The 57,671-nt window shown below is 69.6% G+C and carries 32 protein-coding genes and 1 tRNA gene (2 of these 33 only partly in view); 11 read left to right on the forward strand and 22 right to left on the reverse strand.

The window, feature by feature from the left end; translation table 11 throughout:
- Positions 1-967: the 3' portion of an ABC transporter permease gene (locus TA3x_RS23945; protein ID WP_435017194.1), read on the forward strand. The gene continues 875 nt to the left of window position 1, outside the view; the window shows 967 of its 1,842 coding nt (coding positions 876-1,842); the start codon falls outside the window, past its left edge; it ends in the stop codon at positions 965-967.
- 15 nt (positions 968-982) lie between these two features.
- Here the strand turns inward: TA3x_RS23945 and TA3x_RS23950 are convergent, their stop codons facing one another.
- Complete coding sequence (locus tag TA3x_RS23950; RefSeq protein WP_435017195.1) at positions 983-2,407, reverse strand: hypothetical protein; 1,425 nt, start codon at positions 2,405-2,407, stop codon at positions 983-985.
- 309 nt (positions 2,408-2,716) lie between these two features.
- On the opposite strand from TA3x_RS23950, the gene TA3x_RS23955 reads away from it, so the two are divergent.
- A complete protein-coding gene (locus TA3x_RS23955; protein ID WP_435017196.1) occupies positions 2,717-3,814 on the forward strand; it encodes a hypothetical protein in 1,098 nt (365 codons plus the stop codon).
- A gap of 24 nt (positions 3,815-3,838) precedes the next feature.
- Here the strand turns inward: TA3x_RS23955 and TA3x_RS23960 are convergent, their stop codons facing one another.
- The 5 genes from TA3x_RS23960 to TA3x_RS23980 form a co-directional block, all read right to left on the reverse strand.
- Positions 3,839-4,303 carry an Rrf2 family transcriptional regulator gene (locus tag TA3x_RS23960; protein ID WP_435017197.1) on the reverse strand — a complete coding sequence of 155 codons (465 nt, stop codon included), beginning with the start codon at positions 4,301-4,303 and terminating at the stop codon, positions 3,839-3,841.
- A gap of 141 nt (positions 4,304-4,444) precedes the next feature.
- Positions 4,445-7,642: an efflux RND transporter permease subunit gene (locus TA3x_RS23965; protein ID WP_435017198.1), complete on the reverse strand. Its 3,198-nt coding sequence runs from the start codon at positions 7,640-7,642 to the stop codon at positions 4,445-4,447.
- A gap of 139 nt (positions 7,643-7,781) precedes the next feature.
- Entirely contained in the window at positions 7,782-9,125 is a 1,344-nt protein-coding gene (locus tag TA3x_RS23970; RefSeq protein WP_435017199.1) for an efflux RND transporter periplasmic adaptor subunit, read from the reverse strand.
- Positions 9,126-9,482: 357 nt separating this feature from the next.
- Positions 9,483-12,632: a DUF1553 domain-containing protein gene (locus TA3x_RS23975; protein WP_435017200.1), complete on the reverse strand. Its 3,150-nt coding sequence runs from the start codon at positions 12,630-12,632 to the stop codon at positions 9,483-9,485.
- A 64-nt stretch (positions 12,633-12,696) separates the two neighbouring features.
- Positions 12,697-13,464: a hypothetical protein gene (locus TA3x_RS23980; RefSeq protein ID WP_435017201.1), complete on the reverse strand. Its 768-nt coding sequence runs from the start codon at positions 13,462-13,464 to the stop codon at positions 12,697-12,699.
- Between the two features lie 117 nt (positions 13,465-13,581).
- Here TA3x_RS23980 and TA3x_RS23985 point away from each other — a divergent pair, with 117 nt between their 5' ends.
- Positions 13,582-14,844, forward strand: a complete 1,263-nt coding sequence (locus tag TA3x_RS23985; RefSeq protein WP_435017202.1) for a hypothetical protein — start codon at positions 13,582-13,584, stop codon at positions 14,842-14,844.
- An 11-nt stretch (positions 14,845-14,855) separates the two neighbouring features.
- Here the strand turns inward: TA3x_RS23985 and TA3x_RS23990 are convergent, their stop codons facing one another.
- Together TA3x_RS23990 and TA3x_RS23995 are read right to left on the reverse strand one after the other, a co-directional pair.
- Entirely contained in the window at positions 14,856-16,163 is a 1,308-nt protein-coding gene (locus TA3x_RS23990) for an MFS transporter (RefSeq protein ID WP_435017203.1), read from the reverse strand.
- A gap of 20 nt (positions 16,164-16,183) precedes the next feature.
- Positions 16,184-17,536 carry an enolase C-terminal domain-like protein gene (locus TA3x_RS23995; RefSeq protein WP_435017204.1) on the reverse strand — a complete coding sequence of 451 codons (1,353 nt, stop codon included), beginning with the start codon at positions 17,534-17,536 and terminating at the stop codon, positions 16,184-16,186.
- 404 nt (positions 17,537-17,940) lie between these two features.
- Here TA3x_RS23995 and TA3x_RS24000 point away from each other — a divergent pair, with 404 nt between their 5' ends.
- Positions 17,941-19,425 (forward strand): S8 family peptidase, encoded by a 1,485-nt coding sequence (locus TA3x_RS24000; RefSeq protein ID WP_435017205.1) that lies wholly within the window; start codon positions 17,941-17,943, stop codon positions 19,423-19,425.
- 29 nt (positions 19,426-19,454) lie between these two features.
- A complete protein-coding gene (locus TA3x_RS24005; RefSeq protein ID WP_435017206.1) occupies positions 19,455-20,798 on the forward strand; it encodes a hypothetical protein in 1,344 nt (447 codons plus the stop codon).
- Positions 20,799-20,804: 6 nt separating this feature from the next.
- On the opposite strand, the gene TA3x_RS24010 is transcribed toward TA3x_RS24005, so the two are convergent.
- From TA3x_RS24010 to TA3x_RS24025, 4 genes are all read right to left on the reverse strand, one after another.
- Complete coding sequence (locus TA3x_RS24010; protein WP_435017207.1) at positions 20,805-22,070, reverse strand: DUF1501 domain-containing protein; 1,266 nt, start codon at positions 22,068-22,070, stop codon at positions 20,805-20,807.
- A 2-nt stretch (positions 22,071-22,072) separates the two neighbouring features.
- On the reverse strand, positions 22,073-25,777 hold the full coding sequence (locus TA3x_RS24015; protein ID WP_435017208.1) for a DUF1553 domain-containing protein: 3,705 nt from the start codon (positions 25,775-25,777) through the stop codon (positions 22,073-22,075).
- Between the two features lie 126 nt (positions 25,778-25,903).
- Positions 25,904-27,358 carry a DUF1501 domain-containing protein gene (locus TA3x_RS24020; RefSeq protein ID WP_435017209.1) on the reverse strand — a complete coding sequence of 485 codons (1,455 nt, stop codon included), beginning with the start codon at positions 27,356-27,358 and terminating at the stop codon, positions 25,904-25,906.
- Between the two features lie 24 nt (positions 27,359-27,382).
- Positions 27,383-30,124: a PSD1 and planctomycete cytochrome C domain-containing protein gene (locus TA3x_RS24025; protein WP_435017210.1), complete on the reverse strand. Its 2,742-nt coding sequence runs from the start codon at positions 30,122-30,124 to the stop codon at positions 27,383-27,385.
- 164 nt (positions 30,125-30,288) lie between these two features.
- Between TA3x_RS24025 and TA3x_RS24030 the strand changes: the two genes are divergently transcribed.
- A complete protein-coding gene (locus TA3x_RS24030; RefSeq protein WP_435017211.1) occupies positions 30,289-31,539 on the forward strand; it encodes an alpha/beta hydrolase family protein in 1,251 nt (416 codons plus the stop codon).
- A gap of 27 nt (positions 31,540-31,566) precedes the next feature.
- Here the strand turns inward: TA3x_RS24030 and TA3x_RS24035 are convergent, their stop codons facing one another.
- The 3 genes from TA3x_RS24035 to TA3x_RS24045 form a co-directional block, all read right to left on the reverse strand.
- A complete protein-coding gene (locus TA3x_RS24035) occupies positions 31,567-34,956 on the reverse strand; it encodes a hypothetical protein (RefSeq protein ID WP_435017212.1) in 3,390 nt (1,129 codons plus the stop codon).
- A gap of 174 nt (positions 34,957-35,130) precedes the next feature.
- Positions 35,131-36,603 (reverse strand): DUF1501 domain-containing protein, encoded by a 1,473-nt coding sequence (locus TA3x_RS24040; protein WP_435017213.1) that lies wholly within the window; start codon positions 36,601-36,603, stop codon positions 35,131-35,133.
- Between the two features lie 13 nt (positions 36,604-36,616).
- The gene (locus TA3x_RS24045; protein ID WP_435017214.1) at positions 36,617-39,223 is read right to left on the reverse strand and encodes a PSD1 and planctomycete cytochrome C domain-containing protein; all 2,607 of its coding nucleotides are present in this window, start codon (positions 39,221-39,223) and stop codon (positions 36,617-36,619) included.
- Positions 39,224-39,444: 221 nt separating this feature from the next.
- Between TA3x_RS24045 and TA3x_RS24050 the strand changes: the two genes are divergently transcribed.
- The 4 genes from TA3x_RS24050 to TA3x_RS24065 all read left to right on the forward strand — a co-directional run bounded on the left by TA3x_RS24050 (position 39,445) and on the right by TA3x_RS24065 (position 46,577).
- Positions 39,445-41,523 (forward strand): alpha/beta hydrolase family protein, encoded by a 2,079-nt coding sequence (locus TA3x_RS24050; RefSeq protein ID WP_435017215.1) that lies wholly within the window; start codon positions 39,445-39,447, stop codon positions 41,521-41,523.
- A 357-nt stretch (positions 41,524-41,880) separates the two neighbouring features.
- Entirely contained in the window at positions 41,881-42,813 is a 933-nt protein-coding gene (locus TA3x_RS24055; RefSeq protein WP_435017216.1) for a DUF1559 domain-containing protein, read from the forward strand.
- Between the two features lie 92 nt (positions 42,814-42,905).
- Positions 42,906-43,592: a phospholipase D-like domain-containing protein gene (locus TA3x_RS24060; protein ID WP_435017217.1), complete on the forward strand. Its 687-nt coding sequence runs from the start codon at positions 42,906-42,908 to the stop codon at positions 43,590-43,592.
- A gap of 117 nt (positions 43,593-43,709) precedes the next feature.
- Positions 43,710-46,577 carry a PAS domain S-box protein gene (locus TA3x_RS24065; RefSeq protein WP_435017218.1) on the forward strand — a complete coding sequence of 956 codons (2,868 nt, stop codon included), beginning with the start codon at positions 43,710-43,712 and terminating at the stop codon, positions 46,575-46,577.
- Between the two features lie 24 nt (positions 46,578-46,601).
- On the opposite strand, the gene TA3x_RS24070 is transcribed toward TA3x_RS24065, so the two are convergent.
- From TA3x_RS24070 to TA3x_RS24080, 3 genes are all read right to left on the reverse strand, one after another.
- Positions 46,602-49,787, reverse strand: a complete 3,186-nt coding sequence (locus tag TA3x_RS24070; protein WP_435017219.1) for a PQQ-dependent sugar dehydrogenase — start codon at positions 49,785-49,787, stop codon at positions 46,602-46,604.
- A 257-nt stretch (positions 49,788-50,044) separates the two neighbouring features.
- Complete coding sequence (locus TA3x_RS24075; protein WP_435017220.1) at positions 50,045-51,397, reverse strand: sulfatase family protein; 1,353 nt, start codon at positions 51,395-51,397, stop codon at positions 50,045-50,047.
- Positions 51,394-52,791, reverse strand: a complete 1,398-nt coding sequence (locus TA3x_RS24080) for a sulfatase family protein (RefSeq protein WP_435017221.1) — start codon at positions 52,789-52,791, stop codon at positions 51,394-51,396. The genes TA3x_RS24075 and TA3x_RS24080 overlap by 4 nt, the downstream gene beginning before the upstream one ends.
- A 261-nt stretch (positions 52,792-53,052) precedes the next feature.
- Between TA3x_RS24080 and TA3x_RS24085 the strand changes: the two genes are divergently transcribed.
- Positions 53,053-53,141: transfer RNA gene (locus TA3x_RS24085), tRNA-Ser, on the forward strand.
- A gap of 138 nt (positions 53,142-53,279) precedes the next feature.
- Here TA3x_RS24085 and TA3x_RS24090 read toward each other — a convergent pair.
- The 4 genes in view from TA3x_RS24090 to TA3x_RS24105 are tightly spaced (at most 36 nt apart) and all read right to left on the reverse strand, a layout consistent with a single transcriptional unit that may run on beyond the window.
- The gene (locus TA3x_RS24090) at positions 53,280-54,146 is read right to left on the reverse strand and encodes a PIG-L deacetylase family protein (RefSeq protein ID WP_435017222.1); all 867 of its coding nucleotides are present in this window, start codon (positions 54,144-54,146) and stop codon (positions 53,280-53,282) included.
- Positions 54,147-54,162: 16 nt separating this feature from the next.
- Positions 54,163-55,434 carry a glycosyltransferase family 4 protein gene (locus TA3x_RS24095; RefSeq protein WP_435017223.1) on the reverse strand — a complete coding sequence of 424 codons (1,272 nt, stop codon included), beginning with the start codon at positions 55,432-55,434 and terminating at the stop codon, positions 54,163-54,165.
- A gap of 36 nt (positions 55,435-55,470) precedes the next feature.
- The gene (locus TA3x_RS24100; protein WP_435017224.1) at positions 55,471-56,949 is read right to left on the reverse strand and encodes a YcaO-like family protein; all 1,479 of its coding nucleotides are present in this window, start codon (positions 56,947-56,949) and stop codon (positions 55,471-55,473) included.
- Positions 56,942-57,671, reverse strand: partial view of a hypothetical protein gene (locus TA3x_RS24105; RefSeq protein ID WP_435017225.1) — the 3' portion only. 119 nt of this gene lie beyond the right edge of the window; the window shows 730 of its 849 coding nt (coding positions 120-849); its start codon lies off the right edge, out of view; its stop codon occupies positions 56,942-56,944. Before TA3x_RS24105 ends, TA3x_RS24100 begins: the two co-directional genes overlap by 8 nt.

Raw genomic sequence — 57,671 nt, forward strand, 5'->3', positions numbered from 1 at the left:
CGGGCAGGCCCTGCCGGTCATCGCGGGCGGCCTGGGGATGCTGCTGATCGGTTCGGCCAGCCTCGGGCGGGCCTATCGATCCACGATCCGGGCCCACCAGGGGCTCGACGCGAGCCGGAAGACGCGTCGAGCTTCGCGACCCTCGCCGGCCGCGACGCCCGGCCGGGCCGGCTCCTCCCTGCTCGAAGCCAGCTTCCCCGGGCTGTCCGAGCCGGTCTCGGCGATCGCCCTCGGCGGGCTCCGGTCGCTCCTGCGGGCGCCCGAGGCCAAGATGATGCTGCTCTCGCCCCTGATCATGTTCCCCATCCTGGGCACGGTCTTCTTCCGCCAGGGGGCCGCGATGCCGGAGGGGGTGCGGCCGTTCCTGGCCGTCGGGGCGATGATCTGCCTCCTGTTCGGATTCCTGCAGCTGATGGGAAATCAGTTCGGGTTCGACCGGGACGGGTTCCGCGTCTTCGTGCTGAGCGCGGCCCGCCGGAGCGACATCCTGCTCGGGAAGAACCTGTCGTTCGTGCCGCTGATCGCGCCGATGCTGGTCATCGTCCTCATCGTCTCGCAGGTCTTCTTCCCGCTGAAGTGGGACCACCTGGTCGGGATGGTCCCCCAGTACGTGTCAATGTTCCTCCTGTTCTGCATGCTGGCCAATGCCCTGTCGATCCTGGCCCCGTTCCACATCGCCGCCGGGACGCTCAAGGGCTCGCAGCCGAAGTTGAGCATCGTCCTGCTGCAAGTGGCTATGTTCATGATCCTGTTCCCGCTGACCCAGGGCCTCACCTTGATCCCGCTGGGCTTCGAGACGCTGGCCCGGCATCAGGGCTGGATCGGGGACGCGCCGGTCTTCCTGATCCTGGCCCTGGCCGAATGCGTGGCGGTGATCCTACTCTATTGGCTCACCCTGGGCTGGTTCGGGTCGATGCTCCAGTCCCGGGAGAAACTCATCCTGGAAAACGTAACGAACCGGGCGTGATGCGACCGCCGGGCCTCAACCGCTGGCGCCGACCCCCTTGAGGTCGGCCCGGCGATCGGCATAGGTGACGTCGAAGGCCAGGACCGCCGGGTCGGGCTCGATGCCCCAGCGTTCGCAGGCCTGGCGATAGATCGCGGGCCACCAGTTCTCGTGGTCCGTGAGACCCTGTTCGCGGACCTCCGCCCAGTTGCTCAGGATCTTGGACCAGGCCCGGTCGCCGAAGGCGAGCCCCTCGCGCCAGTGGTCGAACTGCGGGAGATACCACTCGCGGCCGATCGCGGCGTGGAGCACCTCGTCGGCCCAGTCATAGTCCTGGATCGTGGCCATCAGGGGGTCGCCCGACCGGACGCCGACCTCCCACTCGTACCGCTTGCCGGTCTTGGGCATGAGCCCCTGCTCGATGAAGTAGAGCACCCCGTGCCGCTCCAGGGGCGTGCATTCGGTGTTCAGCCTCAGCGACCAGTTGTGGGTGATCCGGGCCTCGGTCCAGTCGATGCCCGATGCGACGAAGCCGACCTCGCCCATCATGGCGTGGCGTGCCTCGTCCCAGAGCTGGCGGGTCATGTCGCGGTAATAGCCCCAGGGCTTCCCCTCGGTCTCGACGATGATGCTGGCCATCATCTCCGGGACGTCGATCTCGCGGATCCGCTTGTAGAGCATCATCAGGGCCTTGGCCCGGTCGGGTAAGCCCTCGGTGTAAAGGAACGCCTCGGCGTTGACCCCCTGGTTGTACAGGTCGCGGAACCGCTCGTCGCGGCGAGGCACCAGGTCGAACCGGAACGGCTCCGCCGAGTGGGTGCGATGCGCCGGCGATCCCGAAGGCTCCGCGGTCCCGTCCAGGCCGCCGGCCGATGCCAGGGCGGCTTCGAGCGAGTCCACCCACGGCCGCATCGCCTCGCGGTCGGCCTCCCCGACCAGGCACGCGATGGCCTTCCGCCCGAAATCGATCATGTCGGCCAGTTCGAGCCGGGCGAAGCGGCAGATGCGGAGCGACGGGGCGTCGGTCAGCGGGTTGGTGTCGATCGCATGCCGGGCCATCCCCCGATCGAGCGCGGGCAGGGCCACCTCGTAGATCCCGACGATCAGTCCCGCCGTCGTCGGGGCCGCCCGGACCTCGTCGAACAAAACTTCCAGGGCCGGGTCGGGGACTTCCTCCAGTCCCAGGGGCGGCTGCCGCATCTCGCCCACCCGGTCGCGGAGGGCCTGGACATGCTCGGAGCAGAGATAGGCGTGGTGGGAGAACGCCGTCTTCAGCTCGTAGATCGGCTCGGCGATGATCCGGCCCGTCAGGATCTCGTGGAGCCTCTTGAAGGCGTAATGGTAGCGTTTCAGCCGGGCGACGCAGGCCTCGACCGACAGCCCGGGCCGGGCGGCCTCCTCGTGCGTGGCCAGGCCCGCCAGGGGCGGCAGTCCTCGATAGGTCTGATAGGACTCGATCATTTCCGGCGATCTCCCCGACCCGGGCATTCCGGCGAACCGGCATTCGCAGCGACGTCCCATGATAACACCCGCCCTAGTCCGCGTGGCGGAGGAAGGCGGGCGTCATCTTCGGAACCGGGCGGGCCGCCGGGCGTCGAGTTGGATCATCCGCACGAAGCGAGCCCGCCGATACCAGTGGCGGGCGAAGACGAGCCCGGAGAGCGATCGGTCCGGGGCCGCTGGCCCCCGATGCGGGGGGGCGAGATCATGATGTGCCGGCGCACCGCGGCGGGCCCCCCTCGGAGGGCCATCCCCTGGGGATTGCTGGGGATGATCGGGCTGATGGTGGTGATCGAATCCACCATCGCTCGCCACGAGTTGTGGCTGCCCGAGCAGACCATGTCCTGGGCCTGGAAGATCGGTCGGGAATCGGCCCGCGCCGACGCCCCCGGCGCCGAGATTCTCTGCTTCGGCGACAGCCTGGTCAAGCATGGCGTCCTGCCCCGCGTGCTGGAGGCCGAACTCGGCCGCCGCGCCTACAACCTCGCCCTGCCCGGCGCCCAGCCTCCGGCGACCTATTTCCAACTCCGCAAGGCCCTGGAAGCGGGGGCCAAGCCGGACGCGGTGATCGTCGATTTCAACCCGGCCACGCTCACCGCCTCGGTCCAGCGTCGCCTGGAATTCTGGCCGGAACTGCTGGAAGGCCGCGACCTGATCGACCTGGGCTGGGAATCCGGCGACGGCCCGTTCATTGCCTCGACCGTCTCCGCCTGGGTCTGGCCATCGATCCGCCATCGTCGGGGGATCCGCGAGGCCGCCCACGCCCTGATCACCGGGATGGATCCGGGGCAGGCCTCGATCCTGGAGGCCTACGTCAGGAACGGGCGGATCAATCGCGGGGCGATCGTCAGCACCCCCGCCCCGATGGCCCCGGCGGACGAGCCGGCCCGCGGGAAGGCAGGCTCGACCCAGTGGCGGCCCCACCCGACCAACGTCCCCTACGTCGGGCGATTCCTCGACCTGGCGGCCGCCCATCGGCTCCGGGTCTACTGGGTGATCCCCCCTTTCAGCCCGTCCTGGCAGGCCCGGAACGAGTGGACGGGGCTCGATGCCCGCTACACCCGGTTCGTCGACGCGATGGTGAAGGCCCACCCCGGCCTCGATCTCGTCGTGGTCGACGGCCGATCCTCGGGCTATGCCCGCGACGCCTTCTCGGACACGACCCACCTGAACGCCCGGGGGGCCTCCGCCTTCTCCCGGGCGCTGGCCGCGATCCTCCGGGCCACGCCCCCGGGCCGGGATCCTCAGCTCCGACGCATCCCCCTGCCCGCCTATGGCGATCGGCCGGGCGAAGACGAGTTGTTCGAGGATTTCGAGCGGTCCCGATCGGCCGTGGCCCGACGCCCCGGCGACGCCCGGATCCGCTGAGCCCAGGCCACCGGGATCAACCGGCTATTCGCCCGGAGCGAGGCCGACGGCGGGCTGTTCGACGCACTGCATCCGGCCGCGGATCTTGCGGGTGATGCAGGCGATGGTGATCCCCGCCAGGTGGCGGGTCATGCCGTCCTGGACCTTGTCGTAGACCTCGGTCAGCACGCCCTGGATGTGCTGGCCGCAGGGGCATTCAGGGTTCGGCTCGGCGCGGTGGAGGGCGAAGATCTCGTTGTGGGGCTCGACGGCGCGGAGGATGTCCAGCAGGGTGATCCGCTCGGGGTCCATCTGCAGCGACCACCCGCCCCCGACCCCGGTCTTGCTCTCCACGATCCCGGCGGCGCGGAGCGAGCCGAGCAGCCGGCGGATCACCACCGGGTTGGTATTCACGCTGGAAGCCAGGAATTCCGACGTCAGCGCCTGCCCACCCTTCAGCGCGAAGATGGTCAGGAGGTGGATGCCGACGCTCATCTTCGAACTCAACACGGCATCATCCTTTGGGATGGGCCGGGGCGGAAGCGGCCCCGCCCGATCCTGGGTGACACGTCCATTATACTCCCCCGGGCCGGATGCGGCCCGGGATTCGGCCGGGGACGGAAACCATGCCCCGCCCCCGGCCCGATGGCATCAATGGGCGCCCACCGGGACGGCTTCGTGCGCCGGGGCGTGATGCTCGACCGCATGAACTTCGCTCGCCGGGCGGCCCGGGTTCGAACGATTGCGGCGTTCGGCCAGGTACTCGATCAGCCGTTCGCCCAGCACATAGTAGATCGGGATCACGAACCGGCCGAGGATCGTGCTGACCGCGATCCCGAAGGCGATGACGATCCCCAGCGAGTTCCGGCTGTAGGCGCCGGCCCCGGTGGCGCGGGCCATCGGCAGGACGCCCATGACGAAGGCGAAGGAGGTCATGAGGATCGGCCGGAGCCGCTCTCGCGACGCCGCCTTGGCCGACTCCAGGATGCTCATCCCCTTCTCGCGCATCTCCACGCCGAACTCGACGATGAGGATGGCATTCTTGGTCTCCAGGCCGATCAGCATGACCAGCCCGATCTGGCCGAACACGTCGAGCGGCATGTCGTAGATCCAGAGGCCCACGATCGCGCCGAACATGGCCAGGGGCACCGTCAGGATGATGACGGTGGGGCGGATCCAGCTCTCGTAGAGGGCGGCCATGAACAGGAACACGCAGACCACCGACAGGGCGAAGATGTAGGTCGCCTGGTTCCCGGTCTTCTGCTCCTGGAAGGTGGTGCCGGTCCACTCCGTTCCGAACCCTTCCGGCAGGACCTGCTCGGCCACCTCCGTCATTGCCGCGAGCGCCTGGCCGGAGCTATACCCCGGGGCGGGCCCGCCGTTCATCTTGGCGGCGGCGTACATGTTGTAGTGCGGCACGTCGATCGGGCCGAGGGCGTAGCGGACCGTGCCCAGCGAGCTGAGCGGGACCCGTTCTCCCTTGCGGTTCAGGACGTACAGGTTCTCGATGTCCTCGGGCTTGGTGCGGACGCCCCCCTCGGCCTGGACCATGACCTTCCAGACCTTGCCGTAGAGGTCGAAGTCGTTGACGTAGTAGCCGCCGAGGTTGGCCTGGAGCGTGGCGAACAGGTCGGTGATCGGCACGTCGAGGCGGCGGGCCTTGGTCCGGTCGATGTCGAACTTGAGCTGGGGCACCCGGGCCGAATAGGTCGAGAAGACGCCGGTCAACTCGGGCCGCTTGCGGGCCTCGTCCTGGAACCGGTCGACGACCTGCTGGAGGGCATCCACGCCCTTGCCCGCCCGGTCCTCGATCATCAGTTCCAGCCCGCCGGTCTGGCTCAGGCCGCGGATGGGCGGCGGCTGGAGCACCATGACGGTGGCCTCGCGAATCTTGCCCGACATCTGCTTCTGGAGGCTCTGGACGATGCCGGCGGCCCGGAGTTCCGGCGTCCTCCGCTCGTGCCAGTCTTCCAGTCGGGCGAACACCACGCCGCAGTTGGTCTGATTGGCCGAGGTGATGATGTTCATCCCCTCGATCGTGACCGTGTGGGCGACGCCGTGCTGACCGCGGGCGATCGCCTCGACGCGCTGGATGGCCGCGGCGGTCTTCTCGCCGCTGGTGCCGTCGGGGGTCTGGACCACGCAGATGACGTAGCCCTGGTCCTCGGTCGGGATGAACGCCTTGGGCCGGGTCGTGATCATGTAGCCGGTCAGGATCAACAGGGCCAGCGAGGGGACAACGATCGTCCACCAGTGCCGGGCCGTGAACTCCAGGACCGAGTCATACGAGTCTTCGATCCACTTGAGCCCCGCGTTGAACCAGCGGAACAGGAAGAACTTCGTCTCCCCATGCTTCTCGCGGAGGAACAGCCGCGACATCGCCGGGCTGAAGGTCAGCGAGTTGAACGCCGAGAAGACAAATGAGAAGACGATCGTCATGGCGAACTGGTTGTAGAGCTTCCCGGTCATCCCCGGCATGAACGCGACCGGGACGAACACGGCGGCCAGCACCAGCGTGATCGTGACGATCGGCGTGGTGATCTCCTTCATCGCGGCCTGGGTCGCCTCCAGGGGGGCATAGCCGCGGTGGAGGTATTTCTCCACGTTCTCGACCACGATGATCGCGTCGTCCACCACCAGCCCGATGGCCAGCACCAGCCCGCACAAGGTCAGCGAGTTGATCGAGAAGCCGAACGCCGCCATGACCGCGAACGTCGCCACCAACGACACCGGGATCGCCAGCATCGGGATGATCGTGGCCCGGAAACCCTGGAGGAACACGAACACGACGATCATGACCAGGATGAACGACTCGACCAGGGTGTGCTCGACCTCCTTGATGTTCTCGTCCACGTAGTCGGTCGTGTTGTAGACGATCGTGTAGTCGAGACCCTCCGGGAAGTCCTTTTTGAGCAGGTCCATCTCCTCGCGGACTTTGTGGATGATGTCCAGGGCGTTGGCGTCGGCGTACTGGAAGATCAGGATCGATCCGGCCGGCTTGCCGTCGATGTAGCTGGCGGACTCGTAGTTTTCCGACGCCAGTTCGACGCGGGCGACGTCCTTGACCCGGACGATCGAGCCGTCGTCGTCGCGCCGGACGATGATCTCCTCGAACTCCTCCGCCTTCTCCAGCCGCCCCTTGATCGTGATCGGCAGCTCGAAGTCCTGCCCGTTGGGGACCGGGCGTGCCCCGATCTTGCCGGCGGCGGCCTGGACGTTCTCCTGCTGGATCGCCTCGATCACCTCGCTGGGCGAGATCCGCATGTTGGCCATGCGGTCCGGGTCGGTCCAGATCCGCATGGCGTATTTCCGCCCGCGGACCGTGGCGTCGCTGACCCCGTTGATCCGGCGGAGGATGTCGCCGACGTAGATCTGGCCGTAGTTGTCCAGGAAGCTCGCATCATAGCGGCCGTCGGGCGACACCAGGTTGACCACGCACACCATGTCGGTGGAGGTCTTCTTGATCGTCACGCCGAACTGCTTGACCTCGGGCGGGAGCTGGGCCTGGGCCGTCTGGACCTTGTTCTGGATGTCGACGGCGGCCATGTCCTGCGAGTAGCCGACGTCGAACGTGGCCACGATGTTCGACACGCCGTTGCTGGTGCTGTCGGAGTTGTAATAGATCATCCCCTTCGTGCCGTTGACCTGCGTCTCGATCGGCGTGGTCACCGTCCGGGCGACGCTCAGGGCGTCCGCCCCGGTGTAGGTCGTGGTGATCTGCACCTGCGGGGGCACGACCTGGGGATACTGCGCGATCGGCAAGTTGACGGCGCAGATCGTCCCGATCAGGAGCATCAGGAGGGCCGAGACCGTCGCGAAGATCGGCCGTCGGATGAAGAAGTCAACCATGACCGGCGTGTTCCCCGGGTGGATCGAACGAATATTCAGGGCACGAGGAGCGGATGGGGCGACGGTGGGCGAAAAAGAAGGGGATGGGCCCGCGGCGATCGCGGCGGCCCATCCCCGGATGCGTTCGAGGATCCAGCCCTCAGGACCTGGGCGGGGCCGGGGCCTCGGCCGAAGTGACCTTGGTCCCGTCGTCGCGACGGGTCAGGATGGCGGGCTCGGTCTTCACCGTGAGGCCGGGGCGGATCATCTGGAGGCCCTCGACGATCACCGAGGCGCCGGGGTCGAGCCCCTTGCTGATCACGCGGAGCCCCTCGTGGGTCTGGCCGGCGACGACCTTGCGGACCGCCACCTTGCCATCCTTGTCGACGACGTGGACGACCGTCCCGGCGGTCGACTCGACCACCGAGGCGGCCGGGACGACGACGGCATCCTTGAGGTGCTCGACGGTCATCCGCACCTTGACGTATTCGCCGGGCAGGAGCTTGCCGCCGGGGTTGGGGATCGACGCCTTGGCCAGGAAGGTGGAGGTGGTCTCGTCCACCGCGTTGTCGATGAAGTAGCACTTCCCTTCGTGGGGATGTTCCTTCGGGCCCGACGGGCCGGGCCGGGTCAGGCGGACGGACAGTCCGGCCGCCATCAGCTCGGTGGTCCGCTCCAGGTCGCGGGAGCTGAGCCGGAGGTCCACGCCGATCGGGTCGAGCTGCTGGATCCGGGCCAGGTCGGAATAGGCGCCGCCGCCCGACGGGTCGGGGCCGACCAGGTTGCCGACCTTGACCCGGGCCTCGCCGATCCGCCCGTCGATCGGGGCATACATCCGGCAATAGCCCAGGTTCAGCTCGGCGTCGCGGATCTCCGCCTTGGCGGCCGTGACCTGGGCCTGGGCCGCGGCCACGCCCACCGCGTAATCGGCCATGGCCTGCGCCAGGTGGGCCCGATCGGCTTCGAGCTGCGATTCCCACCGCTTGCGGTCGGCCTCGGCCTTGTCCAGGTCCTCGGCCGACCCGGCATTGCGGCTCACGAGCGACCGGTTCCGCCGCTCCTGGATCTGGGCCAGGAGCAGCTGGGCCTGGTCGAGGCTCATCTGCGAGGCGGAAACCTCGCGCCCCTTGGACTCCTCGGCCTTCTTGAGCGAGGCCTCGGCCTCGGCCAGCTTGGCCTGGGCGGCCTGGAGGGCGACCTGGTAGGGCTCCTCGTCGATCACGAGGAGGAGGTCCCCCTTCTTGACCATCGCCCCCTCTGTGAAGTGCCTCTCGGTGAGGAAGCCCCGCACCCGCGCCCGGATCGTCACATCCTCCAGGGCCCGCGTCGTCCCGTTGGGGACCACCTCGATCGGCACGTCCATCCGGCGCGACTCGACCACCCCGACCGTCGGGGGAGGCGGCGCCACCTTCTCGGCCGCCTTCTGGCAGCCCGGCAGGGTCCACGCGGCGAAGGCCGCCAGCGCCACACCCCCGATGCGTCGAGCGATGACCGGAGCGTTCATGCAACGAATCCTTCTGATACGGGGCGGGCCGCCGACCGCCGGGCCTCTTGGTCCCCGGCCGATCGGGCGGATCGCGTCCACGGCGACCGATCCCAGACCCGGATCGAGTCGATCGAGTTCGGGCCCCGGACCGCCAAACCAGCCCGGTCGACCACCCCTCTTGAATCGAAACCATGCTAGTTGCGATTCAATCGAAGTCAACCCTCCGCGGCCCCCGCCGTTCCTAATCCCTTTCGCTGTAGGTAGATCCGAGATTCGGCAAAACCAGCGACCCAGCCTATTTTATCGATAATCCATCATTCCGCACCCCGAGATCGCCGCGATCCACTACCCGGCGGGCGATGGAAATCGACGGGCTCAGCGGCGCATCACCGCCTCGTCGTAACCGAGAAGGGCCTGGGCGAGCACCGCAAAGGAGGCCAGTTCGACCGGATCCAGGCCCGGGTCGGCCGGGAGTTCACCGACCGCGAGGTAACGCCTCGCGGACACGGGATCGCCCTTGAAGCCGGCCCGTTGCTCGTCGACCAGCCGGGTCAGGATGGCCATCTCGCTCGGGCCGGGAGGGCGGCCGAGAGTGAGGCGGAAGGTCCAGGCGATCCGGGACGCCTCCTCCCGGCCCCCTTCCCGCAGCGCCTTCTGGCCGATCCCGCGGGCGGCCTCGACGATCTGGGGGTCGTTGAGCAGGACCAGGGCCTGCATCGGGGTGTTGGTTTCCTGCCGCCGGGCGATGCAGACGGAGCGGTCGGCGGCGTCGAAGGCGACCATCGCCGGGTGCGGCACGGTCCTCTTCCAGAACGTGTAGAGCGACCGGCGATGGAGGTCGTCCCCCCGACTCTGCTCGTACTTCGGACCGTTCATCGCCACCTCCCAGAGGCCCGCCGGCTGGTAGGGGCGGACGCTCGGGCCGCCGATCTTCTCGGCGAGCAGGCCGGACAGCGACAGAGCCTGGTCGCGGATCATCTCGGCGGAAAGGCGTCGGGCCGATGCCCGGGACAGCAGGAGGTTCTCCGGGTCGCGGGATCGGGCCCCGGCCTCGGCCCGCGACGATCGTCGGTAGGCGTCGGACGTCACCATCAGGCGGAGGAGACGCTTGACGTCCCACCCGGACGCGACGAAGTCGCGGGCCAGCCAGTCGAGCAGGTCGGGATGGCTGGGCGTGGCCCCCTGGCTGCCGAAGTTATCCACGCTCTCCACCAGCCCCCGGCCGAAGGCGAGACGCCAGTAGCGGTTGACCACGACCCGGGCGGTCAGCGGATGTTCGGGATCGAATAGCCACCGGGCCAGCCCCAGCCGGTTGCGCGGCTGGTCGGCCGGGAACGGCGGCAGGGCGCCGGGCGTGCCCGGCTCGACCGGGTCGCCGGGGGCGTCGTAGGCCCCCCGTTGGAGCAGGAAGGCCGGCCGGGGCCGGTCCATCTCCCGCATCACCATGATCTCGGGGGTCGGGTCGATGACCTGGCTCTTGCTCTTGCGCAGGCCGGTCAAGGCATCGGCCAGCGCCTTCGCCTCCGGAGAATGGGCGGCCAGGAACTCGTCGATCCGGGCGGCCTCGGATCCTTCCAGTTCCGCGACCAGGCCCGGTCTCCCGGACAGCCGGGCCACCTCCAGGGGGGCGAGGCCGCGATCGAACACGGCGAAGTCATCCACGAGCCCGCCCGCGAAGCCGTTGTCGCGGAACCGCTGGCCGATCGCCAGGTCGGGCTCGCCCCCCTCGTAGGTGATGTTCCTGGTGAGGCCGTCGCGGATCACGTCCAGGGGCCGGGACTCGCCATCGACGTAGATCCTCACCCCATCGGCCCGGCCCGACCCGTCGTGGGTCGCCACGACGTGGGCCCACGCGCCGATCGGGATCGGGTCGCGGGTGATGACCTTCATCGAGTTGCCCGGCCACATGTGGTGCAGCCCGAACGCCACCCGGTCCCGTTCGATGAGCAATTCGTAGCCCCGGCTCCCGGCATCGATGGGGGCCTTGCTGTGGTGGACGACCACCGCGCGTTCGGTCGGCCCCGGCACGCGGACGCGGATCGCCAGGCTGAATGCGTCGTCGCAGGTGAAGTGGCCGACGCCGGGGAAGCGGAACCCGTCCTCGCCGCTCAACGCGGCCGCCCGGTCGCGCCCCTCCGCCCCGTCCACCAACTTCGGCGACTCGATCAGCACGCCCGAATGCTCCGCGTCGACGGCGTTGGCCACCTTGCCTTCCCGGATCGCGTCGAGGTCAAACGAAGCCACCGGCCGGGGCGGGCCGGGGGCCTCGGTGCGATGGGCGATCCACTCGGCGCAGGCGCCGGCCGATGCTGCGCGGTGGCGGGCGATCTCATCCGACTTGGAGGCGATCTGGCGGTCGAGGTCGGCCAGCTTGGCGTCGGTCGCATCGTTGGTCAGCAGGAGCGCGGGCACCGGCGTGGCGGGGGTGAAGTAGGTGGTCTGCCCGGACTCGTCGATGTTCTGAAACAGGGCGAACAGCCCGTAGTAGTCGCGCTGGGTGATCGGATCATACTTGTGGTCGTGGCACCGGGCGCATTCCAGGGTCAGGCCGAGGAACGCGGTGCCCAGGGTGTTGACCCGATCGGCGACGTAGGAGACGCGGAATTCCTCGGCGACGATCCCCCCTTCCTCGTTCTGGACGTGGAGCCGGTTGAAGGCGGTCGCCAGGCGTTGCTCGCGGGTCGCGTCGGGCAAGAGGTCTCCCGCCAGTTGCCAGGTGCCGAACTGGTCGAACGGAAGGTTGCGGTTGAAGGCCCCGATCACCCAGTCGCGATAGGCCCACACCGGGCGGGGGCGATCCGCCTGGTAGCCGTGGGTGTCCGCAAACCGGGCCAGGTCGAGCCAGTCGACGGCCATCCTCTCCCCGTACCGGGGCGAGGCCAGCAGGCGGTCGACCACCCGTTCGAACGCATCGATCCGATCGTCGGCGAGGAACGCGTCGATCTCGGCCAAGGTCGGCGGCAGCCCGGTGAGGTCGAGCGTCGCCCGGCGGATCAGCGTCTCGCGGGAGGCTTCGGGCGCCGGTACGATCCCCTCGCGGGCCAGCCGGTCGGCGATGAACGCGTCGATCGGATGGCCGGCCGAGGCCGGCGGGGTCGGGCGTCCCGGCGGCTCGAACGACCAGTGCCGGCCCCACTTCGCCCCCTGCTCGACCCAGCGCCGGAGGACATCGATCTGCTCCGGGGTCAGATGCCGGTTCGACTTCGGCGGCGGCATGATCTCCAGGGGGTCGCGGCTGGTGATCCGCGCGATCAGCTCGCTCTCGCCCGGCTGGCCCGCGACGACGGGCGGGCTCTCCCCCCGCAGGACGCCTTCCTCGGTATCCAGGCGGAGATCCGCCTGGCGGGTCCCGGGGTCGTTGCCGTGACAGTGGAAGCACGCATCCGAGAGGATCGGCAGCACGTCCCGCCCGAACACCACCGGCCCCACCTCCCCGGCCCGGGCCGATGGCGGCAGCAACGCGGCAACGAGGGCTAGCGCCGAGGCGAAGGCCCCCATCGGGCCGAGGCCGGCGAGAAGATGCATCGTCGTTCGCATCGGGGTCGGGCCCGGCGGGGGAATTCGGGAGGGTCGGACGGCTCGGCCTCCATCATGGGCGGACGGCGGCGGTCCTGGCAACCGGCCCGGCATTCCAGACCTTCAGGTCATCGAAGCGGCCGTCCTTGCCGCCGACCCCGAGTTCGATCTTGCTCTTGGTGGCGTGCGCGATGCCAGACGACTTGAGGTAGCCGGCGGGCTGGCCGTCCAGGGTGACCCGCATCTCGTCCCCGACGGTCTCGACGACCAGGGTGTACCACCGCCCTTGCTCGATCTTGGCGGGATAGGTGACGCTCCGCCCCGCGACGAGCTTGGCGACCTCGGCCCGGCGGGCGGGGTCCTGCTTCATCGCATAGATGTCGTTGCGCATCCCGCCGTCGCGCTCGTCGATCAGGGTGACGCCATTGGGGCGGACCTGGGCGCGGCAGATGTGGCCGTAGTGGGATCCCTTGAAGGTCCGGTCGTCGAACTCCACGTCGATCATCGTGGCCCCGTCGAACCGGATCCGCGCCTCGACGACGCTATCGCGGGTCGGGATCTCCAGCCCCTGCACGGCCGCGTGGGCCCGGATCGCCGGCTTGCCGCCCTCGCCGGGTACATCCTTATCCCGGGCCTGGGTCCCCTTGAGCGTCCCGCCCTCGAAGGCGAAGGCCGGGACGACGGTGCGCCAGACCTTGGCCGGCTCGGCCGCCTCGAAGTCGTCGGAAAAGAGCAGTTCCTTCTTCTCCGCGATCGGCGAGGCCGGGACCGGGGGCCGGTCGGCGGCCAGGGCCGGGGCGGCAACGAGGAGGCCCAGGGCCAGCGCATGGCGTGAGATCATGGATCGCTCGGTCGGTTCGGGTGGGGCGGGATTGCGGGCGTCGGTCGCGTCATGTTAGATCAGCCGATAGGTCCGCTCAAGATCCGACCTCCGCCGCAAACTTACCGAGACCCGGCCATGACCGACCGACGATCCACCACGTTCGACCGCAGGGCCTTCCTGGGCGGGGTCGCGGCCATGGCGGCGACCGGCCGGGCCATCGCCCGGGCCGACGAGGCCTTGCCCCCGGTCCGGGCGATCACCCGAGGGCCGAAGCATCACTGGTTCGGCTATTACGACAAGCTCGAATTCGACCCCACGTGCCGGTATGTCCTGGGCATGGAGGTCGATTTCGAGCATCGATCGCCCCGGCCCGAGGATGCGATCCGGGTCGGGATGGTCGACCTCCGCGACGGGGACCGCTGGATCGACCTGGGGGCCAGCACCGCCTGGAACTGGCAGCAGGGCTGCATGCTCCAGTGGCTCCCGGGCTCGAAGACCGAGGTGATCTGGAACGACCGGGCCGATGGCCAATACGTCTCCCATGTCCTCGACGTCGCGACCCGGTCGCGGAGGACCATCCCGGCGCCGATCTACGCCGTCAGCCCGGATGCCCGGTGGGCGATCGCGCCCGACTTCCGCCGGCTCAACGACACGAGGCCCGGCTACGGCTATGCGGGCATCGCCGACCCGGCGCCGAATGTCGCGGCCCCCGATGATGCCGGGATCACCCGCATCGACCTGGAGACGGGCCGGTCCGACCTGATGCTCTCGTTCCGGCAAATCGCCGCCCTCCCCTATCTGGACGGGGGGCCGAAGGAGGCGAAGCACTGGTTCAATCACCTGCTGGTCGCGCCCGGCGGCCGTCGCTTCTGCTTCCTCCACCGCTGGCGGACCCCCGCCGACGGGACGAAGTTCCGGACCCGGCTGATCACCGCCGACGCCGACGGGTCGAACCTCCACGTCCTCGACCCCTACGGCAACACCTCGCACTTCATCTGGCGCGACCAGGACCATCTCCTCGCCTGGGCCACGCATCCCTCGCGCGGCACGAAGTTCTACCTCTACACCGACCGGACCGACCGGGTCGAGGTCGTCGCGCCCGACGTGATGGCCGAGAACGGGCATTGCACCTACCTGCCCGGCAACCGCTTCATCCTCAACGACACCTACCCCGACAAGCAGCGGAACCAGCATCCCTACCTGTATGACACCCGGACGGGCATGAGGCACCCGCTCGGCCACTTCCAATCGCCCGCGATCTATACCGGGGAGTGGCGATGCGACACCCACCCCCGGTCCAGCCCCGACGGTCGGAGCGTCGTGATCGACTCCCCCCACGGCGGCCAGGGGCGGCAGCTCTACCTGATCGACGTGGGAGGGATCGTCGATCGGGCCTGAGCCGCGGGGGATCAATCGGGCAGCGGCCGGCCCTTGGTCTCGGGCGCCAACCAGATCAAGACCAGTCCGAAGGCGTAGATCAGGCTGGTCGCGGACAGGCTGGCTGGCAGGTCGCTCTTGAACCGCTCGTAGAGCCCCCCGGTCAGCACCAGCGTCCCCACCCCCGCGAAGATCCGGCCGAAGTTGTAGGCGATCCCCTGGGCGGTCGCCCGCACCCGGGTCGGGAATAACTCGGGCAGGTAGAGCGGCGCCCATCCATAGAACGCGGCAGTGGTCAGCCCCACCGCGAACACGCCCCACAGGAACCCCGGGCCGAACGTCTGCGGGGCACGGAACAGCCAGCCCGTCGTCGCCAGGGACAGGAGGCACAGGAAGAAATAGGCCGGGCGGCGGCCGAATCGGCCCGCGAACAGGGCCGCCGCCAGCGTGCCCAGGCAGGCGCCCGACGCCGAATAGCTCTGGGCGAACTCCTTGGCCCGGGGCTGCGCGGGCCCGGCCAGGTCCACGGCCCACATCGGGATCCACTGCACCGCCCCCCAGGTCCCCAGCAGGGCGATCCCGGTGAGCAGGGTCGCGACGAGGCACCGGCCGCGGATGCCCGGGGCGAGGATCTCCCGAGGCCGGACCGGCTCCGCATCGGCCACCTGGCTCTCCCATCTGGGCGACTCGGGCACGGCCAGCCGGATCAGGAACGTCAGCGCGGCCGGGGCAACCCCCGCGAACATGAGGATCCGCCAGTTCGATGGCGAGTCGCCCATGATCCGGCTGACTTGCAGGCTGGTCTGCGCGATCAGGAGATAGCCGAGGTTCCCCGCCACGCCGATCGCCCCGGCCAGGTAGGGTCGGGCCCGGGTCGGCCAGATCTCCATGACCAGCGCCACGCCCAGGCTCCACTCCCCACCCATCCCCAGGGCGGCCAAAAACCGGACCGCCGCCAGGTGCCAGACCGAGGTGGCGAACCCGCCCAGCCCGGTCACGCAGGTGTAGGTGAGGATGGTCAGCGTCAGCGCCCGTGTCCGGCCGATCCGGTCGCCGAGCCAGCCGAAGACGAACCCACCGGCGGCCGCCCCGAACAGGAACAGGGCGGTCAGGATCGCGTTCCACCAGTTGACGACGACCCCCAGCCGCGCGGCGACCTCGGCCGAGGTGGCGCCGCTGCCGAGTTCGGCGGCGACGCCCGGGCCGAGCAATTCCCGCAGGGCCGGGTGGGCGATCAGGGGATGCAGGCCCATCTCGAAGCCGTCGAACATCCACCCGAGCGCCGCGGCCACCAGGGCCAGCCACCGCCCGCGCCGGAGTCCACTCTCGCCGTCTTCCATGAGTCCATCCTCCGGGGAGATCAATGGCCCAGGCCCAGGCCATCCAGCACGCCGGTGCGGATCACGCCGTCCCGGGGGCGGAAGGTGTCGGGATAGGCCGGTTCCAGGGCCCGATTGGCACCGGGGCAGTATTGCCGGCCGTTCCCCTCGATGGCGGCCACGCCCGGGATGCGGGCGGCCATACCGGCCGAGTGGAGGAACGAGGCCCCCGGGCAGGTCAGGTCCTGGACGCAGAGGAACAGCCCATGCTTGCGGGCATATGCCGCCATCAGCAAGGCCTGGCCGTGCCCCTTGCAGGTCTTGAGCGCCACGCCAGAATAGCCCCGATCGCGGGCGAGCAGCAGGCTATCCAGCCCGGTCAGGGACTCGTCGATCACCACCGGACGGACGGCCGCGACCTCGTGCATGATCGCCTCGGGGTGGGCGTGGAGGTCCCGCGCGGTCGGCTGCTCGACGTACTGGACCTTCTCCAGCGCCCCCGGGGCCTCGGCCCGGAGCCGGTCGAACAGGTCGAGCACCTGCCCGGCCGAGGAGCATCGCTCGTTGAAGTCGAGCGAGAACCGCCAGCCGCCATGACCGCGTTTCCTCCCCGCCTCCTCGGCGATCCGGTCGATGGCCATGACCCGCTCGGCGTCCCAGGCCGGATCGTCGCCGTTGAGCTTGATCTTGAGGTGGGTCAACCCCTCGCGGTCGATCCACTCAACCAGCGTCTCGGGCAGCCCGTCGCCGATCGGTTTGCCCACGTCGGCCGCCGTGAGCGGGTCGACCGCGCCGACCAGGTGATAGAGCGGCAGCGTGGGCAGCGGTTGGGTGTTGATGTACCGATCCAGGAACTCCCCCCGGAACTCCGGGGTGAGGTAGTGCGACAGGTCGCGCGAGACGAACTCGGGCCCATAGCAGGCGTAGACGTTCCGGCCGTGGGCCTTGCCGTAGGCGTCGTGTAACGCGGCGTCGACCGGCGAGGCGGCGACCAGCGCCATCATCCTCGGCATCGCCTCGGCCAGCCCCATCTCGGCGACCACCCCGGCGGCCAGGCCCTCCAGTTCATGCTCCAGGACGACGCCGATGTCCAGGGGATGCCCCGCCTCGCGGTACTCCGACAACCACTTCGATGCCGACTTCGCCAGCCGGCGGACGGCCTCCTCGGTGTCGGCCGGGCCGACGCGGGAGGTCGGCCAGCCCCAGACGTTGCCCAGGGGCATCGAGCCGGTGCCGGTCGCCGTCCGTCCGTCCCGCGTCTCCACCGTGACGCTGACGTGCGAGACCTGGCTCCCGTCAACGATCCGGCCGCCGAATTTGAGCGGGGCCCGGAACGGGGTGTCCTCGAAGTCGCAGCGGACCTCTTTCACGCGGATGTCGTTGGGGTTCGTCATGGGCGTCGAACTTACCGCAAGGGCGGCCCGCTCGCCAGGTCCGGGGCCGCCGCAAGCTCCGATCGGTCGGGCCGGGGACGACACGCCCGATTCTCGATATTTTTCGACCCGGCTCGATCCTTTCCGCCCAATCATGTCGCATAGTAAGAACGGGACAATAATCCCGCTTACGGGATTAATCTCGGCGAAAGCCATCCCGCCCGTCGATCATCGAACCGGAGCCGCCCATGGCGAAACGGAAGCCCCGAATACCGCCGTCCACGCCCGTACCCGACGATCCCGCCCGGACGCCCGGCATCGGGAACCGGCCGGACCCGTCCCCGTCGCCCCATTCGGCCGGGGTGGACCCGCCGACCGCCGATCCCGCCGATGCAGGATCGGCCCGGGGTCTCCTCGACCGGGCGGTGATCGCCATCCCGTTGCTCAAGATCCTCGAAGCGGAGGCGGCCGGGCCGGAGGCCGGCCGCCTGGTGTTCCTGGAAGGCCCGCCGCCCGCCCCGAAGCTCCACCCGATCATCATCGACCTGAACCTGCTCTACCCGCGGGAGGGGCGGATCGGCGCCAAGCGGAGGGTGGCCGAACTGATCGGGCGCGCGATCCGGGCGGCTTCGGGCGATGAGTCGCGGGAGGGGATCAACCACGCCAGGAGCGGGCGGAGCGAGCAATACCTGTTCTGCCGGCTCGCGGCCGAGACGATCCGCCGCCTGGTCGCGATGGATTCCGACCCCAATGAACCGGGTGCAACGAAGCCGTTCCACCGGTCGATCCACCACGTCTGGCCCGACTTCCGGGTGAAGGGGCTCATCAACCGGTCGATCTCCACGATCAAGGCCGACGCCGCCCATCGGTCCTTCTCGGCCCTGGGCGAGGACATCGTCTGGGCGGTCATCGACTCCGGGATCGATGGCAATCACCCCCACTTCCGCAAGTACGACAACCTACGGCTCGACGACCCGATCGCGCCCGCCGACTTCACCGTGGTCGGGTCGGCACCGCCCCGGCCGATGCAGGATGTGTACGGGCATGGGACCCACGTCGCCGGGATCATCGCCGGGGGCCTGGATGCCAGCAAGAAGGCGCCGATCCTGGTCACCACGCGGCACCGCGACGAGCGGGGGGAGGTCCGATCGAACCAGGATCGCCTCACCGCCCCGATCACCGGGATGGCCCCGCGCTGCAAGCTCTTGAGCCTGAAGGTGCTCGACGACGAGGGCGAAGGGGAGGCGAGCAGCATCATCGCGGCCCTGGAATACATCCAGGAGATCAACGGCAACGGCCGCCACATCCGGATCCACGGAGTCAACCTGAGCGTCGGCTACGACTTCGATCCCGAGTGGTTCGCCTGCGGCCAGAGCCCGCTCTGCGTCGAGGTCAACCGCATGGTCCGCTCGGGGGTGGTGGTCGTCGCGGCCGCGGGGAACTCGGGCTATGGCCAGATCGCCCCCAGTTCCCCCGGCCTGGTCCGCGAGGCCGGTCTCGGCCTGACCATCAACGACCCGGGCAACGCCGATCTCGCCATCACGGTCGGATCGACGCATCGGGATATGCCCCAGGTCTACGGCGTCTCCTACTTCTCCTCGAAGGGGCCGACCGGCGACGGCCGGTACAAGCCCGACCTCGTGGCGCCGGGCGAGAACATCCTGTCGTGCCGGTCCGCCGACGAGGCCCCGCGCTCGGCCGAGCACTACCAGGAAAAGAGCGGCACCAGCCAGGCGACCCCCCACGTCTCGGGCGTGATCGCCGCGTTCCTGTCGTGCCGCCGCGAGTTCATCGGCCGGCCCGAGGAGGTCAAGCGGGTCTTCCTGTCCAGCGCCACCGACCTGAATCGCACCCCGTATTTCCAGGGCAAGGGGCTGGTCGACCTCATGCGGGCGATCCAGTCCGTCTGATCCCCACCCGCTTCATCATCGAGGACATCATGCCAGTCGTCGCGGACATCGCCGGCTTCCCCGGCTTCGAAGTCGAGTTTCGGAAGGACGGCTCGCCGGCGGTCGCGTCCGACCTGGAGGGAGCGGCCCGATTCGCGAGCGAACGGGATCTCACCGACCTCGTGGTGGCCTCCCACGGCTGGAATAACGACATGGCCGAGGCCCGGGCCCTGTACGCGAACCTGTTCGGCCGGGTGCGGGGCCTCCGCGACGGCGGCCGATCGACGAGGCTGGACGATCGGAAGATCGGGGTCCTGGCGATCCTCTGGCCATCCAAGAAATTCGCCGAACGCGACCTGATCCCGGGCGGTGCGGCGGCGATGGGCGGGCCCCCTTCCCCCGGGCAAGTCCGGGAGATCCAGGGTCATATCGACGCCTTGGGCGGATTCTTCGATCGCCCCGGCGCGGATCAGTCGCTCGATCGGGCCCGATTGCTGATCCCGCAATTGGAGGACAGCCCCGGGGCCCGCCGCCGATTCGCCGATCTCATCCGATCGACTTTGGCCGTCTCGGAGTCCGATCCCGAGGGGGAGCCCGGCCGGTTCGTCGCCCGGGATGGCGAGTCCCTGATGAGGCAGTTGCGGGCCCCGATCCTCGTCGGCCATCCGCCGAGATCTGAAGGCGGGAAGGCCGCGGCCGGGCTGCGTGACATGATGGGCGGGGTCACCAGGACGATTGCCGATGCCGGTCGCGCCGCGACCGACGCAGCCGGGCGACTGCTCAACCTCGCGACCTATTATCAGATGAAGGATCGAGCCGGGGTGATCGGGCTGGACGGTTGCCATCGGATGCTCGGCCGGGTGCGGGCGGAATCCCGAGGGATCAAGCTCCACCTGATCGGCCACAGCTTCGGAGGCCGGCTGCTGACGGCCGCTTGCCTGGGCCCGGAGGGTCGGCCGGCGATCGTGCCGCAGTCGCTGACCCTGCTCCAGGCGGCGTTCTCGCACGACGGCTTCGGGACGAAGATCGATGGGACGCGCGACGGGTACTTCCGCCGGGTCGTGGCCCAGGGGCGGGTGGCCGGGCCGATCCTGATCAGCCATACCGCGAACGACTACGCGGTGGGCATCGCCTACGCCCTCGCGTCGCGGCTCGCCGGTCAGGCGGGGGCCGCAATCGGCGATGCCGGCGACCGCTTCGGCGGGATCGGCCGCAACGGCGCCCAGAAGACGCCCGAGGCCATCTTCACGACCCTGGGGCCGGTCGGCACCCCGTACGACTTCCGGCCCGGCCGGGTCTACAATCTCCGGGCGGATCGATACATCGGGGGGCATGGCGACATCGCCCGGGACGAGGTCGCCCATGCCCTGCTGTCGGCCATCGCCGCGACCTGATCCGGGTCAGGCGAACAGGGCCGCGATCGGCCGCCCGTTGTCGGTGATCGGCACCGGGCGGTCGCCGTCGTAGAGGTTCTTGCCGGGGTCGATGCCGAGCGCCGCGTGGATCGTGGCGAAGAAGTCGGGCACCGAGACGGGGTCCTTGACCGGCTTGCGGGCCAGTTCGTCGGTCTCGCCGAACGCCCCCCGGTGGGACAGGCCGCCGCCGGCGAGGACGCAGGTGAAGGCCGTCCCCTGGTGGCCGCGACCGCCCCCGCTGTCGAACTCGGGCGGTCGGCCGAACTCGGACGTGATCATGATCAGGGTCTTGTCCAGCAGCCGCTTCCGTTCGAGGTCCTCGATCAGGGCCGACATCGCGGTGTCGAGTTCGCGGATCAGGGCATCCTGGTGGAGGATGCCGGCGTTGTGCACGTCCCAGCCGGTCCCGTTGAGGAAGTTGAGGTTGTGCGACACCTCGATGAACCGGACCCCGCGCTCGACGAGCCGGCGGGCCAGCAAGCAACGCTGGCCGAACTCCCCGCCGTAGCGGGTCCGCAGGTCGCCCGGTTCTTCTTCGAGGCGGAAGCCCCGCGTGAAATCCGGGCCGCTCAGCTTCAGGCCTAGGTCGATGGCGGCGTCGTAGTCGCGGAGCCGGTCGTCGGCCGACTCCTGCCCCTTCCTCATGGCGGAGAGCAGGGACTCGCGGCGGGACTGCCGGCCGGGGGTGATCCCGTCGGGCCGCGACAGCCCGGCCGGGCCCTGGCTGGTGTCCGTGAGGTAGAGATAGCTGTGCCGGGCCCCCAGGAAGCCCGGCCCCCGGGTGATGTTGGGATAGCCGATCAGGACGTAGGCCGGGACGCCGTCCCCCGCCGCGCCGAGTTCGTGGGCCACGGCCGAGCCCAGGGACGGGTAGACCACCGTCCCGCTGACCGCCCGGCCGGTGTGCATCCGGTTGGTCGCGGCGGCATGCTCGTCGATCACCTCGTGGTGGACGGCTCGGACCGCCGTGACCCGATCCATGAGCGGGGCCATCTGGCTCAAATGCTCGCAGACCGACACCCCGGAGACCGCCGTGGGAATGCTCGGGTAGAGCGACCCGGCCAGCTTCTTCTTCGGGTCGCCCAGCCGCTTGGGGTCGAACGTGTCGATCTGGCCCATGCCGCCGCCCAGCCAGATCGAGATGACGTGCTCGGCCTTGCCCCTGGGCGGGGCGTCCCCCGGCCGGGCGTTGGCGATGGCGGGCCAGAGGGCGGCCCCGCCCAGGGCCGAGGCGAATTGGCGACGGTTCATGGTCAGGGCATCCACACGAATTCGCGGGTAATGATCAGGGTCCACGCCAGGTCCTCGAACCGCTCGCGCCACTCGGGCCGGAGCCGGGGGTCGGCGGGCGGGCCGACCCGGGCCCGATGCTCGACCTCCAGCTTGACCGTGGTCGCCTCGGACACCAGGTGGTTCGACCAGGTGACCCGGGGCAGGCGGGGCAAGGGCTCCAACGCCGCGACCTCGGACGTCGGGAACAGTCGATCGTCGAATCCCTCCGCCAGCGAGGAGCGGGCCGCGTCGCGCTCGGCCGGGGTCGGCGGGCGGCCGAGGAATCGGAAGAACATCGACTCGGCCAGCCCCTCGGGGGACGTGGCCTCCGCGGCCAGGTCGGCCAGCGCCCCGCCGGCCGAGGCCCGCGTGACCCAGGTCGAGACGATGCCGTTGGCCAGGATGCCGGGCTGGAGCACGTTGGGGTCGGATTCGCGGTCGGTCCGGGGGTTCTGCCGCGACCCGGACCAGCCGAAGGCTTCGAGCACGTCGGTCACGGCCTGGGCCCTCGGCAGGCTCAGGCTCGGCCGGTCGCGCTCGTTGGACAGGCTGGCGAACATCCAGGCCCGCGACGGCGCGCCGAGCGAGATCATCGAGTCAGGCGGCCGGCGGGCGTCGGGGTCGAAGGTGATCTCCTCGACCTCGATCGGCCTTCCCGAGGCGAAGAACAGCGAATCCACGACCTGCTCGGCCGACAGCCGTCGCCGGTCGGGGGCGGCGAAGAACCTCCGGTCGGGCGAGGCGGCCAGGTTGTGCCCCTCGGCCTCCCTCTGGTAGGCCCGCGACGTGAGGATCAGCCGGGTCAGGTATCTGAGGTCGTATTCGTGCGCGATGAACTCGCGGGCGAGCCAGGCGATCAGGTCGGGGTGGCTGGCGGGGTGCCCTTCCCAGTCGTGGGCCGGCTCCACGAACCCGGCCCCCATCAGGCGTCTCCAGATCCGATTGACGATCACCTGGGCGAACCGCTCGTCCTGCGGGGCGGTGATCAGGGCGGCCAGCCGCTCGCGGGGATCGTCGGGCGACTGCATCAGGGCCCGGACCGAAGCGTCATCGGCGCACCCGGTGGCCTTGGCGAACGGCCAGGCCGGCTCGATCACCTCGCCGGGCTTGAGCGTCACCCGAATCAGGGATTCGCGGGCCTTGCGCTCGAAGAACGCCGCGGGCACGGTGCTCGTCTTGGGCACGGTGACGGGCTTGCGCTCGAACAGGGCCGACAGGGCGTAGAGGTCGCGTTGCTTGGTGCTGTGATAGGGGGAGTCGTGGCAGCGGGCGCATTGCAGCTCGATTCCGAGGAAGGCGGAGGCGACGACGTGCCCCTTGGCCGCGAACGGGGCGTCGTTGTCGGCCGCCAGGCCGAACCCGGCGCTTCCGCCCTCCCGCTCGCTCCCCTTGAGGAGGACCAACTCGGTCACCAGCCGATCCATCGGCTTGTTGTCGCGGAGCGCCTCGTGGAGGAACCAGCGGAACGGGCCGGTGTTGTTCAGGCTGGGCTTGAGCATGTTCGGGTTTTCGGCCAGCACGTCCTGCCAGTAGCCGACCGAGTGGTCGGCCGTGCGCTCGTCCGCCAGGAGGCGGTCGATGGCCCGCTCGCGCTTGTCGGGCGAGGCGTCCGCCACGAAGGAGCGGGCCTCGGCCTCGGTGGGGGGCACTCCCACGGTGTCGAGCGTGACCCGGCGGAGGAACGCCGCATCGCCAACCACGGGAGGCGTCCGCACCGAGGCCGGGTCGACGGGCGGGGCCGGCCACGGGGCCCCGGCCTGGATCCAGGATTCCAGCGCGGCCACCTGGGCAGCGGAGAGCCCTACGCCCTTGGGCGGCATCCGCTCCCCGTCGTCGTGGCTCTTGATCCGGGCGATCAGGGCGCTCGCCGCAGGGTCGCCGGGGACCACGGCCGGCTGCTCCGAGTCGCCCCCCTTGAGGGCGGCCGCCCGATCATTGAGCTTCAGGCCCCCCTTCTCCTTCTCTCCGTGGCAGCGGAAGCACTGGTCGCGGAGGACCGGCAGGACCTCGGCCTGGAACTTCCGCGACTCCTCGCCCTTCGACCGCTCGGACTCGTCCACCGCCTGCCGGATCCTGGCGGCGAGGAAGGCGTCGATCGGGTGATCGCCCGGGGGAGGCGTGGGAGCCGGGTGCTCGGCGGCCCAGGCCCGCGCCTTCTCGTGGCGACCGGCCCAGTAGGGATCCTGGCTGGCGGCGGCCGCGCGGCGGGCCCGGTCGTCGTGTGCCAGGAGGGAGGCCTCGATCCGGGCCAGGGCCGACTCGATCTCGGCATCGGCCAGGGGGATCGCCGAAGCCGACCGGGGGTCGGGACCGAGGATTGCGAACGACCGGCCGTCGGCCCCCTGGACCGCCACGCACAGCTCGCCCGGCTCGGCGCGGAACTTCTTGCCGCCCACCATGGTTTCCAGGACGACGCGGGCCGGACGGCCGGGCGGGATGTCGGCCTCGCCGAAGGCCTCCTGCTGGTCGAACCCGGCCGGCCGCACCCCGGGGAACGGCGGCACGGTCAGCGGCGGGATCGGCTGGTGCCCGTCCGAGGTCGGCGCGAGCGGCTTGGTCCGGGCGACGACCCGGCCATCGACCCAGAGGCGGGACAGGCCCCTCGCCCGGATGAGGAAGCGATGCCGGCCGGGGGGGAGCGTCACGTCGGCGGCCAGCCGGGTCAGCACCGGGGCCTTCCAGCCCTCGCGGATGCCCCAGGCGTCATAGCGGCGGGGGAGGCGCGGGAGGAGGAAGTCGGTCCCGGACCAGCGGGCCGTCTCGCCGGGGATCGGGTCGCCGACCTCGGGCCATCGCAGGTGCGACGCGAGCCCTTCGTGGAAGGTCGCCCGGACCTGCCCGGCGGGCAAGGGGCCGAGTTCGGGCATGACCTCCGGGGCGACCTTGGCGACCGTCTCCGGCCCTTCGCGGCGGAACCGGGCGAGGAGGACGTCGTCGCCGAGGATCTCGCGATGGACGGCGACCGCGTCGAGCGACCCCTTGAAGCTGTTGGAGGCGTTGCCTTTCATGGCCGAGCCGATCCAGACGGCATCGTCGTCGGTCACGGGCGCCTCGGCGGTCGCCCCGCCCATGTCCCAGCGGCCGGGCTTCGGCTTGCCGTCGATCCACCCCTTGATGCTCGCGGGCTCGCCGAACCGGTAGGCGACGGCGATATGGTGCCAGCCGGAACCCGGGACGAACCCATCGTCGCTGGTCCAGCGGTGCCAGTGGGCGTCGGTCTTGGCGGTCCCGCTGACCGGAGGGGTGGCGAACAGGAAGTTGACGCAGGCCTTGCCCTTCCCCTCGCGGACCCGAAGGGCCCAGTTCTGGTTGTCGCGGGGGAACTCCTTGGCCCAGGTCCGCCCCTTACCGATGACGTAGCCGCTCTCGCCGGCGCGGAGTTCGTCGACCTTCACCCAGGCTTCCAGGGTGATCGACTGGCCGTTGGTGAAGGTGAGCGGGCCGCCGGAGAGCGGGCCATCGAAGGCGAAGTACCCCTCCCCATCCAGCCGGACGGCGAGGTTGCCCGGTTCGAGGTCGGGGAACTCGGGGGGCCTCGGCCCCGGCACGTCGCGCTGGACGGTGCCCCTGGCCACCAGGGGCGTGGTCTCTTCCTGCCCGAAATCCCACCGCACGGCCGGCCCGGCGGCCCGGGCGGTGAGGGCGGAAACCACGATCAGGAGGGGGACGAACCGATGAGCCTTCATGGGTCGATCTCCGACCGGGCCGCCCGAGGCAGGATGGGGCGTCGGTCTCCGGGTAGTCGCACCGAGTGGGATCGATGCATTGGAACCGACATGCGTGGCTTTCACAAGCCAATTCCGGGCCCGTCGTCAGGCGAGGACGTCGCGGATGACGCGACCGTGCACGTCGGTCAGCCGACGCTGGGCCCCGTTGTGGTAGTAGACCAGGCGGGTGTGGTCGAGGCCGAGGAGGTGGAGGATCGTGGCGTGGAAGTCGTGGACATCGACCACGTTCTCGACCGCACGATGGCCAAACTCGTCGGTCGCACCGAAGCTGAAGGCCCGCTTGACGCCGGCCCCGGCCATCCAGGCGGTGAACCCGGACGGGTTGTGGTCGCGTCCCTCGGCCCCCTTCTGGAAGGTCGGCATCCGGCCGAACTCGGTCGTCCACAGGACCAGGGTATCGTCGAGCAGGCCCCTCGACTTGAGGTCGCGGAGCAACGCGGCGGCGGGCCGGTCGAGGATCGGGCCGTGGCGGTCGTAGTCGGACTTGATCCGCCGGTGGCCGTCCCAGTTCAGCGCCCCCTCCCCCATAGCGAACGCCCCGTTGTAGAGCGTGACGAACCGGACCCCTCGCTCCAGGAGCCGCCGTGCCAGCAGGCAGTTGCGGCCGAACGCGGCGGTCAGGGGGTTGGCATCGTCGAGCCCGTACAGTTCCCGCGTGGCGGGCCCCTCGCCCGACAGGTCGCTCACCTCCGGGGCGCGGAGCTGCATCCGTGCGGCGAGCTCGTAGGAGGCAATCCGGGCCGACAGGTCGGCGTCTCCGGGATAGCGGGCGAGGTGGTCGTCGTTCAGGACCTTCAGGAAGTCGCGAGCCGCGCGGTCGTCCCCCTCGGACAGCCCGGCCGGGCGGGCCAGGTGGGGGATCGGCTTGTCGGCGTTGAAGGCGGTCCCCTGGTGGATCGCCGGCAGGAACCCCGCAGCCCAGTTGGCCGGCCCCTGCTGGGGGACGCCCCGGGGGTCGGGGATCGCGACGTAGGCCGGCAGGTCCGAGGTCTCGGCGCCCAAGGCGTACGACGCCCAGGCCCCGAGGCTGGGGAAGCCCTCGGTGGTGAAGCCGGTGCTGAGGAACATCTCGCCCGGGCCGTGGGTGTTCGTCTTGGAGGTCAGCGAGTGGACGAAGCACATCTCGTCGGCCAGCTCGGCCAGATGAGGCAGCAGGTCGGAGACCATCTTGCCCGACTCCCCGCGCGGTCGGAACGCCCAGGGGCTCCGCGCCAGGTTGCCGTTCTCCCCCTGGAAGGTGACGAGCTTGTCGACGCCCGGCAGCGGTTGGCCGTGTCGCTTCTCCAACTCGGGCTTCCAATCCCAGGTATCGAGCTGGCTGAGCGCCCCGGTGCAGAAGATCTGCACGACCCGCTTCGCCCGGGGAGGGTGGTGGGGGATGCCCGGTGGATGCTCACTCGCGAGGTCGCCCGCGAGCAGTCGTCCTTCGGCCAGCAGGGCGCCCAGGGCGATCCCGCCCAGACCGCCGGCCATCCCGCCCAGGAAGCGGCGACGATCCAGCAAGCAACGACCACCGGGGCTCAGGGTCGGGTCGGCCATGGGCGGCGGGCTCCGGGGACGGATTCAGGGGACGTGGAGGAATTCGTTGCTGTTGAGCAGGGCCCGGGCCAGCGTCGACCCGCCATGATCGCGGATCAGCATGGAGGCGTCGTTCCACTCCGCTTCCGTCGGGGATCGACCGAGGGTCAGGACGAAAGCCCGCTCCGCCTGCTCGCCGAAATCCGCGCCAACCTCCCGCTCGACGCGGGCCGCAAGCCGGGCGGACTGGTCGAGCATGAACCGGCTGTTGAGCAGGTTGAGAGCCTGAAGCGGCGTGGTCGAGACGTTTCGCCTCGGGGCGACGAGTCCGCCGTCCGGACAGTCGAAGACGCCGAAGGTCGGGTCGGGCTGGCTGCGGGGCTTGAACTGGTAGACCATCCGCCGGAAGGCGTCGGGGCCGAGTTCGGCCCGTGGAGTGAAGACGGCGACGTAGTTGGTGTTCGGCTCCCACAGGCTATAGCCCGGCCCGCCCATCCTCGTGTCGAGCGAACCCGATGCGGCGAGGATCGCGTCCCGGATCTCCTCGGCTTCGAGCCGCCGGGGGGGGAACCGCCAGAGCAGTCGGTCATCGTGGTCCCGGGCCAGGCCCGACGCGTCGGGCCGGCTCGACTGGCGATAGGCCGCCGAAAGGACGATCAGTCGGTGGATCGGCTTGAGCCGGCCGCCGTTGGCCAGGAACTCCGAGGCGAGCCAGTCGAGCAGTTCGGGGTGCGATGGGGCGACGCCGTTGAAGCCGAAGTCGCTGGGCGTGGCGACGATCCCCCGGCCGAAGTGGTTCTGCCAGGCCCGGTTGACGTGGACCCGGGCGGGGAGCGGGTTGGCCGGGTCGGCGATCCACCGCGCCAGGGCCCGGCGCCGGTCGACCTCCGGGGCGTCGGCGGGCAGTTCGAGGCCGGGCGGGACGGCCAGGATGCCCCCCGGCACCACCGGCGCCTGCGGCTGCGTCGGGTCGCCGCGGCGGAGGATCCGGGTCGGGCCGGGCTGGGCGAACGTCCCGGCATAGACCGAGATCGTCGGAGACAGTTCGGCGATCCGCTTTCGGAGGGGGTCGCGGCGCTCCCGCAAGGCCCGATGCCCGGGCGACTCCTCGAAGCCCTCGCCGGAGCGGGCCCGATCGGCCGACGAGGCGACCGTTTGCCAGCGTCCCGGCTCGGTCTCCAGTTCAACCAGATAATCCGTCGGGGTCCGATCCTGGTACTTCCCCTCGCGATCCCGCCCCCAGACGACCCGGTCGACGGATTCGGCCTCGGGCCATTCCACCTGGAGCCAGCCCTGACCGTTGACGGCCGAGATCCAGCTTCGCCCGTTGCCGACCCGGCCGTCGTTGGCGTGTTCGAGCCGGTGGATGTCGGACCCGGGATAGGTCGACGAGGCGAGCGGCTTGCCGCCGGAAGCGGCCAGCGCCACGTTGCGGGGGGTCGGGCCGGCCGTCCAGACCTCCAGCTCATCGATGCAGGGCTCGATGCCGTTGTTGGTGGCCCGGGTCGTGAACCGGACGGCCCGGGCGCGGGCGGGCTCAAAACGCTCGACGTTCCGCCTCGGCGACACGGGAGGACGCGACGGCGTGGCGAGTTCGGGATGGGCCAGCGGCTCGGCCTCGTCGAGTTCGCGGTCGATCCGGATCACCTCGGCCTCCGCCTCGGCCCGCTCGACGGCGCGGCGATCGGCATCGGGGGCGGGGAGGGCGCGATCGGCATGCTGGATCCCGGCGAGCAGGGACTGGAGCCGGTAGTAATCGGCCTGGCGGATCGGGTCGAACTTATGGTCGTGGCACCGGGCACACTGGGCGGTCAGGCCGAGGAAGGCCGTCGAGGTCGCGGCGAGGATGTCGTCCAGGTCGTCGACCCTTTGCTGGAGCTGGGCCTCCGGGATGGCGTTGGTCACGACGTCGTGGGACCCGCCGACCAGGAAGCCGGTCGCGGCCCGCCCCAGCCAGTCGGCGTCGGGCAGGGCGTCGCCGGCCAGTTGCTCCTCGACGAACCGGGCGAATGGGGTGTCGCGGTTGAACGCCCGGATCACATAGTCGCGGTAGGGCCAGGCGTTGGGCCGGAGTTGATTCGTCTCATAGCCGTGGCTCTCGGCGAACCGGACCACGTCGAGCCAGTGCCGTCCCCACCGTTCGCCGTGGTGGGGCGACTCCAGGAGGCGGTCGACGAGCCGTTCATAGGCATCGGGCCGGTCGTCGGCGACGAACTCGCGGACTTCCTCGGGCGATGGCGGCAGGCCGATCAGGTCGAAGCTGACGCGGCGGATCAGGGCCGCTCGTTCGGCCTCGGGAGCGGGTCGGAGCTGGGCCTTCTCCAGCCCGGCGAGGACGAAGGCATCGATCGGGTTCCGCACCCAGGCCGGGTCGCGGACTTCCGGGACCGCCGGGCGGCGGATCGGCCGCAACGACCACCAATCGGGCCCGGCGCGCCGGGGTTGCAACGGCTCGACCTCGTAGGCGGCGCCGGAGTCGATCCAGGCGCGGAGCGCCGCGATCTCTTCCGGCTTGAGCGCGCCGCTGGGCGGCATCTCGCCGGACTCGACCCGTTCGAAGAGGAGGCTGTCGGCGGACTTGTGCGGCTCGATGGCCGGCCCGGTCTCGCCCCCGGCCAGGGCCGCCGCCCGCCGGGACAGGTCCAGCTTGCCCTTCTTCGAATCCGCCGAGTGGCAGCTCAGGCAGCGATCGACCAGGAGCTCGCCCACCTTGGGCCCGTCCGAGGCCCTGAGGGCACCGGCAAACAAGGCGAACAGCAGACCGCCCCGGATGATGACGCGTCGCATCCTGATGTCCATCATCCGGCCCCTCGACCACACCTGGTCCGCCCGGTCCACGAGGGTTCATCCTAACCAAATGATTGTTCAACACAAGGAGCCGGGACGGTTGCATCGGGACGGATACGATGCGAAGCTCCGGGACCGAACCCCATCGACCCGGAGCCTCCATCATGCCCTCCGCACGTTTCGCCGCCGCTTTCCTGGCCGGGCTGTTGCTCCCGGCCGCCTCCCGCGCCGATGGGCCGGGGCTGGCCCGCGCCACCCCGGAGATGCTTCGGGCGCCGCGGGTCGAGCCCGCCCCTGGCTTCTCGGCCGAGGGGATGGAGGCCGTCTTCTACGATGCCCTACCCTGGAAGGGGAAGCCGACGCGGACCTTCGCCTGGATCGGCATGCCCAGGGTGGAGCCGGGGGCCAAGGTACCCGGGATCGTGCTGGTCCACGGCGGGGGCGGGACGGCGTTCGAGGACTGGGTCCGGCTCTGGACCGGGCGGGGCTATGCCGCGATTGCCATGGATACCTGCGGCACGGTGCCGCGGGGCAGCTATGGCAAGTGGGATCGCCACGACGCCGGCGGCCCGCCCGGCCCTGACTTCGCCGCCTCCGATCAGCCGGTGGAGGACCAGTGGCCCTATCACGCCGCGGCCGACTTGATCCTCGCCCACTCGCTCCTCCGGTCACGGCCCGAGGTCGACCCAAACCGGATCGGCCTGACCGGGATCTCGTGGGGCGGCTACCTGACCTGCCTGGTATCGGGCCTGGACGACCGGTTCAGGTTCGCCGTCCCGGTCTACGGCTGCGGCTTCCTGGGCGAGAACTCGACCTGGAAGCCGGAACTGGAAAAGCTGGGCGAGCGGGGTCAACGCTGGCTCGACCTCTGGGACCCCAAGCATTATCTCCCCCACGGCAAGATGCCCAAGCTCTGGGTCACCGGGACCAACGACTTCGCCTATCCACTCGACTCGCTCATGAAGTCCGTCAAGGTTGCGGGCGGATCATCGACGCTCTGCATCCGGCCCAGGATGCCCCACGGCCACGGCGGGGCCGGCGAGAATCCCGAGGAGATCCACGCCTTCGCCGACGGCATCCTCCGGGGCGGGAAATCACTGGCGAGCTTCGACTATTTCGAGTCGGACGGGAACATCCTCTCGGTCGGATTTCGCGGGGAAATCCCCATCACCAAACTCGAATTGATGTGGACCAAGGACTCGGGACCCTGGAAAGATCGCCGATGGGAGGCCACGGAGGTCCCCATCACGGCGAAGGCCACGAATTTATTCGGCGACCCCATCAAGATCCCGGCGGGCACGGGGACAGCTCCGCTTCCGTTTGGTTCCACGGCAAGTTACTGGAACCTAACGGACCAACGCGGGTTGGTCGTTAGCAGCCGCTTCTGGCCCATCAAGACGGGCCAGGGCGACTGAAGCTGGGGACCGTGGAAGGGCCAGAACTCACGGCTTCTTCCCGGGGTCGATCAGGTCGCGGCCCACCCCTTCGAGCACCTTCAGGGCGTCGTTGCCGATCGAGCCCCTCGCCCCCGGCTTGCCCGGCTTGCCCGGTTTGGCGGCTCCGGGAACGACGCTCGGGAGGACCTGATCGAGCACGCCGTTGAGTTCATTCCGCACACCTTTGCGGACCATGGTCTTGGCCGCATCGCGGAGGGCGACCTGGAACGCCTTCTTATCCAAGGCCGGGCGCGACAGGGTGCCGCCGATCGGGATCGTCACCTTGGTGTCGCCCACGATCTGATTGAGGGTCTTGTCCTTGCCGAGCATCTGGCCGGTGATCGGCATCTGGGCCCTGAGGGCCAGGGTCTGGTCGAGCCCGACCGAGCCGTCGAGTTGGACCTTGGAACCGCCCGGCACGTCGATCGACAGCCCGCTCTGGTTGACCCGGCCGTCGGCGATCAGGATCTTCAGGGTCTGGTCGAGCTTCAACTGGGGCGCGGCGATTCCGCCCATGCCGAGGACTTCGGAGACGAACGGGCCCGGCTGGAAGATGACGTTCTCGAATCGGGTCAGGGCATCGGCCTGGGTGAGCGTGTTGCCCACGATCGGGACGACCGCGGTGTTGACGACCAGGGAGAGCTTGCCCCGGACCTGGGTGGACTGGCTCAACACCGGTGCGATGTAGGTCAGGATGTCGTGCGAGACGACCTCGTTGATCGCGGCGCCGTCGATCCGCGACCCCCGGGCGATCCGCAGCCCCAGCCCATTGGGGTCGTCGAGGATCAGGTCGGCGTTGATGGCGACCTTGCCGTCGTTGAGCGTGGTCTGGATCGGGTCGAAGGCCGCTTTCCCGTTGCCGAGCCGGAGCACGACCGGGGCCGGCCCCAGGGTCATCCCGAACGCACGGGTCGAGGTCAGGTCCAAGCCGATCTCCCCGGTCAGATCCTTGAGGATCTGCGAGGCCGACTCGCCCGACGCCCGGCCGGCCAGCTTGAATGCCCGACCCTTGCCCCGGATCTGGGCGTTCGGCTCGATCGAGGTTGCGACCATCTTGTCCAGCCCTTCCCACCGGGGCTCGATCGTCCCGCTCAGGTCGATGAACCGATCGCCGGTCAGGTTGGCGATGTTGCCCGCGACGACGAACTGGCCGAACCGGGTCTGGAGGTCCAGGGCATCGAGGTGGAGGTAGTTGACGTTCGGGACGTATCCGCCCTTGGCGGCCAGCGAGACCGGGCCTCGGGGCGAGGTCATGACGAGGTGGTCGATGTTCATCCCGCCGTCGAACCGGAGGACGCCGTCCAATCCGCGATTCACGGTCAGGCCCGACGCCCACTTGCCGCCCAGGCCACGCGGCTCGGCCCCGGCCCAGACCACCAGCATCTGGTCGAGGGCCCCGAGGTCGCCGACCAGGTCGGCGCGGACCGTCACCGGCAGGCCTTCCTGGTTCAGGCCGCCGACCCGGATCCCTTCGTTCGCCAGGGCGATGGCGCCCGACGCCCCGGCGGCCAGCGGCATCAGGGTCAACTCCCCGGCCGTCATGTCGAGCCGGCCCTTGACGTCGAGGGCGATCCGGGCCTGGGCGGCCTTGGGATCGTCCGGGGTCAGGGACACGTGCAGTTCATCGAGGTCCTGGACCAGCCCGACGGCCGCCTTGGAGCGGCGGAAGGCCACCCGGGCCTCGGCCCGCGACGGGATCGGCGAGGTGAGCGGGACCGACGCCCCCGCGTTCAGGGCGAGCGCCTCCCCCTCGGCGGCGGCGTGGAGGTCGGCCTTGGCATCCCCGCCGTCGATCGCCACGCGGCCTTGAGCCCAGCCGTTCGGGATGCCGATGGGGGTGCTCGGGCCGTCGGCGGTCCCCTCGAACCGGACGCGGTCGCGGGCGATCGGGTCAGCGGTCAGGCCGGCGACCGAGAGGCCGGCGACCTCCGAGGCGAACCGGGCCTCGTAGGCCGTCCCCTTGTGGCGATAGTCCGCCTTGAACCGGGCCTGGCCGGCCACGGCGACGGCCCCCAGGTCGAGCCATTCGCGGAGCTGGGCCTCGGCCGCGGCGAGGTCGGCCGTCCCGTCCAGGACGATCCCCCGCTGGAGGTCGCCGGTCGCGGTCGCATCCAGCCCGGCGGCGCGGATCGAGAACCGCTCGACGGCCACGTTCCCCCCCGATCGCGTGAAGGCACCCGAGAACGTGGCCGGGTCGCGCAGGGCCAGCGGCTTGCCCCGATCCTCGCCGGCCAGGTCGGCCAGGCTGGCCATGACCCGGAATCGTTCGGCCCCGTCGCCGGTCGCCATCTCCGCCTCGATCTTCGCCGTCCCCTTGTGCAGCGCGAGGCCGTCGCGGAGCGGGATCAGGTGAGGCAGCATCCGCGACAGGGCGGCGAGGTCGACGTGCCCATCCACCCGGGTCGGCGCCGTGGCCGAGGCCGGGATCGAGCCGGTCGCGCCCAGGGCGGCCACGGCGCTCTTGACGTTCAGTTCGTTGATCTGCCAGCCCGATGCGGACTCGGCCACGTCGCAGCCCAGAGCGACGCTCTCCAGCGACACGCGGTCGCCGCCCAGGATCGGCCCGTCCGCGACCGCATCGCGCAGCTCGGCCGCGCCGCTGGCTGACCAGAGGCCGCCCCGGCGATTCGCGCCGAGTTCGCCGAAGTACCGGCCGCGGGCCGCGAGCCCGGCCTGGCTCACGGCGACCGGCCACCCCTTGCCGACGGCGTTCGCGCTGAGGTCGGCCGGGGTCCCCGCCTTGGCCCGGTGGTCGTAGGTGGCGTGGAGGTCGAGCGATCGGTCCTTCTCGATCAGCGTCAGCGCGAGGTCGGCCGGCTTGGCCGGGGCGACGGTGAGCTTGCCCCGGAACGCCTCGGCGACGATCCCGCCCGGGACCTCCGGCGTCTTCACGCTGAACAGGCGCCCGGCGACGACCACCACGACCGAGGGGTCAGACGGCTCGGATTTCTTGGGGTCGCTGGGTCCGTTCAGTCCGGCCAAAGCATCCAGGACGTCGATCGAGCCGTCGGCCCGGCGCTCGACGTCGACCCGAGCCTCGTCGACCGTGATCGTGCCATAGTCGCCCTTCGATCGGATCAGGGCGAGCAGGCCCTGATCGATCCCGACCTTCCGCGCCGAGACGACCATCTTCCCCTTGGGGTCGAACAGGGCGACATCACCCAGCTCGATCGGGCGGGTCCAGGACAGCGACGCCCGCCCAAGTTGGATCTTGCCCGGCTTGAGCTGGCCGTTCACGACCCGGACCAGCAGGAGCCGGCCCGGCCATGAGCCCAGCAGGGTCGGCAGGGCGACGACCAACGCCAGGGTCACGATGACCAGCAGCGCCGATCCGATCTGGATGCGACGCTTGAGCGATCTCGGGCGACGCGGGGTTGGGGCGGGGGGATGGTCCATGGCGGGCGAACTCCATTTCGGCGCGGATGGGCTTCCTCGCGGCCGGGCTCCGCCCGACCTCTCGCTCATTCACCAAACTCGGCGCATGGCGTCACAAGACTTGATCAATCAGCCTTCTCTGAACCCATTCGTGGTTTCAGCCGCCCGGGCGACAGAAGCCCGCGAAAAAGGCGGTCAGGCGAGGATTTCCCGGATTGGCCGGCCGTGGTCGATGTCGAGCCGTTTCTGGCCGGGGACCTCTAGGCGGCGGGAATCGAGCCCGAGCTGGTGGAGCACCGTGGCGTGGATGTCCGTGACGTAGTGCCGCTGCTCGACGGCGTGGAAGCCCAGCTCGTCGGTCGCGCCATGCACCACCCCGCCCTTGATACCGCCCCCGGCCATCCAGACCGAAAACCCGTAGGGATGGTGGTCGCGTCCATCCTTCCCCTCGGTCCCGGGGGTCCGGCCGAACTCGGTGGCCCAGACCACGATCGTCTCGTCCAGCAGCCCGCGCCGCTTCAGGTCCTTGAGCAGCCCGGCGATCGGCCGGTCGACCTGGCCGCAGAGCTGGGCATGGCCGTTCTTGAGGTCGGAGTGGGCATCCCAGGCGCCGGCGGCCCCGTTGGCCCCGTGGTAGACCTGGACGAATCGGACCCCCTTCTCGACCAGTCTGCGGGCGGCCAGGCACTGGGCGCCGAACGGCTTGGTGGCGTCCTGGTCGAGGCCGTAGAGGGCCTGAGTCTCGGGCGTTTCGAGGTCGAGCTTGACCACCTCGGGGACGCTCGCCTGCATCCGGAACGCCAGCTCATAAGAGCGGATCCGGGCCCGGAGGGCGGGATCGTCGGGATAGCGGGCGGCGGACATCCGGTCGAGCTTGCCGATCAGGTCGAATCCGGCGGCCTGCTCCTCGCGGGTCACGCTCGACCCGGGCGAGGCGAACGGGAGGGGATTCTTGGGGTCGACCGAGAGCCGGACGCCGTCGTGCTCCGGGCCGAGGTAGTTCGACCCATGCCCGTTCATCCCGCCGCAGCAATCGGCCAGGGGGGTCCCCAGGACGACGAAGCTGGGCAGGTCGTCGTTCAACGACCCGAGGCCATAGTGGATCCACGATCCGATCGTCGGGAACGCCCCTTCCAGGGCGTGGCGGCCGGTGTGGAACTGGAGCTGGGCCCCGTGGTCGTTGTCGGTCGTCCACATCGACCGGACCACGGCCAGGTCGTCGACGCACTCGCCCAGGTGGGGCCACCAGTCGGACACCTCGATCCCGCTCTGGCCCCGTTTCTGGTAGCCGACCTGCATCGGGAAGATGCTCGGCTGGATCTTGTGCTGGCCGGCGACGAACTCGCGGAGGTTCTTCTTGGTGAAGGGGGATTCGAGCACCGCCTTGTGCGGGGTTTCGGCGATCGTCTTGCCGGCGTACTTGTTCAACTCCGGCTTGGGGTCGAAGCTCTCCATGTGGCTGGTGCCGCCGATCATGAACAGCCAGATCACGTTCTTCGCCCTGGGCGCGAAGTGGGGTTTGCCGTCGGGCGGGGTCCAGAGGCCCGTTTCGTCCGCCCGCGCCACGCCTTCCCTCTGGAGCATCGCCCCCAGGGCCAGGCCGGTGAATCCCATCCCCATGTCGGCCAGGAACGCCCGCCGGGGGACTCGCCCGTGATGGGTTGCCATGGATCGAGCCCTTTCAGCGGATGGTCAGGAAGTCGTTGTGATTGAGCAGCACGTGCACCAGCCCTTCGCGGGCCCTCTGCCGAGGGTCGGCGGCCGGGGCGACCTCGCAGGCGGCACCGCCGTCGATCGGCTTCAGGTCGGCCGGAGACTCCAGCGACCGCGCCAGTCGCGTCAGGTGATCGACGCAGGCGGCCCGTTCCTCGTCGGTGGGGCCCCGGCCCAGGGTCCGCTCGAAGGCCGACCGGACGAACGCGTCATCCGCATCCGGCGCGATCGAACGCGACAGGTCGGCGGCCAGGCGTCGGCTCGCGGCCAGGACCAGCGGGCTGTTGGCCATCGCCAACGCCTGCTGGGGGACCACGCTCTCGTCGCGACGATAGCACGAGCTGACGTTGGGGGCGTCGAAGATCGCCAGGAAAGAAACCTGCTTCTCGGCCGCGTGGCGGAAGTACAGGCTTCGCCTCTTGGAGGTCAACCACGCGTCCGGATCGAGGTCCGGCCCGCCCCTCGCCGGGTCGAGCGTGCCGGAGGCCAGGAGGACGTTATCCCGGACGATCTCGGACTCCATCCGCCGGGGGTTCATCCGCCAGTATTTGGAGTTGTCCGGATCGACCGACGCGGCATCGTGGCCGGCCCCGGTCGAGACGCGTCGGTAGGCATCGCTGGTGACCAGGAGGCGGTGGATCGCCTTCATGCTCCAGCCCCGCTCCATGAACTCGACGGCCAGCCAGTCGAGCAACTCGGGATGGCTGGGGGCCCGGCCATTGAGCCCGAAGTCGGCCGGGGTGCCCACCAGGGGGCGGCCGAAGTGGCGGAGCCAGATGTGATTGATCGCGACGCGGGCCGTCAGCGGGTTGGCCCGATCGCCGATCCGGCGGGCCAGGGCGAGCCTCCGGCCCGTGCTCGTCCGAGGATAGATCGGGCCGAACGAGGTGTACCGCCCGGTCGGGTTGACGGCCGCCGTGCCCGCGGCATACATCGCCTCGCGGGCCTTGGCCGCCTTGGCGTCGGCCCTCGCCTTCTCGTCGGGCTTGGCGGCGAGCTGTTGCGCCATCTCGGCCTCGGCCAGCGTCGCCTCGGCCCGCCGCAACGTCGCTTGACGCTCGACCTTGAGGGCCTCGGCCGCCGCCTGCTCGGCCGCCTTGGCATCGCGGGGCTCGGCATACTCGGCGCGATCGGCGGCGATCCGCAGGCGGGTCGACTCCCGCTCCCAGAGTGCGGCCGCCAAAAGCTTCTCGGCCAGCGCCGCATCGGCATCGACGCGCGGGCCAGTGAGCAGGGCCTTGTCGTGCGCGGCGCGGGCCGACGCGAGCGAGGTCTCGGCCGCGTCGGTCGCCTCGGCCTGGACGAACGATTTCATCCCCGGATAGAAGGCCGTGAGCGGCAGCTTGACGGGCTCGATGGCCACCGGCCCGCCCAGGAACGCCGGCAGGCCGGGCGAGAGCGGGTGATCCTTATCCGGGCTCTTTTCGTCGCCGCGGGCGTAGAGGAACGTCGGCGTGTCCGGATTGGCATCATAGACGCGCGCCAGGGCATCCTTGGTGAGATCCGCCTGGCCGGGACGCCGGTCGGCCCGGACCTCCTGGGGCTCGAAGAAGGCGCGGAGGCGATAATACTCGGTCTGGCTGATCGGATCGTATTTGTGATCGTGGCAGCGGGCGCAGGCGAAGGTCAGCCCGAGGAAGGCGCGGGCCGAATGGTCGACCGTGTTCTGGAGGGTCGTATCGCGGCTGAACTTGGACCAGTTGCGGGCGAGGAAGCCGGTCGCGCGGAGGGCGGATTCGTCGTCCGGGGCGGCCTCGTCGGCGGCGAGCATTTCGAGGATCATCCGGTCGTATCCCTTGTCATCATTCAGGGATTCGACGATCCAGTCGCGCCACCGCCAGATGTGAGGCTGGCTCTCGCGGACCTCCGCCTTGTAGCCGGCCCAGTCGCTGTACCTCCAAATGTCCATCCAGTGCCGTCCCCACCGCTCCCCATAATGGGGCGAGGCGAGCAGGCGATCGACGGCCTTCTCGTACGCATCCGGCGCCGGGTCGGCGAGGAAGGCCGACCGCTCGGAGGGGCTGGGGGCGAGGCCGGTCAGGTCGAGCGAGACCCGCCGGAGGAGTTCGCCCCGGTCGGCCTCGGGTGCAGGCGTGAGACCGGCCTTTTCCATTCCGGAGGCGAGGAAGGCATCGACCGGGTTGCGGATCTCCCCCGGACCGGAGACGCCGGGGACCTCGGGCCGGGTCGGTGGCCGGAAGGACCAGTGGTCGCGAGGGTCGGGTTGGGGCTTCTCCTCGGGGGCGTGGGCCCCCTGGTCGATCCATCCCCGGACCAGTTCGAGTTCCTTCGCGGACAGGGGCTCTCCTTCCGGGGGCATCCTCAGCCCGCCCGCCCCGGTGAGCTTTTCCACGAGCAAACTCTGATCGGACTGCCCGGGCTCGATCGCCGGACCGCTCTCGCCACCCCGGAGCATCAGGGCCGCGGTATCGACGCGGAGACCCCCTTCCTGCTTCAAGGCACCGTGACAAGCCACGCAGCGCCGGGCCAGGACCGGCTTGATCTCGCGCGGATAGTCCACGGTGGCGAGTGGCGAGGCGACGAGGGCGAGCGCCATCAGGGCGGGGAGCGTCATGGGTCGACTCCGGAGGGGCGGTGTCGAGGCGGGGGTGGCGGTGGGGTCGCCCGGGAAGGTTCGGCGGGAAGTCGTTCGCGGTCCCAACCTAGCGTCGGATACGACCATCGTCAAGCAAGGCCGGCGATGAGGGCGGTTTCCTCCGGGCGTGGGGCCGGCTAGGATGCCCCCGAAGACCTTCGTCCACGGGCCGACATCCGATACCCTGGGGTTGCACCGCCATGATCGCCCTCGCCCTGGCCTTCTCCCTCGCCGTCGCGACGCCGCCCGCCGATGAATTGCGGGTGCTGGACGAGGCGGCCCGACCCCGCGAGATGCTCGGCGATTGGCTCCGGGCGGAGGCCGGCAAACATTTCCGGGCGAGGAGGGAGGCCGTGGCGGCCTTAAAGACGCCCGAGGCCTGGCAGGCACGCCAGCGGGACCTCCGGGGAAAGTTCCTCGCCTCCCTCGGCGCCTTCCCCGAACGCACCCCGCTGAATCCCCGCGTCACGGGCCGGGATCGTCGCGACGGCTACACGGTCGAGCGGGTCGTCTTCGAAAGCCGTCCCGATCACCACGTGACCGCCTTGCTCTACCTGCCCGAGGCCTCGGGCCCGGTGCCCGGCGTCCTGCTCCCCTGCGGGCACTCCGCCGAGGGGAAGGCGGGCGAGACCTATCAGCGGGCCAGCATCACCCTGGCCCGGAATGGACTGGCCGTGCTCTGCTTCGACCCGTTCGGCCAGGGGGAACGGGTCCAGATCCTGGACGCCAAGGGCAAGCCGGCCATCAAGGGGAGCGTGACCGAGCACACGATGGCCGGCGTCGGGGCCCTGCTGGTCGGGCGGCAGGCGGCCCACTATCGGATCTGGGACGGCCTCCGGGCCATGGACTACCTGGCGGGCCGGCCCGAGGTCGACCCGACGCGCCTGGGGTGCACGGGGAATTCCGGGGGCGGGACCGAGACGGCCTACCTGATGGCCCTGGACGATCGGATCGCCGTGGCCGCCCCGTCCTGCTACATCACCTCGCTGGAACGGCTGTTCGCCACGATCGGCCCGCAGGACGCCGAGCAGAACATCACCGGCCAGGTCGCCTTCGGCATGGACCACGCCGACTACGTGACCATGAGGGCCCCGAAACCCACCCTCCTCTGCGTCGGGACCCAGGACTTCTTCGACATCGATGGGGCCTGGGCGAGCTTCCGGGAGGCCAAGCTGGCCTACGGCCGATTCGGCTTCGGGGAGCGCGTCGACCTGTTCGAGTCGGACGAACCCCACGGATTCACCGGGCCTCGCCGCACCGCGGCCATGCGCTGGATGAGGCGGTGGCTGCTCGGCAAGGATGACGCACCGGTCGAGGTCGATGCCACCATCGCCACCCTGGAGCAGGCCCAGGCCACCGCGAAAGGCCAGGTCGTGCAGGAGTTCCCCGGCGAACGCTCCGTGTTCGCCCTGAACGCCGAACGTGCTGACGAACTTGACCGATCTCGCGTCAAAGCATCGGCCGGACGCACCATGGACGCAATCCGGGAAGCAATTCGGACGCGGTTGGCCGTGCCGACGAACTTGCGCCCTGTCATCGTCTCGGGGCAGGATCGGACGATCCGGCGGTCGGAATACTCGGTGGACCGCTGGAGCGTGACCACCGAGCCGGGCATCACGGTGCCCGTGCTCCTCCTGCGCGGGGATCGGACCGACGGAGGTAAGCCCCTCGCGGTCTACGTGGGAGCCGACCGGACGATGTTCGAGCCGGGAGGGGCCATCGAGTCGCGTGTCAGGGCCGGCGAACAGGTTGCTCTGGTCGAGCCCCGCGGAATGGGCGAGACCACGCCGGCCCCCCCGACTCGCCTTGCCTTCGGCCCCGATGAACGCGAGGCGTTCCTGGCGCTCCACCTGGGCCGGCCGCTCATCGGGATGCGGGTGCTCGACGTGCTGCAGGCCCTCCGGGCCCTGGATGGAGGGCGGGGCTTCCATCTGGTCGGGGTCGGCGCCGGGGGGCCGATCGCCCTCCACGCGGCGATCCTCGACGACCGCGTGCGGTCGGTCGAGATCGACGGGTCGATCCTGTCCTGGTCGGCGGTGGCGCATGCCGGGATCACCCGCGACCAGCTCGCATCAGCCGTGCCCGGGGTCCTGGAAAGCTACGACCTGCCCGAACTCGCGGCGGCCCTGGCGCCGAGGCCGCTCACGATCCGCAGCCCGATCGATCCCGACGGGCGGCCGGCGGCCCGGGAGACCGTGGATGCGGCGCTCGCCCCGGTGATCGATGCCTTTCGTTCTCGGGACTCGGCGGATCGGCTGACGATCCGGGTCGCTCCCTGATCGGTCCCGCCGATGGGGCCCTGCCCCGCCGGTACGAACCCGCGGCACGGGTGTCCCGCCCCCTGATAGGCCAGGTTCGCCGGGCCCGGGATCCCGGCGAACTTACCCGGTTGGATGAATTCGATCGGCCCGTGCGGCCGATCAGATGGGTACCGGGCGGCGGTGAGGATGCGTTGCGAATCCCAGGATTCGCCCGGCTCGCCGACGCATGTTGCCATCGCGCCGACGCCCCTTGATCTCACCCATCGGACCCGGATAAAGTCCACCCATCCCTAATTCCACCGGAGATCATCCCGGCACGGCCCCGCGAGGCCGTTTCGGGCCGTCGGGATCATTACTTCTACTTCGGGCGAATCCATGTATCGATCGAATCCCGTCCGCCGCGGCTTCACGCTCATCGAACTGCTGGTGGTCATCGCCATCATCGCCGTGTTAATCGCCTTGCTCCTGCCCGCCGTGCAGGCCGCCCGCGAGGCCGCCCGCAGGATCCAGTGCACCAACAACCTCAAGCAGTTCGGGATCGCCCTGCATAATTACCACGACACCCACGGCCGGTTCCCCAACGGACTCCTGGGGCGTGAGCCGACCACCGGCAAATACCCGGGCGGGGGGAACGGGTATCGCCAGGCGTTCTGCGTGTCGATCCTGCCGTTCGTCGAGCAAGGCGCCGCCTTCGCCTCGTTCAACGCGAACCTGGGCGTGCTCAACGGGGCGAACCAGACGACGAGGCTCGCGAAGATCGCCGTCTACCAGTGCCCCTCCGACGTGTCGGTCATCTTCGCCGACCCCAATCCGACCGACCACAAGGGGAACTACGGCGTCAACTTCGGGCCCGGCGCATTCTTCAATCCGGGCCAGCCCGGGGGTGCCTTCGGGATCGCCTACGGTGCGAGCCTCGCGGAGATCACGGACGGGTCGAGCAATACCCTGGCGATGATGGAGTTGCTCCAGACCCCGACCCCGCTGAACGGCAACACCGACCGCCGGGGCCGGATCTGGAATGACGATTCCTCGACCTATCAGGTCACGGCCCAGCTCACGCCCAACAGCAAGAGTCCGGACGCCGGGGTCTGCGGCAACGACCCGGTCCGCAACATGCCTTGCACGGAGCCCGGCGCGGGCAATCCGGGCAGCTTCTGGCTGGCTTCGCGAAGCCGCCACCCCGGGGGCGTCAACAGCCTGCTGTGCGACGGTTCCGTCCGCTTCTTCAAGGACACGGTCGCCATCAACAACTGGCGGGCCCTGAGCACCCGAAACGGCGGTGAGGTCCTCTCGTCCGACGGATATTGATCGACGCGGAGGGGCCGACTGTCTCCGAAGCCGGGGGGCCGGCCTCCTTCCTCGATCCGTGCGGGCGGGAGGTCAACGAAGGAGTGTCGCCGATGCCGATCGAAGATCTCGACGCATGGCTGGCGCGGTCGTTCGAGGATTGGAAGCTCTCCCGCTCCGAGCGTCAGGCTCTCGTCGCCTCGCCATTCGGGTCGGGGCCTCCCGAGGCCAGGATGGCGACGATCCGGCGGGCCTTCGCGGCGGCCCGCGGGGCGTTGCCCGGGGCCGATCCCGTCGAGGTCCTGGCATGGCTGGAAGAAGTCGTGGCGGCCCTGCGGGAACGAGGCGAGCCGCCGACGACAATCCCCCGCGCCGAGGCCTACTTCAGCCCGGGGGATGACTGCCCGCGTGCCATCCTCCGGCTGCTGGATCAGGCGCGATCCACGGTGGATGCATGCGTCTTCACGATCACCGATGACCGCCTGGCCGATGGACTGATCGCCGCCGCCAGGCGCGGGCTCGAGGTGCGGGTGATCACCGACGACGCCAAGGCCGACGACCTCGGCTCCGACGCGAGCCGCCTCAACCGGTCGGGGATCGATCTCCGGATCGACCGCAGCCCGTTCCACATGCACCACAAGTTCGCCATCGTGGACCGGAGCATCCTGTTGACGGGGAGCTACAATTGGACCCGTGGCGCCGCCAATGATAACGAGGAAAACCTCATCATCAGCGACGATGCCCGATGGCTCGCCCCGTTCCTCGAGACCTTCGATCGCCTCTGGCGGAAATTCGCCTGACTTTCGCCGGGGATGATACACTGGGCCTTACGCCAAGATGCCGGGCCGACCCCGATCCGAGAGACGCCCCCGTTGACCGACGACCCGCATCCCGACCATCCACCCCGACCCGACGCAATGGACGATGGCCCGGCCGAACGGCTCTCACGGCTGGAGTCGGAGGTGGCCGCCCTGAGGCGACTCGCCGCGTTCGGCCGCGACCTGGGCATCGACCTCGCCCGGGGGGGGGATGATGCGGCGGAGATGCTCCGGCGTTGCGTCGAGCTGACGGTCGTCCACCTGGATGCGGCCCTGGCCCGGATCTGGACCGTGGATGCGACGGGCATATTCCTGGAGTTGCGGGCCAGCGCAGGACTCTGCACCCACACCGACGGCGTGCACGGACGGATCCCGATCGGGCGGTCCCAGATCGGCCGGATCGCCCAGGACCGTCGCCCCCTCCTGTCCAACGCGGTGATGGGCGACCCATCCGTCCCCGACCAGGACTGGGCGGTACGAGAGGGGATCGCCTCGTTCGCCGGCTTCCCGCTGGTCGTCGACAATCGACTGGTGGGCGTCTGGGCCATGTTCGCCCGCCATCCGCTGGCGGAGGCGACGTTGAGCGGGATGGCCTCGGTCGCCGATCAGGTCGCCCTGGGAATCGAACGCAAGGGGGTGGAGGAGCGTCTCTCCCGGGAGCGGGAACGGCTCCGCGTGACCCTGGAATGCGTCGGGGATGCGGTGATCTCGACCGACGGCGAAGGACGGATCACCTTCCTGAACCCAGTCGCCCGCCAGTTGACCGGATGGACCTCGGAGGATGCGGTCGGCCTCCCGCTGGATCGGGTCTTCCGGATCGTCGACGAGGCCAGCCGCGAGCCGGTCCCCAACCCGGCCCTGAGGGCTCTGCGCGAAGGGGCCATCGTCGGGCTCGCTAATCACACCATCCTGATCGCCCGGGACGGGACCGAACGGGCGATCGACGATAGTGCCGCGCCAATCCGGGACGACGGCGGGAATCTGGTCGGTGCCGTCCTGATCTTCCGGGACATCGACGCACGCCGCCACGCCGAGCGCGAGCTGGAGCGGAGCGAGGCCCGCAAGGCCGGCATCCTCGCCTCCGCGCTCGACGCGATCATCTCGATCGACCACGAAGGGCGGATCGTGGAATGGAACCCGGCCGCCGAGCGGATCTTCGGCGTGGGCCAGTCCGACGTCCTGGGCCGTTCCATGGCCGAGATCATCATCCCTCCCCGGATGCATGAGGCCCACCGGCGGGGCCTGGCCCATTATCTCGCGACCGGCGAAGGGCCGATCCTGGGGCGTCGCTTCGAGATCACGGCGATACGGCCCGATGGCGAGGAGTTCCCGGTCGAGATGGCGATCACGCCGATCGCCGGGTCCGGCCCGCCCGTCTTCACCGGACACCTCCGCGACATCACCGACCGCAAGCAGGCCGAGGCCGAGGCACGCCGGAGCCAGGCTCAATTCCGGACCCTGGCCGATTCGATCACCCAGCTCGCATGGATGGCCGAGGCCGATGGCCACCTCACCTGGTACAACCGCCGTTGGCACGAGTACACCGGGACGACCCCCGAGGAGATGAAAGGATGGGGCTGGCAAAAGGTCGTCGATCCCGCCGTCCTCCCCTCGGTCCTGATCCGGTGGCGGGAGTCGATCCGGACCGCCGAGCCGTTCGATATGGTCTTCCCGATCCGCAGGGCGGACGGCGTCTTCCGGCCGTTCCTCTCCCGGGGCGTGCCCCTGCACGATGAGAAAGGCCGGGTCGTCCAGTGGTTCGGGACGAACACCGACATCGCCGATCGGATCGAGCTGGAGGAATCGCTGAGGGCGGCCAAGGAGGAGGCGGAGCAGGCCAATCATGCCAAGACCCAGTTCCTGGCCGTCCTCTCCCACGAGTTGAGGACCCCGCTGAATCCCATCCTCCTGGCTGCGACCTCGATGATCGACGGGTCGGCATTGGCCGATGACCTGCGGCCGACGATGGAGATGATCCGCCACAATGTCAACCTCCAGGCTCGGTTGATCGACGATCTCCTGGACGTGATGCGGATCGTCCAGGGGAAGATGCCCCTCCACTGGGGCGTGGCCGATTGCCACGAGATCATCCGCCACGCCGTCCAGGTCTGCCAGAGCGAGATCCGCGGCGGGAGGGTCCGGCTCGAAGTCGATCTCCAGGCCCAGTTCCGCCACGTCAACGCCGACTCGGCCCGGCTCCAGCAGGTCTTCTGGAACCTGATCAAGAACGCCGTGAAGTTCTCGCCGGAGGGCGGCCTGCTGACGATCCGTTCCCGCGATGCGGGCGACGAGTCGGAACGACGGCTGATCGTCGAGGTCATCGATACCGGCATCGGAATCGATCCCCAGGTCCTGCCCATGATCTTCGACCCGTTCCAGCAGGGCGAAACGTCGATCACCCGTCGTTTCGGCGGGATGGGCCTGGGCCTGGCCATCAGCCGCGGGGTGATCGACGCCCATGGCGGCACCATCGTTGCGGAGAGCGCGGGGCCGGGATTCGGGACGACCTTCCGCGTCACGCTGAATGCGCTCCCGGGCCAGCCCGACGTCGCGGACGGGGCATCGCCGAAGCCCGTCGAACGCCCGGCGTCTTCCCTTGCCCTCCCCGCCCGCCTGTCGATCCTGGTCGTCGAGGACGAGGACTCGACCCGACGGCTCATGGCTCGGCTGCTCCGGGGGCACGGCCACACGATCACGATGGCGGGCACGATCGAGGAGGCCGCCTCGGAAGCGGAGCGGGGGCGGTTCGACCTGATCATCAGCGACATCGGCCTGCCCGACGGCTCGGGGTTGGAGCTGATGCGGCGGATCGTCGCGATGAAGGGGGCGGTCCCGGCGATCGCCCTGACCGGTTACGGCATGGAAGAAGATATCGTCCGCAGCCGCGAGGCCGGGTTCACCGCCCACATGACCAAGCCGATCGACTTCACCAAATTGGAGGCGATGATCCGCCAGCTCGTCCCGTGAACGAGCCGGCTGGATCCGCCGGGCTCAGGATTGGCCCTGGGCGGCATCGTTCCCGGGCCGCTTCGCCGTTTGCAGGGCGGAGACGACGGGACGCCGGGGAAGTGCCGCCCTCCGCGTGACGGAGGCGGCTCGCGACCCTCGACCCGGCCTCGGGTTCGCGTCCGGGACCTGGGCCGTGCGGGGCGGCGTGGTGACCGAGCCGGACGCGGCCGCCCGATGGCCCGGAGATTCGAGGGCCGGCAGCGTGGTCGCGACGCCGGCCGACCCGAACGGGACGATCACGTCGGGACCTCCTCCGGCCGGCCGGAAAGCGAAGTTCGCCGAGGGGGCATGGAAGAACGCGATTTCGGTCCGTCCCGATCCCGAGTAATCGCCGGGCACCGGGATGGTGTTCTCGCCCCCCGACCCGAACCGGGTGATGGCGTCCGGGCCGCCGCCGGAAGGACGGTAGGCGAACAGCGCCGAGTCCGGGAAATACAGGGCGAGATCGGTCCGGCCGTCGCCGTCGTAGTCGCCCGGGATCGGCACGGCATTCAGGCCGGCGGCCCCGAACTGGACCAGGAGATCCCCACCTCCGCCGGATGGCCGGATGGCCATCAGGCCGAGCGAGGGGAGATAGGCGGCGATGTCATCCTTGCCGTCCCCGTCGTAATCGCCGACGGCGGGCAGGGTCCGCCCCGCCCCGGCGAGGCCGAACGGGATGATCACGTCGCCGGTCCCCGTGACGGGGCGGATGGCGAATGCGCCGAAGGCGGGCAGGTAGACGGCGACCTCATCGCGGCCGGTGCCGAAGTAGTCGCCCGGGACCGGGATCGAGCCCCCCACCCCGGCGGCGCCGAACGAGATCACCACGTCGCCTCCGCCGGACGACGGGCGATACGCGTAGAGTGCCCGGCCCGGCAGATAGGCGGCCACATCGGACCGGCCGTCCCCGTCATAATCGCCGACCGCCGGGATGGTCTGCCCGCCGCCCGCCAGCCCGAACTGGGTCAGGACGCCCATGCCCGAGCCGGACGCGAGATAGCCGAACGCCCCAGCGTTCGTCAGGTAGACCGCGAGGTCGGTCCGGCGATCTCCATCGAAATCCCCCGCCACGGGGGGCCGGACCGGGATGATCGGGGGCGGATTGATCGGCGGAGGATTGATGGGCGGCGGATCGATCGGCGGCGGATCGATCGGCGGCGGGTCGATCGGCGGCGGGTCGATCGGCGGCGGGTCGATCGTGTCGACAATCTCCTTGAAGGAGGCCACGTAGGTCGTCGCGACCATCGGCGTGATGATCGTGTGGGTCGCTGCCCCTCCATCATTCCAGGACACGAACTCGAAGCGGCGGCCATCCAGCGTTTGGACCTCATCGACTCCGATCGGCCGTTCGAATCCGACCACGCCTTCGAAGGTGATCGGGGCGGCGGATGGTTCGCCATCCAGCGTGGTCGTCAGCCCGGAGGGGTCGGTGGTCACGGTGATCGTGGCCACGTTGGGGAAGAGATCGCGCGACGCGGTGGAGGTACGGCCTTCGGAATCGGTTGCGGTCACCGTGATCCGATAGGCCACGTCGGCCAGCGTATACGGCCCCGTCGTCGCCGGGGAGAAGGTCATCAGATCTTCCACGCCGGCCTCGGGAAGGAAGGGCCGGAGCGGCGGGTTGCCGCTGGCGATGCTGGTGATGTACTCGACGCGGTACGTCAAGCTCGCATTCCCCAGCGGACCGTCTTCCGGGTCGGTCCCCGTCGCGGTGAAGACGACCGGCTGCCCGGCGATGAACTTGCCATCGACGAGCCCTCCATCGATGGAGATCGTAGCCGAGGGACGTCGATTGGTCGTCGTGCTCAAGGTCGCCGGAGCCGAAGTGTCCGACCCGAACATATTGGACAGCACCACCCGGAATCGGGCACCATTGTCGGCGATCTGCGGGCTTGTCAGGACATAAGTCGCCTCGGTGGCCCTTTCGATCGGGACGAAGACGTCCGATCCGGCCTCGGCCCGCTCCCATTGGTAAAGGAACGGGGTCGCACCGCTCGCCGTCACGGTGAACGTGGCGGGCTCGTCCACGGTCGAAAGCAGGTCTTCGGGAGGGCGGGTCACGCTGGGGAGGCGATCGGCGGACGGGTAGATCCGGAAGACGCCCTTCTCGCCGCGTGAGAGGTAGAGCAGGCTCCCGTCCGGTGCCACCCTCAGATCCAATGCATAGCTGATGCCCGTCGCAAACTGGCTCACGGCCTTGGTTTCGGCATCGATGACGTTGATCCAGCCGTTGACGAAATCGGTGATGAAATAATCGCCATCGAACAGGCTGGGGAATCGCTCCGTCGCCGTGCTCGGCGGGTTATAGAAGGCCCCGCCCGTGATCGCATAGCCTTCCAGGGCCCCGGACCCATGAGCATAGGAATAGATGGGCCGGGTGAAGTCGGGATAGGCGGCCGGGTCGAAGTCCCCTTCGGTGAGTGGCCAGCCATAGTTGGCCCCGGCGACCCCGAGGTTCACCTCCTCGAAGTCGACCTGCCCGACATCATTGATGTACATCACCCCCGTCCCCGGCTGGAACGTGAAGGTGTACGGGTTGCGGAGGCCGACGGCCCAGATGGCACGGTTGACCCCGGTGGTGGTGCCGGAGATCCCGGGGAAGCTGGCCGGATTGTCTTCGGGGATGCTTCCGTCGGGATTGTAGCGGAGGATCTTGCCCAGGCGATTGCCCAGGTTCTGGGAGTTCGTCCCGTCCACGTTGTCGCCGACGGCGACATACAGCTTGCCATCGGGGCCGAAATGGATCGCCCCGCCGTTGTGGGCGGTCGCGGTGGTCAGGCGGTCGAGATCGACGATGACCGTCTCATCGGAGAGGGTCGGGCGGTCGGGGTCGGCGTTATCGACCGTGAATCGACTGATCCGGTTATGGACGTCCGTGCCGGAGACCGAGGTGTAGTAAAGATAAACGTAATCCGGCGCCGGGCTGGCCACATCGTAGGAGGGATCGAAGGCGATCCCGATCAGGCCGCGCTCGCCGATGTAGTCGATTGTGGCGGGGGGGATGGTGAGGGCTGTGAAACCCTGGGTGCTCCCGGCATGGAAGACGCTGACCTTGCCCCCCTGCCCCAACACCCAAACCCGACCCTCGGGCGCGACCTCCATGGTCGCAGCATCCGCGAGCCCGGACGAATCGACGATCCCCGTGGCCACGGCGGCCTCGGAAAACCCGATCGGCAGGGTCGTCATCAGGCGGCGATCTTCAAGCCCTTCGATCCGAGGACGACGGGCCGACGATCGGTTCGAAAGACGCATGATAGAGCCCCGGGCGATGAATGGATGCATACAGCACCAATTGTATCGGTCGCGAGGGGCCTAGCCCAAAACACTTTATCTCCGAAGTAATGAAAAGGCCGCCCGATCGGGGTGAAATGGCCGAGCCAAGGGCGTGCCACCCTGGACCCGGCATGGACCTCATCTCCGCCGGATGCGGACCTGAAATGGCATCATGGCATCGATTTGCGCCAGTGCAACAACGCCTCGGACAGTCGACTCGCCTCGCCTGGATTCTCGGACTCCAGGTTGGCCGTCTCGCGTTCATCTTTCGTGATGTCGTAAAGCTCGCGCTGGGTGCCGTCGGCGTTGATCAGCAGTTTCCACCGACCGTCGAGGATCGCGAGGTTCGGCGATCGGTTGTTCTTGTTGCCCGGGTAGTTGAACCCCTCCGCGTTTCGCCCGAATTCCCAGAACAATGGACGGGTCCGGGCCGGCGCCGGTTGGCCCAGGAAGGCCGGGCTCATATCCTCGCCGTCGGAGACATATCCCTCCGGCAGCGGGGCATCGGCGAGCCGGCACAGGGTCGGGAACAGGTCCACCGCCGCGAGGACGGCCTCCTCGGACCGGCCGGCGGGGATCAGCCCCGGGCTCCAGGCGAAGAAGGGCAGGCGCAGTCCACCTTCGAACAGGCTGAGTTTGCTGCCGCGCAGCCCGCCGGTCCGCTTCTGCTCCGGGAACGGGGGCAACGGCCCGTTGTCGGAGAGGAACAGGACGATCGTCGGGCGATCGTCATTGCGGTCGCGGATGGCATCCAGGAGCCGGCCGATCTGCCGATCCATCTCGACCAGCACGCCCTTGAGACGGGCCGGGGTGTCCCCCTTGCCGGTGGCCTTGCCCCGGGCGTTCAGCATCTGATCGTCGACCGAGGGGACCCACGGCGTGTGCGGGTCGTCGAGCCAGAGATTGACGAAGCAGGGCCGATCGGGGTGAGCCTTGAGGAAGTCGAGCGTCCGGTCGGTCATCCACCGCGTCCGCTCCCACCGCTTCACCGGATCCCTGTCCGACCAGATCCACTCGTTGTCGGTGGTGATATCCGGGTGGGGCTCGGGGCTTTCCCAGGTGCCGAAGCCGACATCGTAGCCATACGCGGCGAATTTGGGCGGATCGACGACGTCTCGGCCGCCTCCCAGGTGCCACTTGCCCACGTGGGCCGTGGCATAGCCGGCCGCCTTCAGCGCCCGGGGCAGGCTCGGCGCCTTCGCATCCAGGAAATCGGCCTGCTCCGCCTTCCGATTCCCCTCGCGGGTTTGGAGGAACGTCGTGATCTTCCAACGCGCCGGGAACTGTCCGGTCAGGAGCCCGCATCGGGACGGCGAGCAGACCGGGGCCGCCGAATAATAGCGGTTGAACCGGGTCCCCTCGCGGGCCATCCGGTCCAGGTTCGGGGTCTTGGCCACCCCCCCGCCGATGTCCCCGGGCCCGAGGTCATCGGAGAGGATCACGACGATGTTGGGCTGGACCGGCTTCGCCGGGGGCGATCCGACGATCAGGGCGGCGAGGAGGGGCAAGGTCGGCATCATCATCGGGAGGCCTCCGCCTTGGCTCGCGGGTCCGGCAGGGCTCGTTCGGTCGTCATCCCTTCATCCCCCTGATCTTTCATCCAGGTATCGAGCTCCTGGCGGAGGGCCGCCAGGGTCTCCGCATGGTCCCGATCGGCGGCGAGATTCCGCAACTCCCAGGGATCCGTCCGGAGGTCGTACAGTTCCTCGGCCGGCCGTCGGTGATAACGTTCGAGGACCGCGGCGGCCCCGGGGTCGGTCTTCGCCTTCGCCACCCACGAATCGAAGTAGTTCCGACCGTCGCCCCCGGCCGCCTTGTCGACGTGGGTATGATGCTCGGCGGTCGGGTTGAGGTTGCGGATGTACTTCCAGTCGGCGGTCCGGACCGCGCGGATCGGATACTCGTTCATCTTGCCGTCGCCGCTGTGCGTGAGGAAAACCTTGTCGCGATGCGTGTCCTTCTCCCCCCGGAGGACGCCCAGGAACGAGCGGCCGGAGAGGCCGGCGGGGGCCACGCCTCCGACGGCCTCCAGGCAGGTCGGCAGGATGTCGGTCCAATTCACCATCGCGTCGGTTCGTGACCCCGGCTTGATCCGTCCTGGCCAGGCGACGATGAGCGGGGTGCGGACCCCGGCGTCATAGCAATTCCACTTGCCGAACGGGAATTGCGACCCGTGATCGCTGCTGAACAGGAACAGCGTCTCCGGCCCGAGCGACGCCCGGGCCGCGTCATAGGCCATCCCCAGGTCCCGATCGGCGTTGGCGACCGCCTGGGCATAGCGGGCGCGGGCCCGTCGGGTGGCCGGCGTATCGACCAGAGTCGGAGGCAGATCGACATCCCGAGGATTCAACGCGCCCTCGCCCGGCCAGGGGACGTGCGACCAGTTCGTGCCGATGATCAGGCAGATTGGCCGGAGCGGTTTCGGCCCGGCGGCCCGCTTCGCGAGCCAGGAGACGGCCTGCTCCACGCAGGTGTCATCATGGTAGGTGTAATGGCTCGCATGGTCGAACCCGTAGGTCGTGACCTGGGCATAGTGGGCCGTCTTGCCGATCGCGGCCACCTCGTAGCCGAGGGCCTGGAAGTAAGAAGGCCAGGTCCGCACCGACGCATTCGGCCGGGCATGATTCAACATCGCCCCGTTCCGCATCGGGTCGAGCCCGGTCAGGAGGGCGGCCCGGCTCGGGGCACAGCTCGGCGAGGCGACGAACGCACGCGAGAATGTCATCCCGTCCGCGGCGAGGCGGGCCATGTTCGGCGTCGCGACGTCCTTGCCACCGTGGATCGGGATATCTCCCCAGCCCAGGTCATCGGCCAGGAACAGGACCACATCGGGGCGACCCGACCCATCGTCTCCGCTCGCGCGGCCGGACGGGACCGCCAGGCCGATCGCGACGAGCAGCAGCACCATCGACCTCATGATCGCTCCACAAAAACCGGGATGGGCCTGGAATGCGGGAAACTCGACTCTAACCTCGATCCCTCGCCGATTCCAGGAGCGGATCCCCTCGCCCTTCGAACTCCGCGTCCCGATCACGGCCGGGTCGCGGCCATCCCGGCCACGGATTGCGCCAGCACCAGCTTCCGGATCGGAGGACCGCTCGAACCCACCTTGACGATCCTCGGCCCTCTCTGCTAATCTCTGCCTGACGCCGGTCCTCAAGGCCGGTTCCGCCATCCCGGAGAGGTGGCTGAGTGGTCGAAAGCGACGGTTTGCTAAACCGTTATACCTGTCACAGGGTATCGGGGGTTCGAATCCCCCCCTCTCCGCTCGGTTGTCGTCCGTCCCCGCCAGGGTCGACCCAACCCGAAATCACCATCGACAATCTTCGATGAGACCCCGGCCATCCCGCCGGGGTCTTTTTCGTTCGGCATCCACCCTCTCTTGAACCCGCCTGGATCGCCTGACTACGGTAGGAACTGTTGATGACCGCCCCCGGTCGCGGTGCCCATGATCTCATGGACCGAAACGCATCCGAGGTGAAAGCCACCGTCCTTGAGAAGGTCGACCCCGTCGGAAATCATCAGCGTTTCCGCAGACCCGACCATGCCGAATCGCTCGGATTCCGAGGCGGCGAAGCGGGAGAGGCAGCGTCTCATTTCGGCGGCCCCACCGAACTGGAAGCCGACCTGCGATGCATAACGGGAGCAACCCTCCAGCTTGGCGGCGAAATCCTCCGCGGCCAGGCTGACCAATCGATCCGCTTGGTCGGCAGGGACCGCCGGGTCGGGCCGGGCGTCGGGGAACCTCGCCGCATAGGGGAGGTCGCGATACCAGGCCACCGGGCAGGCAGGTGTCAGGGCGGAATCTTGCATGGCGGCGATGACCTGCCGGTGGTCGACATGGCCGCCGACCCCCTGGGGGGCGAAGATCACGGCGGGCTCGTATCGACCGATCAGACTTTGGATGGCATCCACCAGAGGCTCGGCGATGCGATCCTCGGTACGCATGGGGCCGAACAACTCGGCCGGCGAACCGTATCCCCGGTGGGGAGCCTCGGGCAGGTCGAGCCAGAGCACCTCGGAGACCCCGAGGGCACGGCCGCACGCCAGATCCTCGTCGCGACGGAGGGCCATGTAATCGACCTCCGGCCCCAAACCCTTGTCGAGCTGGCAGGCCAGGGCGAATCCGGCCGGATCGGGCACGCTCGCCGTGAAGGCGGTCGCCAGCACGACCCGCCAGCCCTGGCGGGCGAGCGAAGCGATCGTTCCGCCGCACGAGAAGGCGGCGTCGTCGAGGTGGGGCGAGATGACCAGGGCGGTCGTCTGAGACATCGTTCGACCACCCGATTCAAAGGAGATGCGGTTGGAGCCGGAACCGGCACGACAGGTCGGAGGTCGCGACGGTGGACCCGCTCGGGTCGCAGAACTCGGTCCAGGAGTTGTCCACCGGCCGCACGGCGACCTCGGCGTAGGCCTGCTCGATCGTCCGGGTCACCGCCGGCCACGAGTAAAGGGACCGCACCTCATCGAGGGCGGCGCCCGCGAGTCGGCGTCGCAACGTGTCGTCGTCGAGCAGGCGGGCGATGGCCCCCGCGAGCGCGTCGGCATCCTTCGGCTCGACCAGCAGGCCGTCGCGGCCGTCTTCCAGGCAGTCGACGACGCCGACCGACCGGGTCGAGACGATCGGCAGCCCCGAGGCCATCGCCTCCAGGATGGTGTTGGAAAACCCCTCGGAGTAGGTCGGCGAGACGAAGATGTCGCCGCGACGATAGACGGAAGGGGCGTCGGCGTAGGAGGAATACCCGGCCAATTCGACCGCGTCGTCGAGCCCGAGGTCGGCAACCCGCCGGCCCACGGCCTCGACATCGGGGCCGATGCCGGACACGATCATCCGCAGGCGCCGGCCCCCGCAGCGGAGGGCGGCGAAGGCGTCGATCAGTTCGATGATCCCTTTCCGGGCGTCGACCCGGCCGTGGAAAAGCAGGACGGGCGGCTCGCGGAGGTCGCCGGGCACGGCCCCGTCGCGGGGGCGGAACCGCTCCGTGTCGGTGGCCCCGGGGATGATCGTGAACCGCTCGGGGGAGATCCCGTGCAGCCCGCAGACCTCCTCGGCGAACGAGGCGCTGCCGATCAGCAAAGCCCCGGCGTGCCCGAGCACGGCGCGGATCGCGTCGCGATGGGTCGAGCAGCAGGTGCCGACCCAGTGGCCGTCCCCCCCCTGGATCGAGACCAGGTTGGGGATGCCAAGGCGTCGGCTGGCCTCCATCGCCGCCAGGCCGTTGGGATAGCCGTACTGGGCGTGGATCAGGTCGAACGGACGTCGGGCGTGCTCGGCCTCGACGGCGGCGACCATGGCGGACAGGTCAGCTTCGAAGTCGGCCGGCTCGCCCCGGCCCACGGCCTGCTCCCCCTTGGATTCGAGCCCGATCACCCGCACGCCCGGCACCGAAGGGGGCGGCCCGCCGCCATAGACCCGCACCCCGTCGGGGTCGGCCCGATATTGCGAGATCATCGTGACCTCGTGCCCGTCCCGGGAAAGTTGGCGGATCAGGTTCAGGGCATAGACGCTCATCCCGGAGATCGCCGGGAAGAATCGCCGGGAGATGAAGCAGATGTGCATGGATTGGCCACCGAGGATGGGGATTCGGGAGGGTCTTCAGGCGATCGCGGCCGAGCGGCCGGCGCGGACGACCTGCGCCGCGTGGCTGCTGGGCTCGCGATAGAGCGGGTACAGCGGGCCGACCGCCGCGTCGACGGCCCTCGGGTCGAGCCAGGCCGGGCCGCCGAGTCGCTCGGTCCCCGCCTCGTCGAGGATGACCGGCAGGCAGCCCGGGGGCGGCGTGCCGAGACCGACCATGGGGCTTCCCCGTTCCAGGAGCTTCCGCACGCCCCGGCCGCCGATCCGGCGATAGCTCATCGTCTCGACCTCCAGGCCGGGGACGATCGCCTTGCATGCGAAGACCTCCCCGCCGGGAGGGGAATGGTCCACGTAGAGGACGTCGAGCCCGGCCTCCGCCAGACGGCCGGCGACGGTCGCGAGCCGTTGCTCGGGCGTGTCGCAGCGGTCACCGACCGAGGGCAACTTCGAGAACCTGACGCTCGACCGCTCCGAAAGCACCGAGTCCGCCAGGATCGCGCGGAGCCGTTCGCCCGTCGAGCCGATCCAGTCGACCATCGCCGCCAGGGCCCGGGGTTCCTCGCCGTCGGTGGAGAGGGTGGCCAGGTAGCCGTCGAGGTAGCCCGGCGGTGAGGCCGCGGCAACGGCGTCGAGCGGCCCGTGCATGAACGCCTTGCGGGCCCGGGCGGCGCCGAATTCCAGCAGGGCCTTGCGCAGGGCCCGGTCGCGGTCGGGATGGGCCGCCTCGCCGCAGGCGGTCAGCTTGATGGGGAGGTCGCCGTCCGGGTCGTCGTCGCAGCCGACGACGTACAGGTTGGCCAGGCCGAACTCGGTACTGGCCAGCTTGGGGATCACCCGCAAGCCGGCCTCGCGGTAGCGGTCCAGCAGGGCCAGCGCCGAGGGGTCGGCCACGGCGTCGAGGTTCAGCACGACCCCTTGATCGAGGGCCCGGAACGAGAGGCCGTTGCCATCGCGCTGGAGCAGTTCCAGCAGGCCGTGGGCGAGGGCCTGGTCCCGCGACAGCCCGGCCCCCTGGCCGTTGGTGATCGGGGTGATCAGGGTCCTGATCCCGCCGAGTTGCCGGCGGCTGATCGCGGCGAATTCGATGGGAACGAGGACCGAACTCGCATCGGATAGACGCCGCGCCTCGACCCAGGTCAGGGGCATGTCGGGCGAATAGGGCGAGCCGGCCGGGAGGCAGAGTGTTCGGGGATCGCAGACTCCATCGGGGCCGAGCCTCGCGGAGAGTTCGCGATGGCTCCCCTCGACTCGGCGGGCCCGGGACAGGGCGTCCTCGGCGTGGACGTCCTCCGAGAGTTCGCCGAGGGCCCCGACCATCGCCTCCTCGGGCGTGGCGCCGTAGCCGAAGCCGTCGAAGATGTAGTCATCGGGGAAGGCGTAGCCCGCCGCGACCACGGGAACGCCGAGTCGATCGAGCCCGCCATAAGCGAACGTCCACCGCCGGCCCTCCGGGAGGTTGCGGAGGTAGGCGTCGGCGACGCGGGTCAGGTCAGCCATGGGCGGCGGTCTCCATCGGCAGGGGTTCGGTCGTCGGGCGGCCGGCGATCAGGCGATCGAACAGGGCCAGGGCGTCGTCGCGGCCGACGTTGGGCGCGAACTCGAACGGGGTGAACGCCCGGTCGAACGGGAGTTGCTCGTAGACGCGGCGGTAATGGGCCAGCTCCCCCTTGCTCAGGGGGATGTGGTAGTGGTAACCCTTGTGGCAGCTCAGGGCATGAACCCGCCCGTCCGCGTCGAAGTCGTCGAACTTGAGGCTGTCCCCCACGAACAGGGCCCGCCGGCCCTGGTCGTGGAGCACGCATTGACCCTCGTAATGGCCGCCGACGTGGTGGAGCGTCAGCCCGGGAGCGACTTCGTGCCGGTCGTCCGCGACGGTGGAGACGTGGAACGCCTTGGTGTAGCGCACGTCTTCCCGGTGGATCACCAGTTCGGGGCGGAACCTTTCCTGGAGCTGCCACAATGCCCCGTAGCCGTGGGGGTGCGAGGCCCCGAGCACGCGGATGCCGCCCAGCCGCTCGATCTGTTCCAGGGCATCGTCGTGGTAGAACGGGGCCCCCTCGAACGCGACGTTGCCGTCGTCGCGGAGGATCAGCCAGCCGGTCCCCGCCAGCCCGTATCGGGGCTCGCACCAGAAGCCCCAGATCCCGGGGGTGAACTCCTTCCATTGCGTCCGGACCGTCCCGGCCACCCGGGCGGCGTCGGCGTAGTCCCAGCCGTCG

Origin of the sequence: Tundrisphaera macrotermitis (assembly GCF_051175315.1) — a bacterium.
Taxonomy (GTDB): Bacteria; Planctomycetota; Planctomycetia; order Isosphaerales; family Isosphaeraceae; genus Tundrisphaera.

Coding starts and splice junctions, on each gene's coding strand:
- TA3x_RS23950 (WP_435017195.1), bottom strand. CDS start 2,407: ATGATCGAGTCCTATCAGACCTATCGAGGACTGCCGCCCCTGGCGGGC.
- TA3x_RS23955 (WP_435017196.1), top strand. CDS start 2,717: ATGATCGGGCTGATGGTGGTGATCGAATCCACCATCGCTCGCCACGAG.
- TA3x_RS23965 (WP_435017198.1), bottom strand. CDS start 7,642: ATGGTTGACTTCTTCATCCGACGGCCGATCTTCGCGACGGTCTCGGCC.
- TA3x_RS23970 (WP_435017199.1), bottom strand. CDS start 9,125: ATGAACGCTCCGGTCATCGCTCGACGCATCGGGGGTGTGGCGCTGGCG.
- TA3x_RS23975 (WP_435017200.1), bottom strand. CDS start 12,632: ATGCATCTTCTCGCCGGCCTCGGCCCGATGGGGGCCTTCGCCTCGGCG.
- TA3x_RS23980 (WP_435017201.1), bottom strand. CDS start 13,464: ATGATCTCACGCCATGCGCTGGCCCTGGGCCTCCTCGTTGCCGCCCCG.
- TA3x_RS23985 (WP_435017202.1), top strand. CDS start 13,582: ATGACCGACCGACGATCCACCACGTTCGACCGCAGGGCCTTCCTGGGC.
- TA3x_RS23990 (WP_435017203.1), bottom strand. CDS start 16,163: ATGGAAGACGGCGAGAGTGGACTCCGGCGCGGGCGGTGGCTGGCCCTG.
- TA3x_RS23995 (WP_435017204.1), bottom strand. CDS start 17,536: ATGACGAACCCCAACGACATCCGCGTGAAAGAGGTCCGCTGCGACTTC.
- TA3x_RS24005 (WP_435017206.1), top strand. CDS start 19,455: ATGCCAGTCGTCGCGGACATCGCCGGCTTCCCCGGCTTCGAAGTCGAG.
- TA3x_RS24010 (WP_435017207.1), bottom strand. CDS start 22,070: ATGAACCGTCGCCAATTCGCCTCGGCCCTGGGCGGGGCCGCCCTCTGG.
- TA3x_RS24015 (WP_435017208.1), bottom strand. CDS start 25,777: ATGAAGGCTCATCGGTTCGTCCCCCTCCTGATCGTGGTTTCCGCCCTC.
- TA3x_RS24020 (WP_435017209.1), bottom strand. CDS start 27,358: ATGGCCGACCCGACCCTGAGCCCCGGTGGTCGTTGCTTGCTGGATCGT.
- TA3x_RS24025 (WP_435017210.1), bottom strand. CDS start 30,124: ATGCGACGCGTCATCATCCGGGGCGGTCTGCTGTTCGCCTTGTTTGCC.
- TA3x_RS24030 (WP_435017211.1), top strand. CDS start 30,289: ATGCCCTCCGCACGTTTCGCCGCCGCTTTCCTGGCCGGGCTGTTGCTC.
- TA3x_RS24035 (WP_435017212.1), bottom strand. CDS start 34,956: ATGGACCATCCCCCCGCCCCAACCCCGCGTCGCCCGAGATCGCTCAAG.
- TA3x_RS24040 (WP_435017213.1), bottom strand. CDS start 36,603: ATGGCAACCCATCACGGGCGAGTCCCCCGGCGGGCGTTCCTGGCCGAC.
- TA3x_RS24045 (WP_435017214.1), bottom strand. CDS start 39,223: ATGACGCTCCCCGCCCTGATGGCGCTCGCCCTCGTCGCCTCGCCACTC.
- TA3x_RS24050 (WP_435017215.1), top strand. CDS start 39,445: ATGATCGCCCTCGCCCTGGCCTTCTCCCTCGCCGTCGCGACGCCGCCC.
- TA3x_RS24055 (WP_435017216.1), top strand. CDS start 41,881: ATGTATCGATCGAATCCCGTCCGCCGCGGCTTCACGCTCATCGAACTG.
- TA3x_RS24060 (WP_435017217.1), top strand. CDS start 42,906: ATGCCGATCGAAGATCTCGACGCATGGCTGGCGCGGTCGTTCGAGGAT.
- TA3x_RS24065 (WP_435017218.1), top strand. CDS start 43,710: ATGGACGATGGCCCGGCCGAACGGCTCTCACGGCTGGAGTCGGAGGTG.
- TA3x_RS24070 (WP_435017219.1), bottom strand. CDS start 49,787: ATGACGACCCTGCCGATCGGGTTTTCCGAGGCCGCCGTGGCCACGGGG.
- TA3x_RS24075 (WP_435017220.1), bottom strand. CDS start 51,397: ATGATGATGCCGACCTTGCCCCTCCTCGCCGCCCTGATCGTCGGATCG.
- TA3x_RS24080 (WP_435017221.1), bottom strand. CDS start 52,791: ATGAGGTCGATGGTGCTGCTGCTCGTCGCGATCGGCCTGGCGGTCCCG.
- TA3x_RS24090 (WP_435017222.1), bottom strand. CDS start 54,146: ATGTCTCAGACGACCGCCCTGGTCATCTCGCCCCACCTCGACGACGCC.
- TA3x_RS24095 (WP_435017223.1), bottom strand. CDS start 55,434: ATGCACATCTGCTTCATCTCCCGGCGATTCTTCCCGGCGATCTCCGGG.
- TA3x_RS24100 (WP_435017224.1), bottom strand. CDS start 56,949: ATGGCTGACCTGACCCGCGTCGCCGACGCCTACCTCCGCAACCTCCCG.